Origin of the sequence: Bradyrhizobium sp. 157, assembly GCF_023073815.1 — a bacterium.
GTDB lineage: Bacteria > Pseudomonadota > Alphaproteobacteria > Rhizobiales > Xanthobacteraceae > Bradyrhizobium.
This window is the reverse complement of sequence record NZ_JADPKF010000102.1, coordinates 57,672-115,342: the sequence shown is the minus strand read 5'-3', so window position 1 is coordinate 115,342 and position 57,671 is coordinate 57,672. Positions and strand designations below refer to the sequence as shown.

General features: G+C 61.8%; 51 protein-coding genes and 1 pseudogene (2 of these 52 cut by a window edge). 36 read left to right on the top strand and 16 right to left on the bottom strand.

All coding sequences use genetic code 11. From position 1 onward, the window contains the following. A pseudogene (locus IVA95_RS32335) lies at window positions 1-57 on the bottom strand (NAD(P)-dependent oxidoreductase); its annotated part reaches 831 nt to the left of the window's first position; the annotation flags it as partial. A 158-nt stretch (window positions 58-215) separates the two neighbouring features. Between IVA95_RS32335 and IVA95_RS32330 the strand changes: the two are divergent. The 4 genes from IVA95_RS32330 (at window position 216) to IVA95_RS32315 (ending at window position 4,493) form a co-directional block, all read left to right on the top strand. Beyond that, window positions 216-653, top strand: coding sequence for a VOC family protein (locus IVA95_RS32330; RefSeq protein ID WP_247514174.1), 438 nt, complete (start codon window positions 216-218; stop codon window positions 651-653). Between the two features lie 176 nt (window positions 654-829). Beyond that, window positions 830-1,963: an Mrp/NBP35 family ATP-binding protein gene (locus IVA95_RS32325; RefSeq protein WP_247514173.1), complete on the top strand. Its 1,134-nt coding sequence runs from the start codon at window positions 830-832 to the stop codon at window positions 1,961-1,963. Between the two features lie 181 nt (window positions 1,964-2,144). Further along, a complete protein-coding gene (locus IVA95_RS32320; protein WP_213252985.1) occupies window positions 2,145-3,233 on the top strand; it encodes a TRAP transporter substrate-binding protein in 1,089 nt (362 codons plus the stop codon). A gap of 171 nt (window positions 3,234-3,404) precedes the next feature. Further along, complete coding sequence (locus IVA95_RS32315) at window positions 3,405-4,493, top strand: TRAP transporter substrate-binding protein (RefSeq protein ID WP_247514172.1); 1,089 nt, start codon at window positions 3,405-3,407, stop codon at window positions 4,491-4,493. A gap of 86 nt (window positions 4,494-4,579) precedes the next feature. On the opposite strand, the gene IVA95_RS32310 is transcribed toward IVA95_RS32315, so the two are convergent. The 6 genes from IVA95_RS32310 to IVA95_RS32285 all read right to left on the bottom strand — a co-directional run bounded on the left by IVA95_RS32310 (window position 4,580) and on the right by IVA95_RS32285 (window position 11,422). Continuing rightward, entirely contained in the window at window positions 4,580-6,235 is a 1,656-nt protein-coding gene (locus IVA95_RS32310) for a TRAP transporter large permease subunit (protein WP_247514171.1), read from the bottom strand. 28 nt (window positions 6,236-6,263) lie between these two features. Further along, window positions 6,264-6,845 (bottom strand): TRAP transporter small permease subunit, encoded by a 582-nt coding sequence (locus tag IVA95_RS32305; RefSeq protein WP_213252982.1) that lies wholly within the window; start codon window positions 6,843-6,845, stop codon window positions 6,264-6,266. 240 nt (window positions 6,846-7,085) lie between these two features. Further along, on the bottom strand, window positions 7,086-8,693 hold the full coding sequence (locus IVA95_RS32300; protein WP_247514170.1) for a TRAP transporter large permease subunit: 1,608 nt from the start codon (window positions 8,691-8,693) through the stop codon (window positions 7,086-7,088). Beyond that, window positions 8,690-9,229, bottom strand: a complete 540-nt coding sequence (locus IVA95_RS32295; RefSeq protein WP_247514169.1) for a TRAP transporter small permease subunit — start codon at window positions 9,227-9,229, stop codon at window positions 8,690-8,692. The genes IVA95_RS32300 and IVA95_RS32295 overlap by 4 nt, the downstream gene beginning before the upstream one ends. A 210-nt stretch (window positions 9,230-9,439) precedes the next feature. Continuing rightward, a complete protein-coding gene (gene moaA, locus IVA95_RS32290) occupies window positions 9,440-10,471 on the bottom strand; it encodes a GTP 3',8-cyclase MoaA (RefSeq protein ID WP_247514168.1) in 1,032 nt (343 codons plus the stop codon). A gap of 264 nt (window positions 10,472-10,735) precedes the next feature. Then, window positions 10,736-11,422, bottom strand: a complete 687-nt coding sequence (locus IVA95_RS32285; RefSeq protein ID WP_247514167.1) for an HAD hydrolase-like protein — start codon at window positions 11,420-11,422, stop codon at window positions 10,736-10,738. Between the two features lie 163 nt (window positions 11,423-11,585). On the opposite strand from IVA95_RS32285, the gene rpiA reads away from it, so the two are divergent. The 4 genes from rpiA (at window position 11,586) to IVA95_RS32265 (ending at window position 15,378) form a co-directional block, all read left to right on the top strand. Beyond that, window positions 11,586-12,284, top strand: coding sequence for a ribose-5-phosphate isomerase RpiA (gene rpiA, locus IVA95_RS32280; RefSeq protein ID WP_247514243.1), 699 nt, complete (start codon window positions 11,586-11,588; stop codon window positions 12,282-12,284). A gap of 24 nt (window positions 12,285-12,308) precedes the next feature. Continuing rightward, window positions 12,309-12,854 carry a DUF2059 domain-containing protein gene (locus tag IVA95_RS32275; RefSeq protein WP_213252977.1) on the top strand — a complete coding sequence of 182 codons (546 nt, stop codon included), beginning with the start codon at window positions 12,309-12,311 and terminating at the stop codon, window positions 12,852-12,854. Window positions 12,855-12,949: 95 nt separating this feature from the next. Then, window positions 12,950-14,335, top strand: a complete 1,386-nt coding sequence (gene gor, locus IVA95_RS32270) for a glutathione-disulfide reductase (RefSeq protein WP_247514166.1) — start codon at window positions 12,950-12,952, stop codon at window positions 14,333-14,335. A gap of 191 nt (window positions 14,336-14,526) precedes the next feature. After that, window positions 14,527-15,378, top strand: coding sequence for a 3-hydroxybutyryl-CoA dehydrogenase (locus IVA95_RS32265; RefSeq protein WP_213252974.1), 852 nt, complete (start codon window positions 14,527-14,529; stop codon window positions 15,376-15,378). Between the two features lie 137 nt (window positions 15,379-15,515). Here IVA95_RS32265 and IVA95_RS32260 read toward each other — a convergent pair whose 3' ends face one another. Beyond that, window positions 15,516-16,592: a flavodoxin family protein gene (locus tag IVA95_RS32260; RefSeq protein ID WP_247514165.1), complete on the bottom strand. Its 1,077-nt coding sequence runs from the start codon at window positions 16,590-16,592 to the stop codon at window positions 15,516-15,518. A 79-nt stretch (window positions 16,593-16,671) separates the two neighbouring features. Next, the gene (locus tag IVA95_RS32255; RefSeq protein WP_247514164.1) at window positions 16,672-17,262 is read right to left on the bottom strand and encodes a cysteine hydrolase; all 591 of its coding nucleotides are present in this window, start codon (window positions 17,260-17,262) and stop codon (window positions 16,672-16,674) included. A gap of 193 nt (window positions 17,263-17,455) precedes the next feature. Between IVA95_RS32255 and IVA95_RS32250 the strand changes: the two genes are divergently transcribed. Beyond that, entirely contained in the window at window positions 17,456-17,668 is a 213-nt protein-coding gene (locus IVA95_RS32250) for a hypothetical protein (RefSeq protein ID WP_247514163.1), read from the top strand. Between the two features lies 1 nt (window position 17,669). Here IVA95_RS32250 and IVA95_RS32245 read toward each other — a convergent pair whose 3' ends face one another. Continuing rightward, entirely contained in the window at window positions 17,670-18,575 is a 906-nt protein-coding gene (locus IVA95_RS32245) for an alpha/beta fold hydrolase (RefSeq protein ID WP_247514162.1), read from the bottom strand. Window positions 18,576-18,746: 171 nt separating this feature from the next. Here IVA95_RS32245 and IVA95_RS32240 point away from each other — a divergent pair, with 171 nt between their 5' ends. From IVA95_RS32240 to IVA95_RS32230, 3 genes are all read left to right on the top strand, one after another. Next, window positions 18,747-20,135: a 3-deoxy-7-phosphoheptulonate synthase class II gene (locus IVA95_RS32240; protein WP_247514161.1), complete on the top strand. Its 1,389-nt coding sequence runs from the start codon at window positions 18,747-18,749 to the stop codon at window positions 20,133-20,135. Window position 20,136: 1 nt separating this feature from the next. Next, window positions 20,137-20,490: a diacylglycerol kinase gene (locus IVA95_RS32235; protein ID WP_247514160.1), complete on the top strand. Its 354-nt coding sequence runs from the start codon at window positions 20,137-20,139 to the stop codon at window positions 20,488-20,490. Between the two features lie 170 nt (window positions 20,491-20,660). Further along, window positions 20,661-22,409 carry an NAD+ synthase gene (locus IVA95_RS32230; RefSeq protein ID WP_247514159.1) on the top strand — a complete coding sequence of 583 codons (1,749 nt, stop codon included), beginning with the start codon at window positions 20,661-20,663 and terminating at the stop codon, window positions 22,407-22,409. Between the two features lie 10 nt (window positions 22,410-22,419). On the opposite strand, the gene IVA95_RS32225 is transcribed toward IVA95_RS32230, so the two are convergent. Further along, the gene (locus tag IVA95_RS32225) at window positions 22,420-23,478 is read right to left on the bottom strand and encodes a DUF2865 domain-containing protein (protein ID WP_247514158.1); all 1,059 of its coding nucleotides are present in this window, start codon (window positions 23,476-23,478) and stop codon (window positions 22,420-22,422) included. Window positions 23,479-23,758: 280 nt separating this feature from the next. Further along, window positions 23,759-24,067 (bottom strand): hypothetical protein, encoded by a 309-nt coding sequence (locus IVA95_RS32220; RefSeq protein ID WP_247514157.1) that lies wholly within the window; start codon window positions 24,065-24,067, stop codon window positions 23,759-23,761. Window positions 24,068-24,367: 300 nt separating this feature from the next. Between IVA95_RS32220 and cysS the strand changes: the two genes are divergently transcribed. The 4 genes from cysS (at window position 24,368) to IVA95_RS32200 (ending at window position 28,517) form a co-directional block, all read left to right on the top strand. After that, the gene (gene cysS, locus IVA95_RS32215) at window positions 24,368-25,783 is read left to right on the top strand and encodes a cysteine--tRNA ligase (protein ID WP_247514156.1); all 1,416 of its coding nucleotides are present in this window, start codon (window positions 24,368-24,370) and stop codon (window positions 25,781-25,783) included. Window positions 25,784-25,900: 117 nt separating this feature from the next. Further along, window positions 25,901-26,413 carry a GNAT family N-acetyltransferase gene (locus IVA95_RS32210; RefSeq protein ID WP_247514155.1) on the top strand — a complete coding sequence of 171 codons (513 nt, stop codon included), beginning with the start codon at window positions 25,901-25,903 and terminating at the stop codon, window positions 26,411-26,413. After that, window positions 26,410-28,008, top strand: coding sequence for a citramalate synthase (cimA, locus tag IVA95_RS32205; RefSeq protein ID WP_247514154.1), 1,599 nt, complete (start codon window positions 26,410-26,412; stop codon window positions 28,006-28,008). Before IVA95_RS32210 ends, cimA begins: the two co-directional genes overlap by 4 nt. Before the next feature lie 131 nt (window positions 28,009-28,139). Beyond that, window positions 28,140-28,517 (top strand): VOC family protein, encoded by a 378-nt coding sequence (locus tag IVA95_RS32200; protein WP_247514153.1) that lies wholly within the window; start codon window positions 28,140-28,142, stop codon window positions 28,515-28,517. Between the two features lie 12 nt (window positions 28,518-28,529). Here the strand turns inward: IVA95_RS32200 and IVA95_RS32195 are convergent, their stop codons facing one another. After that, window positions 28,530-29,135 carry a TIGR00730 family Rossman fold protein gene (locus IVA95_RS32195; RefSeq protein ID WP_247514152.1) on the bottom strand — a complete coding sequence of 202 codons (606 nt, stop codon included), beginning with the start codon at window positions 29,133-29,135 and terminating at the stop codon, window positions 28,530-28,532. Between the two features lie 212 nt (window positions 29,136-29,347). Between IVA95_RS32195 and IVA95_RS32190 the strand changes: the two genes are divergently transcribed. The 9 genes from IVA95_RS32190 (at window position 29,348) to IVA95_RS32150 (ending at window position 41,043) form a co-directional block, all read left to right on the top strand. Then, on the top strand, window positions 29,348-31,345 hold the full coding sequence (locus IVA95_RS32190) for an ABC transporter ATP-binding protein/permease (protein WP_247514151.1): 1,998 nt from the start codon (window positions 29,348-29,350) through the stop codon (window positions 31,343-31,345). A gap of 58 nt (window positions 31,346-31,403) precedes the next feature. Continuing rightward, on the top strand, window positions 31,404-32,102 hold the full coding sequence (locus IVA95_RS32185) for a phosphatidylserine decarboxylase (RefSeq protein ID WP_247514150.1): 699 nt from the start codon (window positions 31,404-31,406) through the stop codon (window positions 32,100-32,102). A gap of 75 nt (window positions 32,103-32,177) precedes the next feature. Beyond that, window positions 32,178-33,065 carry a phosphatidylcholine/phosphatidylserine synthase gene (locus IVA95_RS32180; protein ID WP_247514149.1) on the top strand — a complete coding sequence of 296 codons (888 nt, stop codon included), beginning with the start codon at window positions 32,178-32,180 and terminating at the stop codon, window positions 33,063-33,065. 129 nt (window positions 33,066-33,194) lie between these two features. After that, window positions 33,195-33,914, top strand: a complete 720-nt coding sequence (locus IVA95_RS32175) for an RraA family protein (RefSeq protein WP_065745282.1) — start codon at window positions 33,195-33,197, stop codon at window positions 33,912-33,914. A gap of 34 nt (window positions 33,915-33,948) precedes the next feature. Further along, entirely contained in the window at window positions 33,949-34,917 is a 969-nt protein-coding gene (locus tag IVA95_RS32170; protein WP_247514148.1) for a tripartite tricarboxylate transporter substrate-binding protein, read from the top strand. Between the two features lie 352 nt (window positions 34,918-35,269). After that, a complete protein-coding gene (locus tag IVA95_RS32165) occupies window positions 35,270-36,043 on the top strand; it encodes a MotA/TolQ/ExbB proton channel family protein (protein ID WP_213252955.1) in 774 nt (257 codons plus the stop codon). A 33-nt stretch (window positions 36,044-36,076) separates the two neighbouring features. After that, window positions 36,077-36,904, top strand: a complete 828-nt coding sequence (locus IVA95_RS32160) for a flagellar motor protein MotB (RefSeq protein ID WP_247514147.1) — start codon at window positions 36,077-36,079, stop codon at window positions 36,902-36,904. A gap of 158 nt (window positions 36,905-37,062) precedes the next feature. Further along, window positions 37,063-38,961, top strand: a complete 1,899-nt coding sequence (locus IVA95_RS32155) for a potassium transporter Kup (protein ID WP_247514146.1) — start codon at window positions 37,063-37,065, stop codon at window positions 38,959-38,961. Window positions 38,962-39,117: 156 nt separating this feature from the next. Then, window positions 39,118-41,043: a potassium transporter Kup gene (locus IVA95_RS32150; RefSeq protein WP_247514145.1), complete on the top strand. Its 1,926-nt coding sequence runs from the start codon at window positions 39,118-39,120 to the stop codon at window positions 41,041-41,043. 50 nt (window positions 41,044-41,093) lie between these two features. On the opposite strand, the gene IVA95_RS32145 is transcribed toward IVA95_RS32150, so the two are convergent. The 3 genes from IVA95_RS32145 to IVA95_RS32135 are packed head-to-tail and all read right to left on the bottom strand — an operon-like array spanning window position 41,094 to window position 44,053. After that, a complete protein-coding gene (locus IVA95_RS32145) occupies window positions 41,094-42,617 on the bottom strand; it encodes a tripartite tricarboxylate transporter permease (RefSeq protein WP_247514144.1) in 1,524 nt (507 codons plus the stop codon). Window positions 42,618-42,620: 3 nt separating this feature from the next. Next, a complete protein-coding gene (locus IVA95_RS32140) occupies window positions 42,621-43,103 on the bottom strand; it encodes a tripartite tricarboxylate transporter TctB family protein (protein ID WP_247514143.1) in 483 nt (160 codons plus the stop codon). Further along, window positions 43,100-44,053 (bottom strand): tripartite tricarboxylate transporter substrate binding protein, encoded by a 954-nt coding sequence (locus IVA95_RS32135; protein ID WP_247514142.1) that lies wholly within the window; start codon window positions 44,051-44,053, stop codon window positions 43,100-43,102. The genes IVA95_RS32140 and IVA95_RS32135 overlap by 4 nt, the downstream gene beginning before the upstream one ends. An 877-nt stretch (window positions 44,054-44,930) precedes the next feature. On the opposite strand from IVA95_RS32135, the gene IVA95_RS32130 reads away from it, so the two are divergent. From IVA95_RS32130 to IVA95_RS32080, 11 genes are all read left to right on the top strand, one after another. Next, a complete protein-coding gene (locus IVA95_RS32130) occupies window positions 44,931-45,479 on the top strand; it encodes a hypothetical protein (RefSeq protein ID WP_247514141.1) in 549 nt (182 codons plus the stop codon). Window positions 45,480-45,854: 375 nt separating this feature from the next. Next, a complete protein-coding gene (locus tag IVA95_RS32125) occupies window positions 45,855-46,778 on the top strand; it encodes a complex I NDUFA9 subunit family protein (RefSeq protein ID WP_247514140.1) in 924 nt (307 codons plus the stop codon). Between the two features lie 150 nt (window positions 46,779-46,928). Beyond that, window positions 46,929-47,162 (top strand): hypothetical protein, encoded by a 234-nt coding sequence (locus tag IVA95_RS32120; RefSeq protein ID WP_247514139.1) that lies wholly within the window; start codon window positions 46,929-46,931, stop codon window positions 47,160-47,162. A gap of 425 nt (window positions 47,163-47,587) precedes the next feature. After that, window positions 47,588-49,096 (top strand): amidohydrolase family protein, encoded by a 1,509-nt coding sequence (locus IVA95_RS32115; RefSeq protein ID WP_247514138.1) that lies wholly within the window; start codon window positions 47,588-47,590, stop codon window positions 49,094-49,096. 379 nt (window positions 49,097-49,475) lie between these two features. Next, window positions 49,476-51,446: an AMP-binding protein gene (locus IVA95_RS32110; RefSeq protein WP_247514137.1), complete on the top strand. Its 1,971-nt coding sequence runs from the start codon at window positions 49,476-49,478 to the stop codon at window positions 51,444-51,446. After that, a complete protein-coding gene (locus IVA95_RS32105; protein WP_247514136.1) occupies window positions 51,443-52,228 on the top strand; it encodes an ABC transporter ATP-binding protein in 786 nt (261 codons plus the stop codon). The genes IVA95_RS32110 and IVA95_RS32105 overlap by 4 nt, the downstream gene beginning before the upstream one ends. 10 nt (window positions 52,229-52,238) lie before the next feature. After that, window positions 52,239-53,168, top strand: coding sequence for a branched-chain amino acid ABC transporter permease (locus IVA95_RS32100; RefSeq protein ID WP_346658084.1), 930 nt, complete (start codon window positions 52,239-52,241; stop codon window positions 53,166-53,168). 15 nt (window positions 53,169-53,183) lie between these two features. After that, window positions 53,184-54,311 carry a branched-chain amino acid ABC transporter permease gene (locus IVA95_RS32095; RefSeq protein WP_247514135.1) on the top strand — a complete coding sequence of 376 codons (1,128 nt, stop codon included), beginning with the start codon at window positions 53,184-53,186 and terminating at the stop codon, window positions 54,309-54,311. Between the two features lie 131 nt (window positions 54,312-54,442). Beyond that, complete coding sequence (locus IVA95_RS32090) at window positions 54,443-55,762, top strand: ABC transporter substrate-binding protein (RefSeq protein WP_247514134.1); 1,320 nt, start codon at window positions 54,443-54,445, stop codon at window positions 55,760-55,762. Window positions 55,763-55,839: 77 nt separating this feature from the next. Beyond that, window positions 55,840-56,679, top strand: coding sequence for an ABC transporter ATP-binding protein (locus tag IVA95_RS32085; protein ID WP_247514133.1), 840 nt, complete (start codon window positions 55,840-55,842; stop codon window positions 56,677-56,679). A gap of 304 nt (window positions 56,680-56,983) precedes the next feature. Beyond that, window positions 56,984-57,671, top strand: partial view of a hypothetical protein gene (locus tag IVA95_RS32080; RefSeq protein ID WP_247514132.1) — the 5' portion only. The gene runs 485 nt beyond the window's last position; only the first 688 of its 1,173 coding nucleotides appear in the window; the start codon lies at window positions 56,984-56,986; the stop codon falls past the right edge of the window.

Sequence of the window (57,671 nt, the reverse complement as noted above, 5' to 3'; positions counted from 1 at the left end):
GAAGCCCATAACGCCGAGACCGAGAAAAGCGACTTTAGCCATGTGAGTTACCTTGGAGTTTTCGCCGGCGACGTTGGGCCGGCCGGACGGTGTTTTTGGAGGAGCCGCACCATAACCGCTGCGCAGGGGAGGGCAACGCCTTCGTTGGTGGGCGGGGCCGGATTCGTGCTAGGATAGGTTCCTCAAGAACCTCACAAAAAAGGGAGTGACATCGCATGGGCGTCAGCGTGGGCGTGCTCGACCATTTCAACATCCGGACCCGCAAACTGGCCGATACGGTCCGGTTCTATGAGGACATTCTGGGCCTGGAAAAGGGCGCCCGGCCGAACTTCGCATTTCCCGGCGCGTGGATGTACAGCGAGGGCAAGGCGGTGGTGCACCTCGTCGATATTTCCAAGACCGACGAGCCGCAAAAGCCCGATTCCGGCGTTGTCCACCATGTAGCGTTTGCCAGCTACGGCTTTGACGGCATGAAGCGGCGGCTGGAGCAGAAAGGCATGGCGTACGACTCCCGGCAGGTTCCGGGCGGTGACCTCTGGCAGATCTTCGTCAATGACCCCAATGGCGTCATGATCGAACTGAACTACGAGGCGGCCAAGGAGCAGGCGGCTGCCGCCCCCGCGGAGCGGCGGGACGACGTAGCAGCGAGATAGCCTTTTGCGCTGAACCGCTTTATGGGTCGCACCGGACCGGCATAGCGTATTGGAACGAGGCTCCGCTTCCGGACTTGGTCCGGAGGGGGTCGGGCTCGCGTCAAGAATGCGCGTCAAAACAAGCGAGTAGGGCCCGGTTCTCGATCAGAACCGCAAGGGCTTCAGGAGATGCGCGAGTGAGCGTAACGCAGCAACAGGTTCTCGATGCCCTTGGCCGGGTGGCCTCGCCCCGCGGCGTGCCACTGACCAATGCCAACGTGCTGTCGGCGATTTCGGTCACCGACGGCAAGGTGTTCTTCTCCATCAATGTCGACGCCGCCGAGGCTAGAGCCTGGGAAAGCGTGCGTGCGCAGGCCGAAGCCGCGGTGCGCGCGATCCCCGGTGTCAGCACGGCGATGATCGCGCTCACGGCCGAGCGCAAGCCCGGATCGCCGCCGGCCGCGCCAGCGGCGCACCGGCATTCGCATGGCGTGCAACCCGCTTCCGCCCACCGCCCGCCGCAGGGCGCGGCGTCGCCGATGTCGAAGCAGGCGGAGATCCCCGGCGTTGCCGCCGTCATCGCGGTCGCGTCGGGCAAGGGCGGTGTCGGCAAGTCGACCACCGCGCTCAATTTGGCGCTCGGCCTACGCGACCTCGGCCTGCGCGTCGGGCTGCTTGATGCCGACATTTACGGCCCCTCGGTGCCGCGGCTGACCGGCATCAGCGAGAAGCCGCAGCTCAACGACGACCGCAAGATGATTCCGATTAAGCGTTTCGGGCTTTCGATCATGTCGATCGGCTTCCTGGTCGAGGAAGACACCGCTATGATCTGGCGCGGGCCGATGGTGATGTCGGCGATCACCCAGATGCTGCGCGATGTGGCGTGGGGCACGCTCGATATTCTCGTCGTCGACATGCCGCCCGGTACGGGGGACGCGCAATTGACCCTGGCGCAGAACGTCCCGCTCAAGGGCGCGGTGATCATCTCAACCCCGCAGGATCTCTCGCTGATCGACGCGCGGCGGGGGCTTGCGATGTTCAAGAAGGTCAACGTGCCGGTGCTCGGCATCGTCGAGAACATGAGCTACTTCCAGTGCCCGGAGTGCGGCACGCGCTCGGACATTTTCGGCCATGGCGGCGCGCGCCATGAAGCGGAGCGGCTGGGCGTCCCATTCCTGGGCGAGATCCCGCTGCACATGTCGATCCGGACCACCTCGGATGAGGGTAATCCGGTGGTGGCGAGCGAGCCTGATGGCCCGCATGCCGCGATCTACCGGGCCATTGGGACCAGGGTTCGCGACCAGCTTCAGGGCGCCATTGCGGCGGCCTGAGGTCCCTTTATCCGCGCCCATAAGACTTTCGTTTAATCAGTGCAGTCATGCCTTTGTCGCGTTTTCGAGCACGAACTTCCGTGTTAAAGCGCGCCCGCCAGAACGCCCCGGATGACGTGGAATTCGCCCCGCCGGAGGAACGTTCGAGGAAATTTGGGAAACGACCCGAAGGAGAGCTTGAATGAAGCGTCGTGATTTTTTGAAGGTTTCAGCGGCCGGTGCTGCCGCGACAGCCGTTGCCTCGCCGGCGATCGCGCAATCGTCGCCTGAGATCAAATGGCGCCTGACGTCGAGCTTCCCGAAGTCGCTCGACACCATCTACGGCGGTGGCGAGTACCTGGCCAAGCAGGTTGCCGAGATGACCGACAACAAGTTCCAGATCCAGGTCTTCCAGGCCGGCGAACTGGTGCCGGCTCTGCAGGCGCTCGACGCCGTCTCCAAGAATACGGTCGAGATGTGCCACACTGTTTCGTATTATTACGTCGGCAAGGATCCGACCTTCGCGATCTTTGCCTCGGTGCCGTTCGGCCTCAATGCACGCCAGCAGAACTCATGGCTGGCGCAAGGCGGCGGTAACGAGCTCGCCAACGAGTTCTTCAAGAAGTCCGGCGTGATCGGCTTCCCCTGCGGCAACACGGGCACCCAGATGGGCGGCTGGTTTCGCAAGGAGATCAAGACGGTTGCCGATCTGTCGGGTCTCAAGATGCGCATCGGCGGCATTGCCGGCCAGGTCCTCCAGAAGTTGGGCGTGGTGCCGCAGCAGATCGGCGGCGGCGATATCTATCCGGCGCTCGAAAAGGGCACCATCGATGCCGCGGAATGGGTCGGCCCGTACGACGACGAGAAGCTCGGCTTCGCGAAGGTCGCAAAGTACTACTACTACCCCGGCTTCTGGGAAGGTGGCCCGACGGTTCATGCCTTCGCAAATCTGGAGAAGTGGAACGAACTGCCGAAGGGCTATCAGGCGATCCTTACGAATGCCGCAGCGAACACCAACGCCTGGATGAATGCGCGCTACGACATGCAAAATCCCGCGGCGTTGAAGCGCCTCGTCGCCGGCGGCACGCAGCTTCGTCCGTTTACCAACGAAGTGCTGGACGCTTGCCTGAAGTCGACCAACGAATTGTGGGCCGAAATCTCCGGCAAGAACGCGGACTTCAAGAAGGCAATCGATGCGATGCAGGCCTATCGCTCCGACCAGTATCTGTGGTGGCAGGTCGCCGAGTATACCTATGACAGCTTCATGATCCGTTCGCGTACGCGCGGCTGATCGGAGCCCGATACCTTTCCCAAATTGCTACAAGGAAGCCCGGCCTTCGCAAGAAGGTCGGGCTTTTTTTGTTTCCATCCAATTACTTATGGAAATTGGCGGCCGGATGCTCCATGCTTGGTTCCAAGCCTCGACACGAAGGCTGACCGGCATAACCAAAAGGGATGGAATATGAAGCGAAGAGATTTTCTCAAAGTATCCGGCTTGGGTGCGGCAGGTGCTGCAACGATTGCAGCGCCTGCGATTGCGCAGGGCCTGCCCGAAATCAAGTGGCGCATGCCGACGAGCTGGCCAAAGTCCTTGGACACGCTCTATGGCGGCGCCGAATTGATGGCCAAGATGGTCGGCGAAGCCACTGATAACAAGTTCCAGATCCAGACATTTGCCGGCGGTGAAATCGTCCCGGGCCTGCAGGTTCTCGACGCCGTGCAGAATGGTACCGTCGAGATCGGCCATACCGCGTCATACTACTATTTCGGCAAGGATCCGACCTTCACCTTCGGCTCTGCGGTGCCGTTCGGGCCGAACATGCGCCTCAACCAGGCTTGGTACATGCTCGGCGGCGGCAGGGACCTGCTCAACGAGTTCTACAAGAAGTACAATGTGACCTCGCTGCTCGCCGGCAATACCGGAGCGCAGATGGGCGGTTGGTACCGCAAGGAGATCAAGACGCCAGAGGACCTCAAGGGACTGAAGCTGCGCATCGGCGGCTTTGCCGGTCGTGCGCTGCAGAAGCTTGGCGTCGTCCCGCAACAGATCGCCGGCGGCGACATTTATCCGGCGCTCGAAAAGGGCACTATCGATGCCGCAGAGTGGGTCGGCCCCTACGACGACGAGAAGCTCGGCTTCGCGAAGGTTGCCCCTAACTACTATTATCCCGGCTGGTGGGAAGGCGGCCCGATGCTGCTGGCCTTCGTCAATCTCGACAAGTGGAATGCGTTGCCGAAATATTACCAGTCGGTTCTCGAACAGGCCGGCCACTACGCCAACAACTGGATGATGGCAAAGTACGATCAGGCCAATCCGCCCGCGTTGCGCAAGCTGATCGCAGCCGGCGCCAAGCTGCGCCCGTTCCCGGCGCCGGTGATGGAAGCCTGTTACAAGGCGGCGAAGGAGTTGCACAGCGAAGTCGCAGCGAACAATGCCGATTTCAAGAAGGTGTATGAATCGCTGACATCGTTCTCGAACAGCGGCTATTCATGGTTCCAGGTGGCCGAACTCGGATACGACGGCTTCATGGCGCGTCACTCGCAGGGCTGATTTCGTCGAACCTGCCAAAAAGCAAAAACCCCGGAGCGAAAGCTCCGGGGTTTTCTTTTGGGAAGCGGATGATTTGAGCAGGGGGGCTACTGTTTGGGCTGCCCGAAATCCAGCGGCGGCAATTCGATCTGCGGCACCTCGATCTTGATCGTATTCGGATCGATCGTGGAGGCTACGCCCTTGTAGTGCATCACCATCGCCGGGAACATGATGACCAGCACGACCATGATAACCTGGATGACGACGAACGGCACCGCGCCCCAGTAGATCTGGCCAGTGGTCACCGGGTCCATGCGCTTGCCGGTCACGCGATCGATGTAGGATTCCTTCGGCGCCACCGATCGCAGATAGAACAGCGCGAATCCGAACGGCGGATGCATGAACGACGTCTGCATGTTGACGCCGAGAATGACGCCGAACCAGATCAGGTCGATGCCGAGTTTTTCCGCCGCCGGTCCGAGCAGCGGAATAATGATGAAGGCCAGTTCGAAGAAATCGAGGAAGAAGGCTAGGACGAAGACGAGGGCATTGACGAAAAGGAGGAAGCCGATCTGGCCGCCGGGCAGGGAGGTCAAGAGATGCTCGACCCAGATGTGGCCGTTCACGCCGTAGAACGTCAGTGAGAAAACGCGCGCGCCGATCAGGATGAAGATCACGAAGGCCGACAGCTTGGCCGTCGATTCCGTCGCTTGCCGGATCAGATCCCAGCTCAGCCGGCGCTTGGCGGCGCCGAGAATGAGTGCGCCGGCGGCGCCCATCGCGCCGCCTTCGGTCGGCGTGGCAATGCCGACGAAGATGGTGCCGAGCACCAGGAAGATCAGGAACAGCGGTGGCACCATCACGAAGGTCGTCTGCTGCGCCATCGCCGACAGGAAACGGAAGCCGGTGAACTTATGAATGAGCCAGTTCGCCACCGCCACGAAGAAGGCGAACAGGATGCCATAGAACATGCTGAGCACGACGTAATCGGCGCCGCGCGATTCCGAATGGCGCATCATGAACCAGCCGAAAACGCAACTGACTATGAAGAGAACGCCGAGCGACCAAAGTCCGCGGCTGCCATCAGGCTCACGGAAACCGACCGCCTCCACTGGCAGACCCGGAGCAGCCTTGGGAAAGATCATGCTTACCAGGAATGCGTAGCCGGCATACAGGGCAGCGAGCACCATTCCCGGGATGAACGCGCCCTCGTACATGTCGCCGACCGATTTGCCGAGCTGGTCGGCCATCACGATCAGGACGAGAGAGGGAGGAATGATCTGCGCCAGCGTACCGGAAGCGGCGATGACGCCGGTCGCCATTCTTCGGTCGTAGCCATAGCGCAACATGATCGGCAGCGAGATCAGGCCCATCGATATGACGGAAGCGGCCACGACACCTGTGGTCGCCGCGAGCAACGCGCCGACGAAAATGACAGCATAGGCGAGGCCGCCGCGGACCGTGCCGAACAATTGTCCGATAGTGTCGAGCAGATCCTCGGCCATGCCTGACCGTTCGAGCACCAGCCCCATGAATGTGAAGAACGGAATGGCGAGCAGCGTGTCGTTGTTCATCACGCCGTAGACGCGTTCAGGCAGCGCTTGTAGGAAGTCAGGGCGGAACTCACCAAGCTCGATGCCGACAAAGGCGAAGATCAGTCCAACCGCGCCGAGCGAAAATGCCGCCGGATAGCCCAGCAGCAGGATGATCACCAGTGACGCGAACATGATCGGCGCCATGTTGGCGATGAGAAAAGCAGTCATCAAGTCCCCCTGAGATCGCGCCCGACGATCAGCGTTTTTCGATCGCCTCGACGAGGTGTTCGACCTCGGCTTCGAGAGCATGCATCTGAGATGCGTGTGGATCCGGAATCAGGCCGCGCATCACGGCGATTCGCTTGATCAGTTCGGAAATGCCCTGAGCGAACAGGAACACGAACCCGATGATGATCAGCGATTTGGCCGGCCATTGCGGCAGACCGCCGGCATTGCCGGACTGTTCGTTGATTTCAACCGAGCGCATGAAGAACGGACCGCCAGTGATGATCATCACGATGCAGAGTGGCAGCAGGAAAAATACGTGGCCGATGATGTCGACGATATCCCGCCAGCGCTTGGAAAACAGGTTGTTTACGATATCGATGCGGATGTGCTCGTTGTCGAGCATCGTCCATGGCGAGCACAGCAGAAAGACAACGCCGAACAGCACCCACTGCAACTCCAGCCAGGAATTCGATGAAACGTCGAAAGACTTGCGCACGATCGCGTTGATGGCCGAGATGAGCACGGCTACCAGAATGAGCCACGCCAGGCGTTTGCCGGTCCACCGTGTGAACGCGTCGATTCCCCGGCTCAATTTCAAGAGCGATTGCAACGATGACCCTCCCAGACTGACGCCTCTGCTGTCTTGACCGCGCTGTTGGGCGCAGCCGGCTTATCCTGCCGAGCTAGCATGAAGCCGATGCACCAAACCAGCGCTCGCTGCCGCCGTCAATCGGAAGTTTGTTGATATTGAAGGGGAATATTTCGTCTGCGGAATACCACTGCGCCTTGGCCCGGGAGGCAGGCCGCAGGCACGATTTCATCAACGAGTCATTGTTTGCCGGAGCGACCTCTACTGCTGCTTGAGCGGACCGAAATCCAGCGGCGGCAATTCAATCTGCGGAACCTCGATCTTGATCTTGCTGAGGTCCTCGGCGCTCACCGGCTTGTCCAGCAATGCGGTAACGGTCCAGGGGAAAGCGATCACCAGCACGACCATGATGATCTGCAGGCCGATCCAGGGGATCGCTCCCCAATAGATGTCGGAGCTCTTGACCTCCTTGGGCGCCACGCCGCGCAGGTAAAACAGCGCAAATCCGAACGGCGGATGCAGGAACGACGTCTGCATGTTGACGCACAGCATGACGCCGAACCAGATCAGCGCGGCATCCGCACCGACCACCGGCGCCAGCACCTTTTGCGCAATCGGCGCAACCATCGGCAGGATGATGAAGGCGATCTCGAAGAAGTCGAGGAAGAACGCCAGGAAGAAGATGAACAGGTTGATGAAGATCAGGAAGCCCCAGACCCCGCCGGGTACCGAGGTCAGCATGTGCTCCAGCCAGACGCCGCCGGAGACGCCGAGGAACACCACGGAAAAGCAGGTCGAGCCGATCAGGATGAACACCACCATCGAGGTGAGCCGCATCGTCGACTGATAGCCCTGACGGATCAAGTCGCGCAGGTCGGGAATCCGCACGGCTTCCAGACAAATCCAGATCACGGCGAGATAGGTGATTGCGAAGGCGATCTTGAACAGAAAGCTGCCCGTGTAGAGGATTCCGAGAATCGTTCCGACGCCTGCGGCGATGATGCCTATCAGCAGAACCCTGTTACCGGCTGCGCTGAATTCCTTGTGGTGTATTGCGGCAAGCACGACGGCGCCCACGGCGCCCATCGCGCCGGCTTCGGTCGGTGTCGCCAGGCCCAGCATCATGGTGCCGAGCACGACGAAGATCAGCACCGCCGAGGGGATAATTCCCATCAGGCATTTTCGCCATAGCGGCCAGCCGGTCAGCGTCAACGCCGACCTCGGCACCGGCGGCACGTGGTCCGGCTTGATGATGCCGAGCAGAAAGGTGTAGCCGGCGAACAGCGCGATCTGGAACAGCGACGGTCCCCAGGCACCGAGATACATGTCGCCGACCGACTTGCCGAGCTGGTCGGCCAGTACGATCAGCACCAGCGACGGCGGCACCAGTTGGGTGATGGTGCCCGAGGCCGCCAGCACGCCGGTGATGTAGCGCATGTTGTAGCCATAGCGGATCATTACCGGCATCGAGATCAGTGCCATGGCGATAACCTGGGCCGCCACCGTGCCGGTAATCGCACCGAGAATGAAGCCGACGATGATGACGGAGTACCCTAATCCGCCGCGCACCGGGCCGAACAACTGGCCCATCGAATCCAGCATGTCTTCGGCCAGGCCGCATCGTTCGAGGACCGCGCCCATGAAGGTGAAGAAGGGGATCGCCAGCAGCAATTCGTTTGCCAGCACGCTGCCGAAGATGCGGCCCGGAATCGCCTGCATGAAGCTGAAGTCGAAAAAGCCAAGATGGATCGCGAGAAAGCCGAACGAGAAGCCGACCGCGGCCAGCGTGAACGCGACGGGAAAGCCGATCAGCATCGCCAGAATCAGTCCGCCGAACATCAGCGGCGGCATCATTTCCAGCGTGATCATTGCACCGGTCTTTCGTACCTAGCGTCGATGGTCACGAGATTCTGCAGCGCGGCGATGCGCTTGATCACCTCCGAGACGCCCTGCAGTGCGAGCATCACGAAGCCCGCGGGCACGACGAGCTTGATCGGCCAGCGTAAGAGGCCTCCGGCGTTGCTGGATTCCTCGCCGACGGCATAGGCCTGCAGGAAGAACGGCCAGGACAGCCAGGTCAGCAGCAGGCAGGCCGGGATCAGGAAGCACAGCGTTCCGATCAGGTCGAGCCAGAGCTGGCCGCGTTCAGAGAGCATCAAATAGAAGATTTCGACGCGAACATGTTCGTTGCGCTTGAAGGTATAGGAGGCGCCGAACATCACGAAGATGGCGAACATGTACCACTGCAGTTCGAGCCAGCCGTTGGAGCTATAGCCGAACGCGTAGCGGATCATCGCGTTGCCGGCGCTAACCGTGCATGCTGCGAGGACCAGAAAGTTGCAGAGATTGCCGATCTTTTCGTTAAGCAGATCGATGCCGGCGCTGAGCGCTAATAGCGGCCGCATAATACCTGCCCGGGCGGTGGCCACGACGCCATCGCCGATGTCGCGATCGATTGCATCGATCGTCCTCCCCTTTTACGCTTCCGCCGTCTTTGCCGCTCCGTTTAGGTGCGGTGGCCTGTCCGGCCATGCTGGCGTGAAGCAGCCGCACCATTCCAGCGCGCTGCAATAGCGTCAATCGGAAAATGCGTCGGACGATATGGACCGCGTTAACTAGCCGCCGGTCACGCTCATGTGGCGCGAGACGCTCGGGCGGTTATGCCGGCGGTCGATGATGAAGTCGTGGCCCTTCGGCTTCAGCCCGATGGCGCGATCGATCGCTGCCGAGAGCAGGTCGTCATCGGCGGAGGCCCGCAACGGTTTGCGCAAATCGGAGGCATCCTCGTGGCCGAGGCAGGTGTGCAGCGTGCCGGTGCAGGTGATCCGTACCCGGTTACAGGATTCACAGAAATTATGCGTCATCGGCGTGATGAAGCCGAGCTTGCCGCCGGTCTCAGTGACCCGGACGTAGCGAGCGGGGCCGCCGGTGTTGTCGTCGAGATCGGTTAGCGTGTAATGCTGGGCGAGGCGGGCGCGGAGCAGCGAGAGCGGCACGTATTGGTCGATGCGCCCTTCACCGATGTCGCCCATCGGCATGACTTCGATCAGCGTCAACGCCATGCCCTTGCCGTGCGCCCATTCCATCAGCGAGGGAATCTCTTCCTCGTTCATGTTCTTCAGCGCTACCGCGTTGATCTTGACCGCAAGCCCTGCGTCCCGTGCGGCCTCAATGCCGGCCAGAACCTTGTCGAGATCGCCCCAGCGCGTGATGGCGCGGAACTTTGCGGGATCGAGTGTGTCGAGCGAGACATTGACGCGGCGAACGCCGCAGTCGCGCAGTTCGGCCGCAAAGCGCGCCAGTTGCGAGCCGTTGGTGGTCAGCGTCAGCTCATCGAGCGCGCCGGTTCCAAGATGCCGCGACAGCGAGCGCACCAGCGACATCACGTTGCGCCGGACCAGCGGCTCGCCGCCGGTGAGGCGGATCTTGCGCACGCCCTTGGCGATGAAGGCCGAGCACAGCCGGTCGAGCTCCTCCAGCGTCAGGAGATCCTTCTTCGGCAGGAACGTCATGTCCTCGGACATGCAGTAGAAGCAGCGCAGGTCGCAGCGATCGGTCACCGACACGCGCAGATACCGGATGGTCCGGCCGAAGGGATCGACCATCGGACGTGTCAGCTGATCGGGTGATGACGGGGAGCCGCTCATTCAAACTGCCTCTAAAGGGGGCGCGTGGTGGTTCGCTAGCACAATCTAGGCACCTTGTACGGTGCCTACAATCCGCAACCCGTCGGAGGAGGCTCCCAGGGGGCGGGACCATCGCGTGGCGGACTGTGCCGCGGGGGCAGCCGGCGCCGCGGCGGCCTTGGCTTGCTTCTTCGCCCGCATCGGCTTGCGCAGTTTCGCCAGCGGCGCGGTCGGCTTGAGCCCGCGAACACCGATGGTAAGGTAAACTACAATGAAATCAAGTGATTAATCCCGCAAGACAGCCTTGCTGAGCCCATCCACGGCGGCTGGTAATTCGCGCATATGTCCGATCAGCCGGTCGGGCTTAAGCTGGGCGATCGGAACGTCGGTGTAGCCGAATTCGACCCCGATCACGGGAACACCGGCCCGCCTGGCGACGCCGACGTCAGGTCCCGCGTCGCCCACCATGATGGTCGCGCCAATATCCCCGCCAGCGCGCGCCACCGTCTGCTGCAGGATCACGGGGTCGGGCTTGGAGACTCCGAACGTGTCGGCGCCGCAGATCGCAGCGAATCGTCCGCTCAAGCCCAGTTCATCGAGCAGCCGCTTCGACAGCCATTCCAGCTTGTTGGTGCAAACTGCAAAACGACAGCCCTGCGCCTCGAGATCGTCGAGCGCGGCCTCCAGCCCCTCAAAGGGGCGCGATTCGACGGCGATATGGGCGCCATAATAATCGACAAAGTTCCTGGTAAGCCGGTCGATGTCGCCAGTGCTTATTGGACGGCCTTCCAGCTCCAGCCCCCGTTCGATCAGCTTGCGGGCACCGGCGCCGATCATGTTGCGCGCGGCACGCATCGGTACCGGGGGCAATCCTTCGCGATCGAGCACGAAATTGAGCGCGGCGATCAGGTCGGGTGCGGTGTCGACCAGGGTGCCGTCGAGGTCGAAGACTACAGTGCGGGGAAGGCTCATCCGGAATTCGCTATCCGCCGGCGGGCGTTCGTGCAAGTGCCGCCTCGACACAGCGGACAACCTTATTCGGGCAATTTAGACGGGCCACGGCGCTGTTCCTGCCGACAAAACGACGCTAGACATGCGCCCGCGGATCGGCGGATTCTGGGAGCATTGTCAGCACGTGGATATGAATGAACTTAAGCGGCAAGCGGCGGCATGGGCGCTGGAGCATGTGCAGGCTGGCATGAAGCTCGGGCTCGGCACCGGCTCGACTGCCAAGCATTTCGTCGAACTGCTCGGCGAGAGGGTTGCCGGCGGGATGAAGGTGATCGGCGTGCCGACCTCGGAAGCGACCCGCGCCCAGGCCGAAGCCTGCAAAATTCCGCTGACCACGCTCGATGAAGTCGACCGGCTCGACCTCACCGTCGATGGTGCCGACGAGGTCGATCCCGCCCTCAACCTGATCAAGGGCGGCGGCGGGGCGCTGCTCCGGGAGAAGATCGTGGCGGCGGCGTCGGATCGCATGATCGTGATTGCCGACGATACCAAATGGGTCGATGTTCTCGGCCGTTTTCCCCTACCGGTAGAAGTGGTTCCGTTCGGGCTGGCCGCCACCCAGCGGGCCATGGCGGCCGCATTTGCCCAAAGCGGCGTTTCCGGGCAAATGGGGCTCCGCAAGGGCAAGGACGGCCACGTTTTTGTCACCGATGGCGGCCACTGGATTGTCGATGCCCATCTCGGGCGCATCGCCGATGCGCCGCGTCTGGCGGGCCTGTTGAGCCTGATCCCGGGTGTCGTCGAGCACGGGTTGTTCATTGGCCTGGCCAGCACCGCCGTCCTGGCAGGTGCTCAGGGAATTCGCGTAGTTGAGCGGCGGTAACGCCGGTAATCGAGGAGAATCGGAATGAAGAGGCTTTCACGGATTTTGTCGGCGGCCGGCCTAGCGGTGGGTCTGGCCCTGACCGGCGTTCCGGCCGGCGCACAGCAGAAGAACGCGCCCGCGGCGCCTGGGACCGCGCAACTCAAGCCCGGCTCACCGGCGGCGATTGCCGCCGCCAAGGAAATCCTGGCGATGAAGAACGCGAGCGCAATGTATGCCAACGCCGTTCCCAATCTCGTCGAGCAGACCAAGAACGTGCTGATGCAGAGTAACCTGAACTACCAGAAGGACCTCAACGAGGTCGCCGTGATCGTGGCCAAGAATCTCGCCGGCCGCGAAAAGGAAATCGGCGAGGGCATGGCGCAGGTCTACGCCAACGAGTTCACCGAGCAGGAGCTGAAGGACCTCGTGACCTTCTACAAGTCGCCGCTCGGCCAGAAGCTGCTCGCCAGCGAGCCCCGCGCCATCCAGTTCAGCATGTCCTACATGAACCAGTGGGCGCAGGCCTTTGCCGAAACCATCAACGGCCAGTTCCGCGCCGAGATGAAGAAGCGCGGCAAGGATATTTGAACCATAGCGTTTTCGAGCGAAGTGGCCTTCCGGTTCGCGTGAAGAAGAAAACGCGTCAAAAGAGCTAACCAGAAGCGGCTTCGGGCGGGGTTGAGATGGCTGAGTTCGACGTCGATCTGTTCGTCATCGGCGGTGGTTCGGGCGGCGTTCGCGCCGCCCGCATCGCCGCCGGCCATGGCGCAAAGGTCATGGTTGCCGAAGAATACCGGATGGGCGGCACCTGCGTGATCCGCGGCTGCGTGCCGAAAAAGCTGTTCGTGCTCGGCTCACACGTCCGCCACGAGATCGAGGACGCAAAAGGTTTCGGCTGGACCGTTCCCGAAGTCTCCTTTGATTGGCCCACACTTGTTGCCAACAAGGACAAGGAGATCGCCCGGCTGGAAGGCATCTACGCCGCTAATGTCGAGAAATCAGGCGCGCGCATTGTCAAGACGCGCGCGGTGCTGGAAGACGCCCACACGCTGCGCCTGTTGACCGGCGAAACGATCACCGCAAAATACATCCTGATCGCGACCGGCGGCGCGCCTAACCATGGGCGGGAGATCCCCGGCATCGAGCACGTGATTTCTTCCAACGAGGCGTTTCACCTCACCGAGCTGCCGAAGCGTATCGTGATCCAGGGCGGCGGCTATATCGCGCTGGAATTCGCTGGCATCTTTGCCGGCTTCGGCTCCGATGTGACGGTGGTCTATCGCGGCGACAATATTCTGCGCGGCTTTGACGAGGACGTCCGCAAGCATGTCCGCGCCGAGATGGAGAAGCAGGGCATTACGATCATCACCGGCTGCACCATCGATAAAGTGGACAAGCACGGCAATGAATACACCACACATCTATCCAGCGGCTCGAGCATCGCCTCGGAGAAGGTGATGTTCGCGATCGGCCGCCACCCGAACGTCGCCAATCTCGGGCTCGAGAAGCCCGGCGTCGCCATCAATCCCGTCAATGGCGGCATCGCCGTCGATGAGTGGTCGAAGACGTCCGTGGCCAACATCTATGCGATCGGCGACGTCACCCATCGCCTCAATCTGACGCCGGTCGCGATCCGCGAGGGCCATGCCTTTGCCGACACTGTGTTCGGCAAACGCCCGGTGCAGGTCGATCACTCCACCATTCCGACGGCGGTGTTCTCGCAGCCCGAGGTCGGCACGGTGGGCCTGACCGAAGCGCAGGCGCGCGCGCAAGTGAGCCATGTCGATATCTACAAGGCCGATTTCCGCCCGATCAAGGCGACCATGTCCGGCCGCGACACCCGCGTGCTGATGAAGCTCGTGGTCGACGGCACGACGGACCGCGTGCTCGGCTGTCACATCGTCGGCGACACCGCGGCCGAAATCATCCAGGCGGTCGCCATCGCTGTGAAGATGAAGGCGACCAAAGCCGATTTCGATGCGACGATCGCGCTGCATCCGACGGCGGCCGAGGAATTGGTGACCATGCGGACGCCGACGGCGCGGTATGTGAGGCAGGCGGCGGAGTAGGGCCGTAGGATGGGTGGAACGAAGCGATACCCATCAAACCACGTCCCGATCCGTAGCCCGGATGAGCAGCGAGATCCGGGTCTGTCTCCCCGCATATCGCTGCGCTCATGCGGGCTACGCCATGCACACTACCGATGGCGGCGGCACTCTGATAACGGTGCAGGCAAGCATTCAATAACGGAGTTTTCCTCATGGTTGAGTCAATCGGGATCGTAGGCGCAGGCACGATGGGCAACGGCATTGCGCAGGTGTGTGCCGCTGCCGGGCTTCCTGTCGTCATGACCGACATTTCCGATGCCGCGCTGACGCGGGGCATGTCTGTCGTCTCCAACAGCCTGGAGCGGCTGGTCAACAAGCAGAAGATGACCGACGCCGACCGGCAGGCGGCGCTGGCGCGCATTACGACGACCACGGACACGGCGAAGTTTTCCACCTGCGATCTCGTGATCGAGGCGGCGACCGAGAATGAAGAGCTGAAGGTGAAAATCCTGAAGGACCTTTGCCCAAAACTGCGGCCGCAGGCGCTGCTCGCGACCAACACGTCCTCGATCTCGATTACGAAACTCGCCGCGGCGACCGACCGGCCGGACCGCTTCATTGGCATGCACTTCTTCAATCCGGTGCCGCTGATGGCGCTTTTGGAATTGATCCGGGGCTTGCAAACTTCCGACGATACCCATGCCAAGGCGGAAGCCTTTGCAAAACGGATCGGCAAGGTGTCGATCACGGCGAAGAACAGCCCGGGTTTTGCGGTCAACCGCATCCTCTGCCCGATGATCAACGAGGCGATCTTTGCGCTGCAGGAGGGACTGGCGACGGCGGAAGACCTCGACGCCGGTATGAAGCTCGGCTGCAATCACCCGATCGGCCCGCTGGCGCTCGCCGACATGATCGGTCTCGACACCATGCTGTCGGTAATGGAAGTGTTCTACCAGGGCTTCAATGACCCGAAATACCGCCCCGCGCCGCTCTTGAAGGAAATGGTCGCCGCCGGTCATCTCGGCCGCAAGACCGGGCAGGGGTTTTATAGTTACGGAAAGTGAGGGTAGCGGGAGGCGTGTAGGATGGGGGTCGAGCGCAGCGAAGCCCATCATTTCTTGCGCGGAGAGGTGATGGGTATCGCTTCTGCCTTCGCTCTGGCGAGCTACGGCGGACAAGTCGCTCCACCCTTCCTACATAGCTATTTCGGATTTGGATTGACGAGCCCCTCGGCGGGATTTTTGAGCTTCCCCGCCCGCGCCAACTTCACCGCATTGCCCAGCGCGCGTGCCGCATTGCGCACTTCGTCGTGGAATTCGCGGTCCTCATCCAGCGCCTGATGCGAGGTGGCGTAGGGCTCCATGTAGCCGACATAGCCCTCGGCTTCGGCGGTGCGGCCGGCCGAGATCAGCGCCATGTCGGTCAGCCAGTCCGACAGCGAGCGGCGCATCGTCTCCGCGCCTCCGCTGTCGCCGTGAATCACAAGCCCGAAATGCCGGCCGGCCAGATGGCGCGGATACGGCCAGCCCTTCAATTCGAGCGCCTTGGCCTGGTCAGCGTGCTTGCCGTGGGTGGACGTCGGATCGGGATTGCCGCCGTCGGCGCAAACCAGGCGATCCATCATCGCCTTCAGCGGCGTCGACGCGTGATACCAGTTCACCGGCGCCACGATCAGGATGCCGTGCGCTGCCACCCAGAGCGGATAGATTTCGTTCATCCAGTCGTCGGTCTGGCCGAGCGAATAGTTTGGATAGCAACTGCAGGGCCAGTGACAGAGCGGCATCGCGGTGGCGATGCAGGATTTGCAGGGATGAATCTGCCGGCCATATTCCGACGTTAGCCGCGACAGATCCAGAATGTCGACCGCAAATCCCATTTCGATCAGCACCGGCTCGGCGAGCTTGACCAGCCGCCACGTCTTGGACGTCTCGCCGGGGCAGGTATGCTCGCTGCGCGCCGAGCCGTTGATGATGAGGATGCGCGGCTGCGCGGCGGCGTCGTCGTGGCGCCGCTGCGCTTCGAGAATGGCCTCGCGTGCGGCGAGCCAGTCCACCGCGATTTCGTACTCGGGATCGGCGAAGCCCGCGCCTGCCTTGCGGGTCAGCGGGGCCTTGCGCGAATGGCTATAGGCGTCCCATGCCGCCGCGACGATGGCGTCGAGCTCGCGCTGAAGCGGCTGGAAGACCGGATCGACGAAGCGGCCGCGATAGCGCCTCTCGAATTCCTCGCGCGGCAATTTGACGGGCGGCATTTCCTTGCGAATGTCCGGCGCCGCCATGGATCGATCCTTTCGCGCGATGATTGCTGCCGTCTCAACGTTGTAGCGGGAGCGCCGGTTCCGGGGCCCGCCGGCGCATCTATTCCGGACGCCACATGTCGAATAGTTCCGCGGCGCTGACCAACTCGATCTGCTCGTTGAACCGCGTCCGATACATAGTCATCAGCGCATCATGGCCGGTGTCCGAGGAACTGCACAGCGCATCTTGTACGATGACGACGCGGAAGCCGAGATCGACCGCGCCGAGCACCGTGGCGAGCACGCAGACATCGGTCTCCGCGCCTGACACAACCACCGTGCCGACATGCCGCTCGACGAGCAGATGACCGAGCCGCGATCCGAAGAACGCCGAGTAGGCGGGCTTGTCGACGACCAGGGCCGGCGGTGAATATCGTGATAGCGCCGGCACGATATCGAGCGCACCGGGTGCGAGTTCGCCGCGCGTCGCGCGCTTCCATTTGGTGAAATACGCCTGCCACTGGCCGCGACGATCTTGCGGCCGCTCGGGCGTGATGAAGCGCGTGAATACCGTCCGCTCCGGATATCGCGCGGCAATCTCCGAGATCACCGGCAATACCTTCTCCATCCATGGCGTTTCCCACACGCCGCCCTTTGCGAAGATGTTTTGCATATCGATGCATAGATGCGCGGCGTTGCGAATTCCTTCCATGGGTGGCCTCTCGCCTCATTGAGAAGGCTAATTCGGAAAATGGGAACTGGTTTCAACAGCCGGACGGAGAACGTCCGGCCTTGCCGGAGCACGCGTAAAGTCGCGACCGGGGCGGTGATGCCGAGGGGTGAACGGAACTCCCGTCTTTGTGCCACGTTGCATCGGTGGTTGATGGCACGTGGACGGAGAGGCCATGGCTTACTTTTCCAGAGGACAGGACGCGATCGAGCGGAGCGGCAAGATCCTGGCGGATGTCGTATGCGCCTTGCTCCTGTTGGCCTTTGCAATTGCGTTCTTCGGCTGGCTAGGCGGCGCGGTTGCGTTTCTCATCGTTGAAGGAGGGCTGCTGGCGGTCGAATACGTCTTGCCCGGCGACGACGGCGACGCGGCCGGCGTGGTGAGGTAAGCTACTCCTCCGCCTGAATCCATTCCGCGGCCCCGCGCCACAGTGTGTCGCGATGCTCGGGCCGGAAAAATCCCATATGCCCGATCTTGCTCACGCCGGTATCTGCAGGCCTCACTGTGATGATCTCGGGCGCGGTCGAGGTAAATCCCGAACACAACAATTCGATCGCCGGCCGTGTCGCCCAGGGATCGTCAGACATGCAGAGTGCGCGTAGCGCGCCCTTGTAGTTCGGGAAATTCTGCACGGCTTCGAGCCTGGCATCATCGAACAGATAGCGCGGGCTCATCACCCAGCGGACCCATTGCAGGAATGCATCCTTTGGCAGATCCATGCCGAGGCCGGCTTTGCCGGGCATGTAGCCGAGGGCGCGGGTTAAGGGGACGCCGATGAAATTCAGCAGGACATAGACGCGGTAGCGCTCCGGCGCCGTCATCAGTTTCCAGTAACCGGCTTGCGCGGCGATCAAGAGGGCGCGCGAAATTTCCGAATTGTTCGGCAACAGGCCGAGCGCCTGGCCGCCGAACGAATGCCCGACATAGGCGAAGGGCAGCGCCTTGTAACGCTCGCGCATCCAGGCGACCGCCGCGGTGATATCCTGGGCTGCCCAGTCCGACATCGAGACCTTGAAGCCGACCAGCGATTTCGGCCTGATTGAGCCGGTCAGCGCCTGCTGCCTAGAGTCGCCGGTGCCGCGATAATCGTAGGTCAGAACCGCGCAGCCACGGTGGGCGAGGTAGCCGGCAAAACCCCGGTAGAGCTTGCGGGGAACGGCGGTTGCCGAATTGACCAGGACCGCATGGCGCTTGGCCCCGCGGGGCAGAAACAGCGTCGCGGCAAGGGGGTATCCATCTGTCGCGGGCACCGTAATATCGTCGCTAAATATGTCGTCCAGCCCCGGCTCGGCCACCGTGTTCTCCTGCCAGCTTTGCGAGCGGCCATAGCAAATGCGAATTCGGATTTCGCCGCAAGAGCTTGTCAGGACTACCGGAAATCTAACTGGCGGTCGGCCCGCGGCCTGTGTATAACCCGGCCTTCGTAACCGTCGATAAGTTGCGGTTTTTGCTCAGGAGTTAACGTCATGTCCGAGCGGTGGACGCCCGACAGCTGGCGCACCAGGCCGGTGCTGCAGGTCCCCGATTATCCCGATGCCAAGGCATTGGCCGACGTCGAGGCGCAGCTTGCTACGTTTCCGCCGCTGGTGTTCGCTGGCGAGGCCCGCAACCTGAAGAAGGCGCTGGCCCGCGTGGCGGCCGGCGAGGCCTTCCTGCTGCAGGGCGGCGATTGCGCCGAGAGCTTTGCCGAGCACGGCGCCAACAACATCCGCGACTTCTTCCGCGTGCTGCTGCAGATGGCCGTGGTTCTGACCTATGCCGGCGCGCTGCCGGTGGTGAAGGTCGGCCGCATCGCCGGGCAGTTCGCAAAGCCGCGCTCGTCGAACACCGAAAAAGTCAATGGCGTCGAGCTGCCGAGCTATCGCGGCGACATCATCAACGACATCGCTTTCACGCCGGAGGCGCGTATCCCCGATCCGCAGCGCCAGTTGATGGCGTACCGGCAGTCGGCGGCGACGCTGAACCTGCTCCGCGCGTTTGCGACCGGCGGCTTTGCCAATCTCGGCAGCGTGCACCAGTGGATGCTGGGCTTCCTCAAGGATTCGCCGCAGTCCCGCCGGTACAAGGAACTGGCGGATCGAATTTCCGACGCGCTGAACTTCATGCGCGCCTGCGGGCTCGACCTCGAAAGCCATCCCGAACTGCGCGCCACCGATTTCTACACCAGCCACGAGGCGCTGCTGCTGGGTTACGAGCAGGCCATGACGCGGGTCGATTCCACCACCGGCGACTGGTACGCGACGTCAGGCCATATGATCTGGATCGGCGACCGCACCCGCCAGCTCGACCACGGCCATGTCGAATATTTCCGCGGCATCAAGAACCCGATCGGCCTGAAATGCGGTCCCTCGCTGAAGCCGGATGAGTTGCTCAAGCTGATCGACATCCTCAATCCCGACAACGAGCCGGGACGGCTGACGCTGATCAACCGCTTCGGCTCGGACAAGGTCGGCGATCATCTGGCGCCGCTGATCCGCGCCGTACAGCGGGAAGGGCGGATCGTGGTCTGGTCGTGCGATCCGATGCACGGCAACACCATCACCTCGACATCAGGCTACAAGACCCGTCCGTTCGACCGGGTGCTGTCGGAGGTGAAGTCGTTCTTCGCGATCCACGCCGCCGAAGGCACCCATGCTGGCGGCGTGCATCTGGAGATGACCGGCCAGGACGTCACCGAATGCATCGGCGGCGCGCGCGCCATCACCGACGAGGACCTCAACGACCGCTACCACACGGTCTGCGATCCCCGCCTCAACGCCGAACAATCGATCGATCTGGCTTTCCTGATTGCCGAACTGCTGAAGCAGGAACGCGCGGGTAAAGCCCAGCCGATGCCGGCCGCAGCGGGACTTTAATTTGCTGCGACTCTGGCGGGCCACCATCAACACGCGTAACGGCCTCGCCTTTGCGATCCGTTCGGAGCAGGCCGTCCGCGAGGAACTGATCGCGCTGGTGCTGTCGGTGCCGTTGGCCTGGCTGATCGGCACGACCACCATGCGCCGCGTGGAACTGGTTGCGGCCGTCGCTTTTGTCCTGGTGGTCGAGCTGCTCAACACCGCGATCGAAAAGCTTGCCGACCGCCTGACCACCGATCACGATCCGAAGATCGGCCAGGTTAAGGACATGGGGTCGGCGGCGGTCGGCGTGGCGCTGTTGATGGCCGGCCTGTTCTGGCTGTTCGCCCTCGCCGAACGCATAGGCGCCATTTAGATATGCGGTTCTGATTGGCATCAGAACCGCATATCTAAGTTCTTGTTTTGAGGCGTTTTCTTCACGCGAACGGGTGTCCACCCCGGATCCTGTCCGGGGCAGGCTTTCGCTCCAAAACGCTATCAAGGCAGCAATTGCAGTTTGCTCTTGTGCAAGGCACCATCGCTTCCATGACTGACACTTTTACGATCACGCTGGCGCAGTTGAACCCGACGGTCGGCGACGTGCCAGCTAACGCCGCCAAGGCCCGCGCCGCGCGTGACAAGGCCGCGGCCGATGGCGCCGATCTCGTGCTGCTGCCCGAATTGTTCATCTGCGGCTATCCGCCGGAAGATCTGGTGCTGAAGCCAGCCTTCCAGGCCGCCTGCCGCGCAGCGGTCGAAGAGTTGGCGCGCGAGACTGCGGGCGGTGGTCCGGCTGTTCTGATCGGCACGCCCTGGGTCGAGGACGGCAAGCTTTATAACGCCTGCGCGCTGCTTGATCAGGGCAGCATCGCCGCGTTGCGCTTCAAGGCGAACCTGCCGAATTACGGCGTGTTCGACGAAAAGCGGCTGTTCTCCCGGGGACCGGCTTCCGGGCCGGTGACGGTCAAGGGCATCCGGGTCGGCGTCCCCATCTGCGAGGACATCTGGCTCGAAGAGTCCGAAGAATACGAGAACGTCGTCGAATGCCTCGCCGAGACCGGCGCGGAAATCCTTCTCGTGCCGAACGGTTCGCCCTACGCACGCGACAAGAACGACCTCCGGCTGTCGATTGCCGTTGCCCGCGTCACCGAGAGCGGGCTGCCGCTGGTCTATCTCAACCAGATCGGCGGGCAGGACGAACTGGTGTTCGACGGGGCGTCGTTTGCGCTGAACGCTGATCTGTCGGTGGCGGCGCAACTGCCCGCCTTCGAGGAAAACATCACCACGCTGCGCTGGACCAAGAGCGCCGACGGCTGGCGCTGCTCGGGCCCCATAGTGCCCCTGCTCGAGGGCGACAAGGGCGATTACGCCGCCTGCGTGCTGGGCCTGCGCGACTACGTCCGCAAGAACGGCTTTCCGGGCGTCTTGCTCGGCATCTCCGGCGGCATCGATTCCGCGCTGTGCGCGGCGATTGCGGTGGATGCGCTCGGCGCCGACCAGGTTCGCGGCGTGATGCTGCCGTTCCGCTTCACCGCGCAGGTGTCACTGGACGACGCTGCAAGACTCGCGAAGGCGCTCGGCATCCGCTACGAGGTGCTGCCGATTGCGGATGCCGTGAACGGCTTCGAGAAAATCCTCTCCGGCCCGTTCGCGGGGCTGCCGCGCGATATCACCGAAGAAAATTTGCAGGCGCGCACCCGCGGCACGCTCTTGATGGCGATTTCCAACAAGACTGGCGCGATGGTAGTGACCACAGGCAACAAGTCGGAAATGTCGGTTGGTTACGCCACGATCTATGGCGACATGAATGGCGGCTTCAATCCGATCAAGGACATCTACAAGACCGAAGTGTTCCGGCTATCGAGTCTGCGCAACGAGTGGAAGCCGGATGGCGCGCTCGGGCCGTCAGGCGAGGTGATCTCGGTCAACATCATTACCCGGCCGCCGACGGCGGAGCTGCGCGAGAACCAGACCGACCAGGATTCGCTGCCGCCGTACGAGATGCTGGACGGGATTCTGGAACGTCTGGTCGAGCGCGAGGAGCCGTTGGCCACGATCATCGCGGCCGGTTTCCCGGCTGAAATGGTGACGCGGATCGATCGCCTGCTCAACGTCGCCGAATACAAGCGGCGGCAGGCCGCGCCGGGCGTCAAGGTGACGGAAAAGAACTTTGGCCGCGATCGCCGCTATCCCATCACCAACCGCTTCCGCGACAACGGCAAGGCGCTGCCCGCACCCGACGAAAAACTGGTCGCCCGCGCCGGCCGCGCCTCGGCGGATGCGTTCGAGGGGTAGGGCGCTTTCTCTACTGCTTCGGCGGGATGAAGGTCGGACCGACGGTGCGGATCGGCTTGTCCTTGTCGTTGGTCGTAGCGGTCGCATCAGCCGGAGCCGTCGTCGGTGCAGGCGCGGCGGCGGTGGTGCCTGCGGGCGCGGCGCCCTTCTTGGGCGGCGGCGCGCCTTTCGACTGCCCGCGCTGCTGCATCCGCTTCGCACTTTCCTCGGTGACGATGATGTCGCCCTGCTGTTCGACCGCCGCCTTGTCGTCGACGGATTTCAGCGCTTCGGACCAGGTCTGGCCCGCGGGCTTGCAGGAGCAGGATGCGTTGAACTCGGTGCGGAATTTGAATGCGTTCGGCAGTGAAGAATAAGGCTGGCCGTTGATCGAGACCGCCTGGTTGATGTCTTCGCCGGGATTGCGATAGGCGAACAGGTTCGCCTCAGCCGCCGGGCACAGTGCCTTGCAGGTCCTCTCATCGTCCTGGAAGCGGGCCTGCACGGTCGCGAATGAGACCGGGAAATAGGCGCCGTCGCAGCTGCGGACGCAGACGGTGCGGAAGGTGCCGGATGGCGCGGCGAGATCGGCGCTCGGCGGCGGCAGCGTCTGGTTGTTGCCGAACAGGCTGTCGATGAAGTTGCCTGGGCCGCGCGCGGCCGCGGCATATTGCGGACCGCAATTGTTCTGCGCGAGCGCCACCAGCACCGAGCGGCGCTGGTTTTCGCGGTCCGCGCCGCCAATGCCGCCGCTGCGCAGCCGCTCTAGGCTGGTGGTGATCTGGTCGAGATTGGCGCGCATCTGCTGGATCTGGTTGTTCACCGGGCCGCACTGGGCGGAACGGCCGTTGAACAGCGAGAAGAAGCCCGAGCTTTCGCAGTCCATGCGCCTGGCCTGCAGCGTGATTCGGTCGAGCTCGGCCTGCTGCTTGGCCTGGGCTTCCTGATAGCGGCGGATCTGTTCATCCTTGGCCGGGTCGCCGGTGCCGGCGCCACGGTCGATCGTCGCCAGTTGTCCTTCGAGCCGGATGCAGATTGGATTGGCCTGCGCGCCCTGTTGTGGCGGGGCGTCCTGGTTTATCTGCGCCATGGCGTCTTCGTTCGTCTGCGCCAAAGCGGGTGCGCTCGGGGCGGAGATGCCGAGCAGGATGGCGCAGGTCAAAATTCGAAGGGAGAGGGGAGCGTTGCGAATTTCCAGCATATCCGGCCATTGAGAGCTGATCCGCGCGGCTCAAAAAGCCTGATGGCGCGGCCAAGGCGGCGTTCTGCGGCCAAGGCCGCATCCAATAGCTGCTTCTCGGGGCAGCGTCACGTCGTTTCCGGGGCGCGGGTGTGGCAAACCGGCCCTTGAAATTACGGAATTAATGGCTCTAGCGCTCGCAGGTAATGGCGACGTATTCGCGGCACGCCGGGCCTGAACACTTGTCGCCGCCGCCGATCGGAACCGCGCTGGTGATTTCGTCGGGCTCAACCCGACGATAAGCGGTCGCCTGCGCAAATTCCCGTGACTGACAATAGGAGCGGGCGGCGTAGGCGCCACATTTGTCGCCCCTGGCGAGGCACTCGTCTACGCCGTAACCGTCGGCTTGGTTGGCCACGATGAAGACGCGGCTGTCAGCGGACGCGGCCGAGGCGGCGAGCACGAAGGCACAGGCAATGAGTGCGGAGGAAAGTCGCATGGTGGCACCGGCAGCGGGAAGAGACCGCCCTCAGAAATAGGCCCAAAGCGTTAATAATGATTAACCATGAAGGCCGAGGGCGGCAGCGAAATGGCGGGGGTTCGGCGGCCTGATCGGCCCCAAATCGGGCACAAGCAAGGCCTTGACGGCGTGCTTGCGATACCGCAATGGTGGAACCATGAACGGTCTCCTCGCCATCTGCGCCATTTGCCGCGAGATTATTAGCTAGCGATTCGCTGGCTGAGGCCGTCTTTTCTCAAAAATGAGATCACTGGACGCCCGGCCGCAAGGGATGGGTCCATGGAACTGCGTCTGTACGATACCTTGACGAAGGAGAAGCGGCCGTTCGTGCCGCTCGATGCCGACAACATCCGCATGTACGCCTGCGGACCGACGGTCTATGACTTTGCCCACATCGGCAATGGCCGCGCGGCAATCGTGTTCGACGTGCTGTTTCGCGTGCTGCGCCACCGCTATGGCGCCGATCACGTGACCTATGTCCGCAACATCACCGACGTCGACGACAAGATCAACGTCCGCGCCGCGCGCGACTATCCCGGCGTGCCGCTGAACGAGGCGATCCGCAAGGTCACCGAAGAGACGTATCAGCAGTATCAGGACGACGTCACCGCGCTCGGCTGCTTGGCCCCGACGGTGCAGCCGCGCGCGACCGAACACATCCCGGAGATGCGGGCGATCATCGAAAAGCTGGTCGCTGGCGGCTTTGCCTATGTCGCCGAAGACCACGTGCTGTTTTCGCCGCAGGCGATGAACGAAGCCAATTCCGTGATGCCGCGCTACGGCGCGCTGTCAAAACGCTCGCTCGACGAGATGATCGCCGGCGCCCGCGTCGACGTTGCGCCGTACAAGCGCGACAATACCGACTTCGTGCTGTGGAAGCCGTCGAAGCCCGGCGAGCCGTCATGGCCGTCGCCATCGGGCATCAAGGTGGAAGGCCGCCCCGGCTGGCACATCGAATGCTCGGCGATGGCCTGGAAGCACCTCGGCGAGAAGTTCGACATCCATGGCGGCGGCATCGACCTGGTGTTTCCGCACCATGAGAACGAACTCGCGCAGACCTGCTGCGCGTTCCATTCCGACCGCATGGCGAATGTCTGGATGCACAATGGCTTCCTGCAGATCGAGAGCGAGAAGATGTCGAAGTCGCTCGGCAACTTCTTCACGATCCGCGAATTGCTGGCCGATTGGCCGGGCGAGGTGCTGCGTCTGAGCATGCTCAAGACGCATTACCGCTCGCCACTCGACTGGACCGCGAAGGGTGTGGAAGAGAGCGCGAAGACGCTCGATGACTGGTACGCGATCGCAGCCGACGCCGTGGCCACCGAGCCGTCGCCGGCCATGATCGAGGCGCTCTATGACGACCTCAACACGGCGCTGGCGATGGCTGTCCTGCACAGCCTGCGCAACGCGGCAGCGTCCGGCGGCGCGCGGGAACGCGGCGAGTTTGCGGCGTCGCTTCGCCTGCTCGGCTTCCTCTCGATGAGCGCTGCGGAGTGGAAGGGGCGGAAGCAGCAGGCGAGCGGTATCGATCCACAACACGTCGACCGCCTGATTGCGGATCGCGCGGCGGCGCGCGCACGAAAAGACTTCAAGGAATCCGATCGCATTCGCGATGAGCTCGCCACGATGGGCGTTGCCATCAAGGACGGCAAGGACAAGGACGGAAAACCTGTAACCACTTGGGAGATCGCGTGATGGACGAACCCGATACCCCGTTTCCCAAACACTGGCGCTATTACATCTTCATCAAGTGGGCGCTGATCGTTGCCGCGGTCATACTGGCCCTGCGACTGTTCGGAGTGATTTGACGCGATGGGACAGGCATTGCCCAAACCTGGCTTGCGGCCGTTTTTGCCGGCGGACGTTCCGATGCTGGCGGCGATCTTCGTTGCCGCCATCGAGGAGCTGACCGGCGACGACTACAACGAAGCGCAACAGGAAGCCTGGGCTCAGGCGGCCGAGGACGAAGCGGCGTTCGGCAACAAGCTCGCCGGGCAATTGACGCTGATCGCGACCATCCAGAACGCGCCGGTCGGCTTCGCCTCGCTGAAGGGTGCCGACCATATCGACATGCTGTACGTCCATCCGAGTGTGGCAGGGCAGGGCGTTGCGTCGATGCTGGTCGACGCGCTGGAGAAACTGGCGGGCGCACGGGGGGCCAAAAGCCTGACGGTCGATGCCAGCGATACTGCGGAGCCGTTGTTCAGGAAGCGCGGCTACACCGCCAAGCAGCGCAACACCGTCTCGCTCAACGGCGAATGGCTGGCCAATACCACAATGCAGAAGACGCTGGCCGATACTGCCGCGCCGGGAGCGCCAACATGAGCCGCGAACGTCTCTATCTGTTCGATACCACGCTTCGTGATGGCGCGCAGACCAACGGCGTCGATTTCACCCTGCATGACAAGCAGATCATCGCGCAGATGCTGGACGAACTCGGTATCGACTACGTCGAGGGCGGCTATCCCGGCGCCAATCCGACCGACACCGAGTTCTTCGCGGAAAAGCCAAAACTCGAACATGCAAAATTCACCGCGTTCGGCATGACGCGCCGTCCCGGCCGTTCGGCCTCGAACGATCCGGGACTGGCGACGCTCATCGAAGCCAAGGCCGATGCGATCTGCTTCGTCGCAAAGTCCAGCGCTTATCAGGTGCGGGTGGCGCTCGAGACCACCAACGAGGAAAACCTCGCCTCGATCTGCGACAGCGTCGCCGCCGCCAAGGCCGCGGGGCGCGAGGTGATGGTCGACTGCGAGCACTTCTTCGACGGTTACAAGGAGAATGCCGATTTCGCGCTCGCCTGCGCCAAGGCGGCCTATGATTCCGGGGCTCGCTGGGTGGTGCTGTGTGATACCAATGGCGGCACCATGCCACACGAGATCGAGACCATCGTGGGCGCTGTCACCAAGCACATCCCGGGCAGCCATGTCGGCATCCACGCCCATAACGACACCGAGCAGGCGGTGGCGAACTCGCTGGCCGCGGTGCGCGCGGGTGCGCGGCAGATCCAGGGCACGCTGAACGGGCTCGGTGAACGCTGCGGCAATGCCAATCTCTGTTCATTGATCCCGACGCTGCGGCTGAAGAACGAGTTTTCCGACGCGTTCGAGATCGGCGTCACCGCGGAGAAAATGGCGACGCTGATGAAGGTGTCGCGGACGCTGGACGACATGCTCAACCGCGCGCCAAACCGCCATGCGCCTTACGTCGGCGAAAGCGCGTTTGTGACCAAGACCGGCATTCATGCCTCCGCCGTCCTGAAGGATCCGCAGACCTACGAACACGTCTCGCCTGAATCCGTCGGCAATCACCGCAAGGTGCTGGTGTCGGACCAGGCCGGCCGCTCCAACGTCATGGCCGAACTCGACCGCGCCGGTATCACCTATGAGAAGAGCGATCCGAAGCTGGCGCGTCTGGTCGAAGAATTGAAGGAGCGGGAAGCGGCGGGCTATGCCTATGAATCCGCCAACGCCTCGTTCGACCTCTTGGCGCGGCGCACGCTCGGCCGGGTGCCGGAATATTTCAAGGTCGAGCAGTTCGACGTCAATGTCGAGCAGCGCTACAATGCCAACGGCCAGCGTATCACGGTAGCGCTTGCGGTGGTGAAGGTCGATGTCGCCGGCGAGCGGCTGATCTCGGCAGCCGAAGGCAACGGCCCGGTGAATGCGCTCGACGTGGCGCTGCGCAAGGACCTCGGCAAATATCAGAAATACATCGAAGGCCTGAAGCTGATCGATTACCGCGTGCGTATCCTCAATGGCGGCACGGAAGCGGTGACGCGGGTCCTGATCGAGAGCGAGGACGAGAACGGCGAAAGCTGGACCACGATCGGCGTCTCGCCCAATATCATCGATGCCTCGTTCCAGGCGCTGATGGATTCGGTGGTCTACAAGCTGGTGAAATCAGGCGCACCGGTGTGAGGGATGTAAGGCGGTGCCGCACACGCCGTCATTGCGAGGAGCGAAGCGACGAAGCAATCCATAGTGCAGCGGTGTGCGATGGATTGCTTCGCTTCGCTCGCAATGACGGGGAGAGAGCAGGGGCCATTTCCATGATCGATCACGTCTCCGTCGGCGTCGCCGACCTCGAACGCTCCGCGCGCTTCTATGAACCAACGCTGGCCGCCCTCGGCCTCTCACGCCTTGTCACCCGTCCCGCCACGATCGGCTTCGGCAAAACCTACCCCGAATTCTGGATCAACCTGCGCGCTGGCATGGCGCCGGTCGCGCCCGAAATCGGGACCCACATCTGCCTTCGCGCCAGGACCCCCGCCGATGTCGACGCGTTTCATGCGGCCGCGCTCAGCGCCGGCGGCCGTTCCGACGGCGCACCGGGCATTCGCCCCCACGATCGCGTCAAATATTACGCCGCGTTCGTCATCGATCCCGATGGCAATCGCATCGAGGCCGTGACGTTTCCGAGCGAGTGAAGCCGTGGTGGCCTACAGCCTTCGTGCCACCTCCGGCGTCATCTCCTTGGTGCCTTCAGGCGCGCGGGCGGCGGCGGCACGCAGGCGCGGCACGATGTCTTCGACCCGTTCGGCCTTGAGGATATCGACGTCAAGCGACGGACGGATGAACTCGGTTTCGCGCATATGCGCGAGCAGCGCGATCAGCGGCTCCCAGAAGCCATCGATGTTGGCGAGCAGCACCGGCTTGGAATGGCGGCCGAGTTGCTGCCAGGTCATCTGCTCGACTAGTTCCTCCAGCGTACCGACGCCGCCAGGCAGCGCCACGAAGGCGTCCGAGCGTTCGAACATCAGCCGCTTGCGTTCGTGCATGTCGGGCGTGACGATCATCTCCTGAACGCGCGTCAACATATGTTCGCGCGATCTCAGAAAATCCGGGATGATGCCGGTGACAAGGCCGCCGTGATCCAGCGTTGCTTGGGCAATCGCACCCATCAGCCCGACTGATCCGCCGCCATAAACGAGCCGGATTTTGTTCTCGGCAAAACTCTTTCCCAAGGCGTGGGCGGCTTCGACAAAGCGGGGGCTGGAGCCGGCGCCGGAGCCGCAATAGACACAGACAGTTTTGATTTGATCCATGGAGACCATGTGGCACTGCACCCAGAAAACCTCAAGTCTGGTTGACTTCGCTGATGCAGCAGAAATAGGCCCGAAATCAAACCAAACGGGGGAAAGATTTATCTTTCAAGGCTGTACGGGAGAGTTAAACGCTTTATATGACGGACATATGCAGATCATCAGAAACCATCTGAGGGCGGCCGGTGCGCCATCTTGCGTTGGGCGCTTCAGTGATGGCTGATCCTGATTCGCACACCGCGACCGCCCAGCTGCCGGCCGACAACGCTCCCGAAAAGGCGACCCTCATCGGGACGCTGGTTCACCTGTGGCCCTATATCTGGCCCGGCGACCGCGCCGACCTGAAAATGCGCGTGGTCTGGTCGATGGTGCTGTTGCTCGCTGCGAAGCTCGCGACGCTGACGGTGCCGTTCACCTTCAAATGGGCGATCGATGCGCTCAACGGCATGGGCACGGCGCCGGTCGAAGCTTCGAACTGGATGCTGTGGCTGATTGCCTCGCCACTGCTGATGACGGCAAGCTACGGCGCGGTGCGCGTCTTGATGGCGGTGCTGACGCAGTTTCGCGACGGCATCTTCGCCCGTGTCGCCATGCATGCGGTGCGCAAGCTTGCTTACATCACCTTCGTTCACATGCACGAATTGTCGCTGCGCTTTCATCTGGAGCGCAAGACCGGCGGCCTGACGCGGGTCCTGGAGCGCGGCCGCACCGGCATCGAGGTGATCGTGCGGATGGTGATCCTGCAACTGATCCCGACGATCGTCGAAGTGTCGCTCCTGATGGCAGTGCTGCTGTGGCAGTTCGACTGGCGCTACGTGCTGGTCACCGCGATTACGGTCGTGATCTACATGTACTACACCTATATCGCGACCGAATGGCGGATCGAAATCCGCCGCAAGATGAACGATTCCGACACCGAAGCGAACACCAAGGCGATCGACTCGCTGCTCAATTACGAGACGGTGAAATATTTCAGCGCCGAGCAGCGCGAGGCCGAGCGCTACGATCGTTCGATGGAGCGCTACGAGCACAACAGCGTCAAGACCTACACCTCTCTGGCGGTGCTCAATACGGGGCAGGCGGTCATCTTCACGATCGGCCTCACCGCGACCATGCTGATGTGCGCGATCGGCGTGCGCAACGGCACCAATACGGTCGGCGATTTCGTTATGGTCAACGCCATGATGATCCAGCTCTACCAGCCGCTGAACTTCATGGGCATGGTCTATCGCGAGATCAAGCAGGCGATCATCGACATCGAGAAGATGTTCAACGTGCTGTCGCGCAATCCGGAGATCAAGGATATCGAGGGCGCCGCGCCGCTCGTGGTCAGCGCCGGGAATGTGCGCTTCGAGGACGTGCGCTTTGCCTATGATCCGGAGCGGCCGATCCTTAAAGGCCTCAGCTTCGAGGTCCCTGCCGGCAAGACGGTTGCGATCGTCGGTCCCTCCGGCGCCGGCAAGTCGACGATTTCGCGGTTGCTGTTCCGCCTCTACGACATCTCCAGCGGCAAAATCCTGATCGACGGCCAGGATATCAGGAACGTCACGCAGGCGAGCTTGCGTGCCTCGATCGGCATGGTGCCGCAGGATACCGTGCTGTTCAACGACACCATCCGCTACAATATCCGCTATGGCCGCTGGGACGCCGGCGATGCCGAGGTGGAAGAGGCGGCGCAACTGGCGCAGATCGACAGCTTCATCCGCAACTCGCCCAAGGGCTACGAAACCCAGGTCGGCGAACGCGGGCTGAAACTGTCGGGCGGCGAGAAGCAGCGCGTGGCGATCGCGCGCACGGTCTTGAAGGCGCCGCCGATCCTGGTGCTCGACGAGGCGACCTCGGCGCTCGACAGCCACACCGAACACGAAATCCAGGAAGCGCTGGAGCGCGTCTCGCGTGGCCGCACCTCGCTGGTGATTGCGCACCGGCTCTCGACGATCGTCGGCGCCGATGAAATTATCGTGCTGGATCAAGGCCGCATCGCCGAGCGCGGCACCCACGTCGGGCTTTTGGCTGCCGGCGGGCTTTATGCCAGCATGTGGAATAGGCAGCGCGAAGCCGAAGCGGCGCGGGAGAAGCTTGCCCAGATCGACGAAGGCAACGAAGCGCCGAACCGCGCCCCGCCGCCGGTCGATGATCCGCTCAATGATCCACCCAAAGGGCCGGCCAGAGATCCCCTGTCCAAAGATCCCTTGGCAACTGCCGCGGAATAATCCAAATACGGCGCTACTTCCAAAGGCAGCGAAGTCGGCCAGATAACAGCGAGCCCTAATGTCGATTGCGAATTCCATCCGCGCGCAGATCCCGCCTGTTCATCCCGAGGGCTATCCCTTCATCGGCGGCTTTGCGCTGGTCAGCCTGATCCTGTTCTGGATCTGGACGCCGCTGGGTTGGATCGGCACCGTCCTGACCATCTGGTGCGCACTGTTCTTCCGCGATCCCGTCCGCGTCACGCCGGTGCGCGATGGCATCGTGGTGTCGCCGGCCGATGGCCGCGTCTCGATGGTTGCGCAGGTGCTGCCGCCGGCCGAACTCGGTCTCGGCGACCGGCCCCTGCCGCGCATTTCGATCTTCATGAGCGTGTTCAACTGCCACGTGAACCGCAGCCCGGTGGCGGGTCGCATTGACCGTATCGCCTACCGGCCCGGCACCTTCATCAATGCCGAGCTCGACAAGGCCAGCGAAGACAATGAGCGCAACTCGCTGGTGATCTCGACCACGAACGGCCGGATCGGCGTGGTCCAGATCGCCGGGTTGGTGGCGCGGCGGATTGTCTCATTCGTGCGGGAAGGCCAGTCGATCGGCGCCGGCGAGCGGTTCGGCCTGATCCGTTTCGGCTCACGTCTGGACGTCTATCTGCCTGAAGGCACGAGATCGCTGGTTTCAGAGGGCCAAACGGCAATTGCCGGCGAGACGATCTTGGCCGATTTCGGCTCGACCGAGCAGGGCCGGACTTTTCGCGCCGATTAATCACTTTCGGCCGCCTGAATGGCCAGGCGGCTGCCAATGGCAAACCGGGCCAGCGCTTGCTATATAATGGCTTGCATGCTGATCCCGGACCCCAAATACCCTGAATTGCGCCGCCGCCGGTTTCGCCCGATCCCGGTACGGATGCTGGTGCCCAACGTCATCACTTTGCTCGCGATCTGCGCCGGGCTGACGGCGATCCGCCTGTCGATCGAAGGGCGGATGGAGCTCGCCGTCGCCGCGATCGTATTCGCGGCGGTGCTCGACGGGGTCGACGGCCGCATCGCGCGCATGATCAAGGGCCAGTCGAAATTCGGCGCCGAGCTCGACAGCCTGGCGGATTTCGTCAATTTCGGCGTCGCGCCCGGGCTGATGCTGTATTTCTGGCAGCTCCAGGAGCTGAACAACGGCGGCTGGATCGCGGCGATGGTGTTTGCGATCGCGGGTGGCTTGCGGCTTGCGCGCTTCAACGCCAGTATCGACGATCCGAACAAGCCTGCTTTTGCGGCGAACTATTTCACCGGCGTGCCAGCGCCGGCTGGCGCGATCCTTGCGATGCTGCCGTTCTATCTGGCGTTTCTCGGCGTCCCCAAGCCGCCGGCAACGCTGACCGCCGCCTATACGCTGGTGATCGCGTTCCTGATGGTGTCGCGGCTGCCGGTATTTTCCGGCAAGACGGTGAAGATGCGCGTGCCGCCGGAAATGGTCCTGCCGGTCTTCGTCTCCGTCGTGTTCTTCGTCGCGCTTCTGATCGGCTATCCCTGGCATATCCTGTCGATCGGCTCGGTGCTCTACCTCGTAAGCCTGCCTTGGGGCTGGAAATCCTATCGCGACCACGAGCGCAACGCTGCCGCGGCGCAGCCGGCTGCGACGACGGCTGAAGCCGCCGCACCATCGTCTCCAGCGGCGACTTTTTCGCCGGCCACCGATGATACCGAGGACGAACGGCCGGCGCGGCTGAACTGAGCGGCCTCGCCACTCTCCGATATAGCTGCCATGAGCCGCTGCTGAGTTGGGTTCTCCTGCAATCTCGGCTATAGGGCTTAGCGACCTACGGCCTCAAAGAGCCGGGCCGAAAAATCAGGAGAGAACGCCGTGAACAAAGCCGTTACCGCCCCGCTGCCTGCTTCCGTCCTCGAGGCGCTGGCGCGCTACGACACTCCGACGATCTGCAATGCGATGGAAATCGTGGCGCCGGAGCGCCGCCTGATCGGCTACACCACCAAGCCGCTGGTCTGCCCGTTTCCCGACCTGCCGCCGATGGTCGGCTACGCCCGCACGGTGACGATCCGCTCGGTGCTCAAATCCACGCTTCCCGCCGACGAGCAGGCGAAGCGCCGCATCGCCTATTACGAATATGTCGGCACCGGCTTCGGCCCACGCATCACCGTGATCCAGGATATCGACGGCGCCGATGTCGGCTACGGCGCGTTCTGGGGCGAGGTGCAGAGCAACGTGCACAAGGCGCTCGGCTGCCTCGGCGTCATCACCGACGGCTCGATCCGCGACATCCCGCAATGGGCGCCGGGCTTCCAGGCCCTGGCCGGTTCGATCGGACCGTCGCATGCCTGGGTTCATGCCGAACATTGGGGCGGCGAGGTGCGCGTCGCCGGCATGACGGTGCATTCCGACGATCTGATCCATGCCGACCAGCACGGCGCGATCGTGATCCCCATCGACATCGCGGCGAAGATTCCGGAGGCCGCCGAACTCTGCGGCCGGCGCGAAACGCCGATCCTGGAGATCGCGCGCAGCCCGGACTTCACGCTGGAAAAGCTGAAAGAGGCGCTGAAGCGCTCGGCGGAGATTCACTGACGAAAAGTCGGATCTAACAAACGGGGGGAGCGCTATGAGACGGTTCTGGGCGGCACTGTCATTATCGTTCCTTCTCGGTGTCGCAGCCGTGCAGGCACAAACCTATCCCTCGCGGCCGATCACGCTGGTTGTGCCGTTCCCGCCGGGCGGATCGACCGATACTGCCGCGCGGATCATGGGCGAGCGGATGCGGGCAACGCTCGGGCAGTCGGTCGTGATCGAAAACATCGGCGGCGCCGGCGGCAGCATTGGTGTCGGCCGCGTCGCGCGCGCCGCGCCCGACGGCTATACGTTCGACATCGGCCAGTGGGACACCCATGTCGGCAGCATCATCTACAAGCTCGACTATGACCTCGAAAAGGATTTTGAGCCAATCGCGCTTGTCTCGAACAATCCGCAGCTCATGGTCGCCAAGAAAGACCTGCCGGCGAACACGCTGGCCGAACTCGTGGCGTGGATGAAGGAAAATCCCGGCAAGATCAATTTCGTCAACCAGAATGCGGCGGCGAACGTCACTGGTGTTTTGTTCGAGAACCTGACCAAGCAGAAGGTGCAGTTCATTCCCTATCGCGGCGCCGGGCCTGCCATGACCGATCTCGTCTCAGGCACGGTCGATCTGCTGGTGGTGCAGGGCGCGGTGGCGCTGCCGCAAATTCGCGCCGGCAAGATCAAGGCGCTCGCCAACCTCTCGCCCACGCGCTCGGCCTCGATGCCGGACATTCCGACCGCCGACGAGAGCGGCGTGCCTGGTCTCTACATGTCCGGCTGGTTCGGCTTCTGGGCGCCGAAGGGCACACCGAAGGAGATCATCGCCAAGCTGAACGCGGCGACAACCGAGGCGCTGGCCGATCCTGCGATCCAGAAGCGCTTTACCGAACTCGGCCTCGATGTCGCGCCGCGCGCGCAGCAGACGCCGGAAGGGCTGGCCGCCTTTCAGAAGGCCGAGATCGAAAAATGGTGGCCGATCATCAAGTCAGCCGGAATCGGCATCCAGGCGCAGTGAGCGCCAGTCGCAGTCGTAGATCTATCCCGTCATTGCGAGCCAACGGGTCGCGCGAATGCGCGCCCGATGACAGGCTCCGCGAAGCAATCCAAAGCGCCACAAGCGGAGATATGGATTGCTTCGTCGCTATCGCTCCTCGCAATGACGGCCAACGAGAAACCGACCGGCCCGCTATGGTTAGCGAATCCTTGAGATCGCGCCGGCCGCGGACCCGCAATTTTACGATCGCTGTTCGAGTTTAACCTTTACGGCTCTTTAATTGCGCCGACGTAGGGTTCCTCTGCGTCAGCTCCGGATGGAGCGCGCGACCGGTCAGGATGGCCGGTAGTTCGCGTACGCGTTGGAGTTCAGAATGGATATCACCACGCTCGTTGGCCTGGTAGCCGGCATCATCGTACTGTCGACGCTAATCCTGATGGGTGGTGATTTCCGGATGTTCTACGACATCCACGCCGTCATCATCATCTTCGGCGGCTCGTTCGCCGCGACCATGATCCGCTTCCCGCTGAGCGCGATCCTGCACGGCATGCCGCTGGGTGCAAAATTCGCCTTCACCATGAGCCGGCTCGCGGCGCGCGACCTGGTCGACGAACTGGCGCGCATCGCCGAAATCGCCCGCAAGCAAGGCCCGGTCGGGCTAGAAAAGGTCGAGACCGATGAGCCGTTCCTCGCCAAGGGCATTCGCTACGTAGCCGACGGCTACGACCTCGAATTCATCCGCGACAACATGGAGCGCGACCGCGACAATTTTCTGATGCACCTGAACGAGGGCTCGAAGATATATCGGGCGATCGGCGACTGCGCGCCGGCGTTCGGCATGATCGGCACACTGCTCGGTATGGTGCAGATGTTCTCGAACATGTCGGACCCCTCGAAGCTCGGTCCGTTCATGGCCGTGGCCTTGCTGGCAACGCTTTACGGTGCCGTCGTCGCGAACCTCATCTGCCTGCCGATCGCCGACAAACTGCATGGCAAACTGATCGACGAGGAAACCAACCGCACGCTGATCATCGACGGCATTCTGATGATCCGCGATTCCAAAAGCCCGGCGCTGGTGCGTGAGATGCTGCTGGCGTACCTGCCCGAAAAGCATCGCCACGAGGAAGGCGAACTGGTCCCGGCCTGATCGGCTGATAGCATCCAGGCGCGGGCATAAAACATGGCCAAGAAAAAACGCGAAGAGGCGCATGGCGGTCACGGCTGGTTCGTGACGTTCGCCGATTTGATGGCGTTGTTGCTGTCGTTCTTCGTGATGCTGGTCGCGTTCTCCAGCCAGGACCAGCAGAAGCTCAAGATCGTCGCCGGCTCGATGCGCGAAGCGTTCGGGGTGCAGACCGAGTCGCGGCATTCGGGAATCGTTGAATCCGATGGCCTGCCGACGCGGCCGAAGCTGAAGAATGTCGCGCATATTTCGCCCGAGGAAGCCTCCAATACCCCGACACCCGACGAGAAGGACCGTCAGCGCGAAATCGGCGCCCGCCTGAAAGTCGATCGCGAATTCGCGCTCGCCGCGGCCTCGTTGCGCCAGGCGCTGCAGGACATGCCGGAACTGACGGAAATATCCAAGAACATCATGTTCGAGGAAACCAAAGAGGGGCTCAATCTGGAAATCGTCGACCAGGATGGTCGCTCGATGTTCGCTGACGGCTCCAAGGTCCCGTACGACCGCACCCGCCGGCTGATCCAGAAACTGGCGGTGCCGCTGAAGGCGACACCGCTGCGGCTCAACATTGTCGGCCACACCTCTGCCGGCTTCCTGCCATCACGCGGCGAATATGGTGCCTTCGATCTGTCGGCGGACCGTGCCAACGCCGTGCGCCAGATCCTCGAACGCGAAGGGCTGCCCGCATCCCACATCTATGCCGTCGGCGGCAAGGCCGACAGCCAGCCGCTGTTTCCCGACGATCCGACACTGCCGGCAAACCGTCGCGTTACCATCACGTTGATGCGCGAAAATCCACCGCTTCCGCCTAACCTGAAGCCGTAATACGACTCGACTACCATAATACCAGCGCGGCGCTGTGGCTACTTTGCGCCAGTCGCGGATCGTGCGTGGTGTTATGGTCGCGCGATGATTGACAGGCTGTGCGGAAGCGCCGATAGCCGCCCGGATCAATTCAACGACGAGAACGTTCCTTCTCCATCATGACTGTCAGCGTCACATCAACCGAAGCCCATGAGGGGCGGGCCACCTCTGGCTTTTGGGCCCTGACGTTGGGCAGTATCGGCGTCGTGTTCGGCGATATCGGCACCTCGCCGTTGTATGCGTTCCGCGAGGCCGCCACCCACGCGGCCGAAGGCCAGCCGGTATCGCGCATCATCGTCCTCGGCGTGCTCTCGCTGATCCTGTGGTCGCTGTTGATCGTGGTGACGGCCAAATATGTGCTGCTGCTGTTGCGCGCTGACAACAATGGGGAGGGCGGTACGCTCTCGCTGATGGCGTTGGGTCAGCGGGCGCTGGGCCGGCGGAGCTGGCCGCTATTGGCGCTCGGCGTGGTCGGCGCCTCGATGTTCATCGGCGACTCCATGATCACACCCGCGATCTCGGTGTTGTCGGCGGTCGAAGGTCTCAAGCTCGTCACGCCCGCGCTCGAACATTATGTGGTGCCGCTGACGATCTTCATTCTCGTCGTGCTATTCTCGGTGCAGAGCAGCGGCACCGCGCGCGTCGCCTCGCTCTTTGGGCCGGTCACGGTGATCTGGTTCGTTACGCTGGCGGTGATGGGCCTTGTCCACATCAGCGACGATCCTACGGTGCTGCTGGCGATCAATCCCTGGTATGCGATCCAGTTCATGCTTTCCCACGGCGTCGTCGGACTGGTGACGATGGGCCTGGTGTTTCTGGCAGTGACGGGCGGCGAGGCGCTCTATGCGGACCTCGGCCATTTCGGACGCAAGCCGATCCAGACCGCCTGGCTATTTTTCGTGTTGCCGTCGTTGCTGATCAATTATTTCGGACAGGGCGCGCTGGTATTGTCCGATCCGTCGGCGATCGAAAACTCGTTCTACCGGATGGTCCCAGAGATCCTGCTGATACCACTCGTGGTGCTGGCTACCGCCGCGACCGTAATTGCGAGCCAAGCGGTGATCACAGGCGCCTTTTCGCTGATCCGCCAGGCGGTGCAACTCGGTCTATTGCCGCGCTTCGAGGTCCGTTACACCTCCGAAGCGCATGCCGGTCAGATCTATCTGCCGCGCGTCAACCGGATGCTGCTGATTGGGGTCGTGCTGCTGGTGCTGTTGTTCCGCACCTCGAGTGGCCTCGCTTCCGCCTATGGTATTGCCGTATCAACGACCATGGTCGTCGACGGCATCATGGGCTTTGTCGTGATCTGGAAATTGTGGAACTGGCGCGCGGCGACGGCGGCAGCCGTGATTTTGCCCTTCGTCGTCGTCGACATGAGCTTCTTTGCCGCCAATCTGCTGAAGCTGCTCGACGGCGCCTGGGTGCCGTTATTGTTCGGCGCCGCGGTCGCGGTGATGATCTGGACCTGGCGCCGCGGCGCCGCGATTCTAACCGCCAAGACGCGGCGCATCGAGGTGCCCCTGATGGACCTGATCAAGAGCCTGGAAAAGCGTCCGCCCCACATCGTCAAGGGCACGGCGGTGTTTCTGACCTCGGATCCGAGCTTCGTGCCGACCGCGCTGATGCACAATCTCAAGCACAACAAGGTGCTGCACGAACACAATGTGATCCTGACTATCGAAACCGCACAAACGCCGCGGGTCGATGTTTCAGAACGCGTCAAGATGGAAACCATCAGCGAGAAGTTTTCTACCGTCCGGCTGCGGTTCGGCTTCATGGAATCGCCGAACGTCCCCAAGGCGCTGGTGATCGCACGCAAGCTCGGCTGGCAGTTCGACATCATGGCGACGTCGTTCTTCGTGTCGCGGCGGTCGCTCAAGCCCTCGGCGCAGTCGGGCATGCCGCTCTGGCAGGATCATATGTTCATCGCGATGAGCCGGTCGGCGAATGACGCGACCGACTATTTCCAGATCCCGACGGGACGGGTGGTCGAGGTTGGTACGCAGGTAACCATCTGAATTTCCAGAAAGAATTGTTCGTGGAACCTGCCGCCATCCATGCGGGTGGCGCATACCGGAGGCCTGGATTCCGGCTAACCGGTCTGCTCGTCCCGGGAGTATAGGGCTGCGCTTCTGCATTTGTGCAGTGCGGTAGAGAACCGAGGCCCCGTCTTCATGTCAGTCCAGTTTGCGATCCCCGCGGCGGAAACGCCCGCGGCCAATGGTCATGGCGAAGCGCATTCCACTGCCACCTTCAAGGCGCTGATGCTCGGCAGCATCGGCGTCGTCTACGGCGACATCGGCACCAGCCCCCTATACGCGCTGCGCGAGGCGGTGGTTGCCGCCAGCGAGGCCTCGACCGCTGCTACGCCGCAGGCCGTCCTCGGCGTGCTCTCGCTGATCCTGTGGGCGCTTGTCGTGGTGGTGACGCTGAAATACGTCGTCATCCTCTTGCGCGCCGACAACAATGGCGAGGGCGGAACGCTGGCGCTGATGGCGCTGGCGCAGCGCGCGGTCGGCAAGGGCGGTGGCGCGATCGTGCTGCTCGGCATCATCTCGGGCGCGTTGTTCTACGGCGATGCGGTCCTGACGCCAGCATTGTCGGTGCTGTCGGCGATCGAGGGCATCAAGCTCGTCACGGTGACCTTCGAACACTATGTCGTGCCGCTGACGCTGGTCATCCTGGTGGTGCTGTTTGCCGTCCAGTCCCACGGCACCGCGCGGGTCGCCGCGTTCTTCGGACCGATCATGTGCGTCTGGTTCGCCGTGATCGCGATTGCGGCTGTGCCGCAGATCATGCGCCACCCCGAAGTGCTGCAGGCCTTCAACCCGCTCTACGCGGTGTCCTTCATGCTCCATCACGGCATGATCGGCTTCGTGACGCTGGGTGCGGTGTTCCTCGCCGTCACCGGTGCGGAAGCGCTCTATGCCGATCTCGGCCACTTCGGCAAGCGGCCGATCCAGACCGCATGGCTTTTCATCGTGCTGCCGTCGCTTGCGATCAACTATCTGGGGCAGGGCGCGCTGCTGATCGCCGATCCCAAAGCTATCGAGAATCCCTTCTTCCTGATGTTCCCGGACTGGGCGCTGATCCCGATGGTAGCGCTTGCGACAGCGGCGACCGTGATCGCGAGCCAGGCCGTGATCACCGGTGCCTATTCGTTGACGCGCACGGCGATCCAGCTTGGGCTGCTGCCGCGGTTCGAAATTCGTCATACGTCGGAAGCGCATTCCGGCCAGATCTATATTCCGCGCATCAACCTGCTGCTTTTCCTGGCGGTGATGCTGCTGGTAGTCCTGTTCCGCTCGTCGAGCGGGCTGGCATCGGCCTACGGAATTTCCGTGACCGGGACCATGGTGGTGACGGCCATGATGGGCTTTGTCGTGATCTGGCGGGTCTGGAGATGGTCGCCGATCGCGGCCGCAGCCCTGATCGCGCCATTCCTGTTTCTCGACATCACCTTCCTCGCCGCGAATTTGTTGAAGGTGTTCGAGGGCGGCTGGGTGCCGCTCGCGCTCGGCGGCATCGTGATGCTCTTGATGTACACGTGGCGTCGCGGCAGCCGGCTGTTGTTCGAAAAATCGCGCAAGCTGGAATTCCCGCTGGCCGAACTGGTCGCGATGCTGGAGAAGCGTCCGCCGCAGCGCGTCCCCGGCACGGCCGTGTTCCTGACCTCCGATCCCGAATGCGCGCCGACGGCGCTGATGCACAGCCTGAAGCACTACAAGGTGCTGCACGAGAAGAACGTCATCCTCACTATCCAGACCGCGCCGACGCCGCGGATCGACGATGCCGAGCGGGTGCGGATGGAGCAGCTCAGCGAGACGTTCTCCCGGGTGACGCTGCGGTTCGGCTTCATGGAAACGCCCAACGTGCCGAAGGCGCTGGCGATCGCCCGCAAACTCGGCTGGCAGTTCGACATCATGTCGACGTCGTTCTTCCTGTCCCGCCGCGCGCTCAAACCCGCCGTCCATTCCGGCATGCCGCGCTGGCAGGATTTGCTGTTCATTCGCCTCAGCCGCGCCTCCAACGACGCCACCGACTATTTCCAGATCCCGACGGGGCGGGTGGTCGAAGTGGGAACACAGGTCACGATCTAGGGCGAGGAAGACAACGCAATCCACCACGTACCGCAGGATCGAACTCGGCGTCAGAACTCGGGCGCTTCCTCACGCGCGGTTCGCGCCTGATGACGCGCGTGCTGCCACACAGCCAGGGCGACCGAGAGCGCCGCACAGAGCAGCAGCCCGCCGGAAATCGGCCGCGTGAAGAACAGCAGCGGGTTGTCGTCCGTCATGATCGCCCGAATAAGGTTGATCTCGATCTGATCGCCGAGGATGAGGCCGAGGATCAGCGGAGCCAGCGGAAATCCGGCCTTCACCAGCGCATAGCCGAACACACCGAAGATGAGCAGGACATACACGCTCTGCATCGTGTTGTTGAGCGCGTAAGCACCGATCACGCAAAGCACCAGCACGACCGGCGCAAGCACCGCGAGCCTCACACGGGTGATCTGAAGCATGAACAGCGCGCCCGCAGCCAGGATCAGCACCATCAGCAGGTGCGCCAAAATGTATGCGGCGTAGATGCCGTAGGCGAGGGCGGGCTGCTGGGAGACGAACAGCGGCCCCGACTGGATGCCATGGATCGTCATTGCGCCCAGCATAACCGCGGTGACGGCGTCGCCCGGGATGCCGAACGCCATGATGGTCACCAGCGAGCCGCCGACATTGGCATTGTTGGACGACTCGGACGCGATGATACCCTCGGGCACGCCTGTGCCGAAACGCTCGGGGTGGCGCGAGAACTTCTTCGCCTGATCGTAGGCCAACATATTGGCGGCGCTGCCGCCGATCGCAGGCAGCACGCCGATCAGGATGCCGACGACCGTCGACCACAAGAGCAGGAACGGACGGCCAAGGATTTCGCCGATCACCTTGAGGTGGGAAACCCGCAGACTCGGCTTCGCCACCAGAACGGCCTCGGGCGTCTTTGGCGCTCCTACTTTCTCGATGTCGGACATGATCTGCGCGAAGGCAAAAATCCCGATCAGCACCGGCAGGAACGCGAAGCCGCCGCTGATGAATTCGGACCCAAAGGTGAAGCGCGGCACGCTGCCGATCGGGTCGGTGCCGATGACCGTGATAAGGAGGCCGATGGCGGTCGACAGCAGGCCCTTGATGAACGAGGATTCGGCCAGGCCCGCTACCATTGCCATGGCCAGTACGAACAGCGAGAAATATTCCCACGGTCCGAACTGAAGTGCGATGGCCGCCAGCGGCCCGGTCACCAGGATCAGGAACAAGCCGCCGAGCAGCCCGCCGAAGAACGACGACCACACGCCGAGCCAGATCGCCCGGCCCGGCGCACCACTCCGCGCCATTGGAAAGCCGTCGAAGGTCGTGGCGATTGCCGAGGGCGTGCCCGGAATTCCCAGTAGACACGCGGTGACCAGGCCGCCAGCGGAGCCGCCGACATAGACGCCCGTCATGGCGGCCAGCCCCTGCAAGGGATCGAGACCATAGGTGAACGGCAGGATGACGATGATCGTCATCGTGATGGTGACGCCCGGCAGCGCGCCGCCGATGACGCCAACCAGCGTACCGGCGAACAGCGGAACAAGATAATTCCACTGCAGCACCGTCAGCAGCCCATGTCCCAAAAGCTCGAACATGGCCTACCAGTCTGTCCAGCTGCCGCGAGGGAGCAGCACCGAGAGATACCGCTCGAACACCAGGTACGTCACCGCCGACGTGCCAATCGCGATGGCGGCGAGGACCGCCCATTGGCGCCAAGTTGTCGGCTTCTCGAGCGTCGCTTGCAGCGCGGCGACGAACAGGACGGTGGCGATGCGATAGCCGAGCAGAGGCAGAAGTACCAAATAGAGCGCGACAATGATGAAGGAGAGCGCGACCAGCCCATAAGCCCGTTGCGGCTGCGCCGGAGCAGGGATGTCGGCCGGCTCAGCGCGCCGAGCGAGCAGGTCCTGCACGACCAGCACTGCGCTTGTGACGGCCATGAAGATCAGAACAATGCGCGGATAGAAGCCGGGACCGACCGGCACCAGCGGCAGTTGCGGCAGGCCAAACGATTGCACAAGCAGGACCAGACTGACCGCGAGGAAAATCAGTCCGGCAAAGCTATCGCGGCCAAGTCTCATTTCTTGGCGAGACCAAGGTCGGTCATGATCACCTTGCTCTCGCGGTCGAGCTCGTCGAGGAAAGGACCGTATTCGGCGGCGCTGAGATAGGAGACGCGCGTGCCCTGCTTCTTCATCGCGTCCGCGAACTCCGGCTCCTTAGCGGCTTTTCCGCAGGCCTCGTCCAGCTTGGCGCGCACCGCGGCCGGCGTGCCCTTCGGCACCAGCAGGCCGCGCAAAACCGCGTAGACGATGTCCATGCCGAGCTCCTTCAGCGTCGGCACGTCAGGGGCTTCGGGATCGCGCTTCTCGGCAGCAATGGCAAGAAACTTCAACTGCCCTGCATCGACCTTGCCCTTCTGCGTCAGGTTCGAATCCGTCAAATCGACATGGCCGCCGAGAATGGCGTTCATGCGCGGCGCAAGGCCTTCATAGGAGACGTACTTGAACTTGACGCCGGCCGCCTTTTCGATGAGCGCCGGGAAGATGTGGCTGGTCGATCCGAGGGTAGCCCCGACGGTGATCTGGCCCGGACGCTTCTTGGCGTCCTCGGCAAGCTCGGCCCAGGTCTTCCAGGGCGTCTTGGGGCTCGCAGTCAGGACCGATGGCGTCGCAGAGAGCAGGCAGATCGGCTCAAAGTCGCTGTATTTGACGTCTGTGACGCCGGCATAGTGCACAAGGTGGATGTAGTCGTGCACCGCATAAAGCGTATAGCCGTCCGGCGGCGAGCCTTTGGCTTCGCGCGCCCCGACGGTGCCGGAGGCGCCGACGACGTTGGCGATTACGATTGGCTGACCGATGTGCTTTTGCAGCAGCGGCGCAAATGGACGGAAGATGTTGTCCGTATCGCCGCCTGCCGCCCACGGCACGATCATCTTGATCGGGCGCTCAGGATAGTTTTGAGCCGCGGCCGGCATGGCCATCGCGGCCAATGCGGCTGTCACCGCCAAAATACGGAGCACGGTCCTCATGACGCTTCTCCCCATCGCTGTTGATTGATTTTTTTCAATCATAGCAAGGCGCCAGGACTTCGCAAACAATGATGCGACAAGGATGGTCCGGCAGCGTGTGCGGGGCGCCGCCAAATCCAAGTTCGGGCTGAGTCCCACTGGTGCCCTTTGAGCGCTTCGCGGAGTATCCTAAGCGGCTGTCTGGCCCGTTGCGATCGCAACGACCTGCGCCGGGGGGGGGGTCATTTCCAGACTTGGAAACGACTCCAAAGGAGGTCCGCTCTGTCCCCACTTCCGCTACCGGTTTGCGCGTTTGTCTGAGATCAATTCGTCAATCCCAGCACCATTCCGCAGGACAATGGACAACGCCGTCATGAAATCACCGAGCCTAGGGTGCCCTTGACAGGTTAGCGGCACGATAGTCCGGCCTCTATTTCGGTCCAAAAACCGCAATGCGTCGGAGAGTTTGCATGCGCCCCGTGGTGTGTCGCATGGAGCAGCAGCACAATCGTGATCGCCGCCAATGCAACGGAAGCGACGAAGATACGTAGCATTGTATGCGTAATTCCCGGAAGAGGGCCAAGACGAGGAAGCCCCCGGAGAGATTATCTCCGGGGGCTTTTGGACCGTTGAGATTGGGTACATCCGCCAATCCCAACGATACTCGCTCTCGGAATCTCGCCACCTGATCATGTGCAGTATGTGGCAGCGATGCGTCATCAGCGTGACCTTATTCCGCCAGAAAACTGGGGGCGGACAGCTCGCGTTTGTGCCAATCAGCGGTCATCATGGGCGGAGGATAGCAATTTTCTCCAAGTTCGCACGCGGCCATGACTCTAGGATCAGTAAGGAAGAAAGCTACGCTGGGAGCAATTCGATGCACCTGAGGAGCTGAGTCATGAACGGATCCGCGAAATCCTTTTTGGATGCCCTGCAAGCCGAAGGACCGGCCGCCGATCGAGCCGAAAAAATGACTCTCTACGGCCAGTTTGTCGGAGGCTGGGAGTCCGACATCGTCAGCTATGAGGAGGATGGCACCAAACACAATGGACGGGGCGAGATTCACTTCGGCTGGGTGTTAGAGGGCCGCGCGATCCAGGACGTTTGGATGATCCCGCGCCGCGCCGAGCGCCGTCCTGGGATGCCGGCGATGCCGGTCGCGGGCAACTGGTACGGAACGACACTGCGAGTCTACGATCCGGGCGTCGATGCCTGGCATATTTTCTGGAGTGATCCGGCAACGCAGGTTTACACGCGCCAGATTGGACGGGCACGCGGCGCCGACATCGTTCAGGAGGGGAAACTGCCAACGGGCGCTATGCTTCGCTGGAGCTTCACCGAGATCACGGCCAATTCGTTTCATTGGCTCGGCGAACATTCGGCGGATGACGGCTCGAATTGGCGAGTCCAGGTCGAGGTCTTTGCGCGCCGCGTCAGCTCTGCTTGAGGCCGTCAAGGCACTACGCCGCGCAGATAGAGAAAATCAGATACCGCGCCGCAGCGAGTAGCTGTGAATCAGCGAGCCGTTCGCCCCCCGTGTTGCCTCATCTGCGAATGTTGCCCAGGAGCCTTCGCCGCATGGGCCAGGGCAACCATTAGGTGGGACGCATCGACTCGATCGAGAGGTGCAATGCTTCTCCTGTGGTCGAGACGCGATTGATGAAGCGTTTGCCTAGACTTCTCAACAGTCTCAAGACAATGTCTTGACGGAGCTGACCGCTGCGAGATCCGGCTTCATCATTCGTAGCTTGCAGTTATTCGTCGCAGCAGCCTTCGAGGCTGCTATAATGGGGTGGTTGCGACATGAATTGGCGGATGGGCCATGGTGGCAACGAACGGTCAGACCGTCACCGTGTTCGGCGGAACCGGCTTTCTGGGCCGCCGCATCGTTCAACATCTGCGCTCAAGCGGATTTCCCGTTCGGATCGCGTCAAGGCATCCGGATCACGGTTACACCTTGCCTGGTGCTGATGATCCGCAACTTCAATCCGTAGAGGCCAACATTCACGACGAGCGGTCGGTCGCGGATGCGCTTGCCGGCGCCTACGGCGCTGTAAATGCGGTCAGTCTTTACGTCGAGCGCGGAGCGGAGACTTTTCATTCCGTTCATGTCGAGGCCGCCCGGCGGGTAGCAATTCAAGCGCACAGGGCCGGAGTCAAAAGACTCGTCCACATTTCAGGAATCGGCTCCGATGCCACCTCCCAATCGCGCTACATCCGAAAGCGTGGCGAGGGCGAACTGGCGGTCCGGGCCGCGTTCGCCGAGGCAACTTTGATCCGTCCGGCGGTGATGTTCGGACCGGACGACGCGTTTCTCGTCGTCATCCTCAAGCTGCTCCGCCAGCTTCCCGTCTATCCGGTGTTCGGCCGCGGCGAGACCAGATTGCAGCCGGCCTATGTGGATGATGTTGCGGACGCGATTGGCCGGATCATGCAGCGCGCCGAGACGCCGGGGATCTTCGAGTTCGGCGGCCCTCGCGTCTACTCTTACAAGGAGTTGCTTAGAGCCGTGGCGCAGCAAGCCGGGCTTGCGCCTCGGCTGCTCCCAATCCCGTTTGCCGCCTGGCATGCATTGGCATGGGCCTCCGAAATGCTCCGGATTCCATTCCTGACGCGCAATCAAGTGGAGCTGATGCAAATCGACACGGTGTCATCGCCAGATATGCCTGGATTTGCCGAGCTTGGGATATCGCCGCACTCGGTCGAGGCAATACTCCAGAAGATGCTGTCGAATTCCGGAGGATGAGCCGCTCGATTAAGCCGCGTCAGCAGACGCCAGGCTTGTCGATGTTGCGCTCAAGGAGGAACCAACCTTTAGAGACCCCGTTATTGAATTCACTTAATGCTAAGGGGGCGACCACGGGTTGGAACCGCGTCATAAGTGAAGGCGGACATCATGGCTACATGTGAAACCTGCGGCAATGACTATGACAAGGCCTTTCAGGTCACAATGGACGGCAAGGCGCATACCTTCGACAGTTTCGAATGTGCCATTCACGCGCTCGCGCCGACCTGCGATCATTGCGGCATCCGCATCGTCGGGCACGGATTGGAGAAGTCCGGCACGTTCTATTGTTGCGAGCACTGCGCCGAAAGTGAAGGCGTCAAAGGGCTAAGTGATCGAGTCTAGGCCAGGGCAATTGATGCGTGCCGGGGCCCTCCATCTGTCCGCGAAGGACGATGCTTCGTTTGCAACAAACGCCTCGTAAGGTGACAGGCGCTTTGCGCTCGCTCGGGCAAACCTGCCACTCGCAATGGGGCGCTTTGGGACAGCATGACTGCCGGATAACTTTGCTTGCGCCATTGGAAATTTGAGCATTGAATTCGGCGAAGATGCGCCACTACCGTAAGTAGTTTTCAAGTGTGTCTGTACCCTCACAGAATGATGTGTGAAGAGACCCGCCTGGGCGTGAGGCGAGTGTGATCGCCTTATGCGTGGCTGAACGGGAGGTACGCCTATTTCGTCCACCTGACTGATCGGAAGTGGCCAAACGCGCAGGCCTGACGCGCGCACCGACCAGCGCCGTCGTGGCCCAACCAAACAGGGAGGAGAAAATGAGCACCTGGCTTAGCGAGCGAGAGCAGCGTCTTGTCGCGGGCGCCGAGGCGGCATCGGCGGCAACGCCGATTCCCACGCAGATTGTTTCCAACGGCGAGTATCTGCCGCCCCCGCAGAGTGCCGTGCAAAAGAAGGTCGAGGCGCGGATCAACGAGCTCGCCGACGTCAACGGCAAGCACCTCGGCTTGAGCCGCAGGCAGTTCCTGCACACGAGCTGCGGCATGGCGGCGGCATTCCTCGCCATGAACGACGTCTACGGCAATGTTTTCCAGGTCGCGCCTGCGGAGGCGCGGGAGCCCGAATTGATGCAGGCGCGCGCGCAAGGCCTCGCCGGCCAGTTCATCTTCGACGTTCAGACCCATTTCGTGCGCGACGACTTCGATCACAAGGAGCTGTTGGGGCTGGCAGACTTTGCGAGCCAACACTGGAACCCGAAGATGAAGGAGGAGGGCGTGTCCTCGCTCGCCCGCTACAAGTTCCAAAACTATGTGAAAGAGATCTACTACGACAGCGACACCAACATGGCGCTGTTGAGCGGCGCGCCGTTCGACGATCCGAGCTGGTGGCTGCTCTCCAATGAGCAGATCGTCAAGGCGCGCGAACTCATCAACGACTTCGCCGGCTCGCGCCGCCTGTTGGCGCATAGCGTCATCACCCCAAAGCAGCCCGGCTGGATGGAGGAGGTCGACAAGGCCATCGAGGTCTACAAGCCGGATTCCTGGAAGTCCTACACGATCGGCGATCCGCTGGCGCCCTCCAAATTCCCATGGCGGCTCGACGATGAGCAGGTGATGTATCCGTTCTACGAGAAAGCGGTAAAGGCCGGCATCAACACACTGTGTATCCACAAGGGGCTGCTGCCGCCCGATTACGAGAAGTCGTTCGCCGGCGTGTGGGAATACGCAACCGCATGGGACATCGGAAAGGCTGCCAAGGACTGGCCGCAGATGAACTTCGTGATCTATCACTCGGCGCTGCGGGCGTTCCTCGAGCTGCCGGACAAGGCGTGGGCGGAGTTCGAGCAGACCGGCCGCATCCAGTGGGCCACGGATCTCGCGGAAATCCCGCAGAAGTTCGGCGTCAACAATGTCTATGCCGAGCTCGGCACGTCCTTTGCCAACTCAGCAGTCGCGCATCCCAAGTTCTGTGCCGCGCTGGTTGGTACGTTGATCAAGGGCATGGGAGTCGACCACGTGATGTGGGGCACCGACTCGGTCTGGTACGGCTCACCTCAGTGGCAGATCGAGGCGATGCGCCGGCTTGAAATCCCGGAGGACATGCAGAAGAAATACGGCTTTGCGCCGCTCGGCGACGCTAACAGCGCCGTCAAGCAACTGATCTTCGCGGGCAACGCAACCAGGTTCTACAAGATCAAGCTGAGGGCGGCTGACAATACCACGATGCCGGCCTATTCCGAGGACCGTCTCGCTTCGCTCAAGAACGAGTATACGCGGGCCGCCAAGGCGCCCTCGAACCTGCGCTACGGCTACGTTCGCGCCGCGTAATGTCGAGCGGCCGCGCCGGCGGAGTGGACACGCTTCGCGGGCGCGGTCGACGCGCGGCTGCAGTGAAGAGTGTAGATCGACAGAGGCAATTTTGGTTTCGGATGAAAACCAAACGCTTCGTGCGATATCTGCTTTTTGGCTCCAATAGCCCACGTCCCGGGACGTCCGTTTGTGCCCCACAGCCGGCATAGGATGATTGCGTCGCAACATGCGCCAACACAATTGGCCGCATCCGGGACTGCCAAACTGGGCTTGTAGGACTTTCGATCAATTGTATTCTCAAGGGAAGCATGCGGAACTCGCATGGCTGCTGCCTGAAGGGCGCAGATCACCATAAGCAGGCGCGAACCAACGTGCCGGTTTTTGGGTGGAGACGGACATGGCCGGTGGCGGACCGTTTGATACGTTCCCCAAGTTGCTACTGCGAAACGTCGCGAAGTTTGGCAACCGTCCGGCGTTTCGGCATAAGAATCTTGGCATCTGGCAGACGTGGAATTGGACCGAGGTCGCCGGGATCGTACGTGCTTATGCCGCGGGTTTGCAGCGGATTGGTTTGCAGCCAGGCGACACGATCGCCATCGTCGGCTCCAACCGGCCGAAGCTCTATTGGACCATAATGGCAGCGCAGGCGCTGCGTGCGATTCCGGTTCCGGTCTATTCGGATGCGGTGGCTGACGAGCTTGCCTATATCCTTGACCACGCCGACGTGAAGTTTGTTGCAGCGCAGGATCAGGAGCAGGTCGACAAGATTTTGTCCGCATCCGACCGGGTGCCGCATCTTCGGAAGATTGTTTACGATGAACCGCGTGGACTCCGCGACTACGATCACAGCCGGCTGATCGCAATCCATGATGTCATCGAAGACGGCCGGGCCGTGCTTGCGGGCAATGCTGCGCTTGGCGAGCAGATCGATGAAATCATCCGTCAGGGTGAAGGTTCTGACGTCTCGATCATCCTGTATACCTCGGGAACGACCGGCGCGTCGAAGGGCGTCATGCTGTCGGCGCGAGGGTGCATCGACGCTGCAACGGATACTGTCAGGTTCGACAGGTTGACCGAGAACGACGTGGCACTTGCTTATCTGCCGCTCGCCTGGGTGGGAGATCATTACCTCAACTATGCACAGGGCCTTGCCGCCGGTTTTTGCATGGCGTGTCCCGAGAGCGGTGAGACGGTCGAGCAGGATTTGCGCGAGATCGGACCAACCTTCTATTTCGCTCCACCGCGGGTTTTCGAAAACATGCTGACGCGGGTGATGATCCGCATGGAGGATGCTGCGCCAATCAAGCGGCGTATGTTCGACTACTTCCTCCGCATTGCGCGACGGCATGGCGAATCGATTTTGACCGGAAAGCCGGTGCCGGTGTCAGGCCGGCTACTCTATGCGCTCGGACGCTTGATACTCTACGAGCCCCTCAAAAACGTTCTCGGCCTGTCTCGCGTGCGCGTTGCCTATACTGCAGGTGAAGCCATTGGTCCGGATCTTTTCGCGTTTTACCGCTCGATCGGATTGAACCTGAAGCAGCTCTACGGTCAAACTGAAGCGTTCCTCTACGTCACGTGTCAGCCTGACGGGGAGATCTACTCCGATACTGTTGGGCCGGCGGCGCCGAACGTCGACATTCGCATTGCGGAATCAGGCGAGGTGCAATTCCGTTCACCCGGCATGTTTGTCCGATATTTCAAGGATCAGTCGAAAACTGCGGAGACCCTGACGCCTGACGGTTACGTCAAGACCGGTGATGCCGGCTTCTTCGACGAGAAGACGGGACATCTGAAGATCATCGATCGCGCAAAGGATGTGGGCCGGCTGGCCGACGGAACGATATTTGCGCCGAAGTATCTCGAGAACAAGTTGAAGTTCTTTCCAAGCATCAAGGAAGCGGTCGCCTTCGGCGATTCCAGGGAGTTCGTTTGCGCCATTCTCAATATCGACCTGACTGCGGTGGGGAGCTGGGCCGAACGCAACAACATTGCCTACGGCTCCTATCAGGAACTGGCGGGGCATCCGCTGGTCTATGACCTGGTGGCGAATAGCGTTGAAGAAGTGAACCGCTCCCTCGCGGAGGAAAAGGTGATGGCTGGCGCACAGATTCGCCGCTTTCTGATTCTGCATAAGGAGCTAGACGCAGACGATGGCGAATTGACACGCACGCAGAAAGTTCGCCGCGGATTTATCGCCGAGCGCTATGCGCCATTGATCGCAGCGCTTTACGACGGTTCGCATGAAGCCGATATTTCCACCGAAGTCACTTTTGAGGATGGCCGCAAAGGCGTGATCGCGGCGCGGGTAAAGATCCGCGACGTGCCGGCAATTGGCGCGACGGAACCCTTGGGGAGGGCCGCATGAGGATGCCGGATACGAGCGAAATCCTGCTTCAGGTCGAGGGGGTATCGCTGGCGTTTGGCGGCGTGAAAGCGCTGAGGGATGTTTCGCTCGACATCAGGAGAGGTGAAATTCGTGCCATCATCGGACCGAATGGCGCCGGAAAGACTTCGATGCTTAACGTCATCAACGGCTTCTATCATCCCAATCGCGGTGCCATCACCTTCAAGGGACGAACCCGCGCCCAGATGCAGCCGTTCGAGGCGTCCCGCGGCGGCATTGCGCGCACGTTTCAAAACGTCGCCCTGTTCAAGGGAATGAGCGCGCTCGACAATATCATGGCTGGCCGCACATTGAAGATGCGGCGGGGCCTGCTGTGGCAGATGCTGCGCTACGGCCCTGCGCTGGCGGAGGAGATCGAGCATCGGCACCGGGTCGAAGAGATCATCGATTTTCTGGAGATCGAACCGATCCGCAAGGTGCCGGTCGCGCGCTTGCCATACGGCCTGCAGAAACGCGTCGAACTCGGCCGCGCGCTTGCGATGGAGCCCGATCTCCTTCTGCTTGACGAGCCGATGGCAGGCATGAACCTCGAAGAGAAGAAGGACATGTCGCGGTTCATCATCGACGTGAACGATTATTACGGCACGACCATCGCGCTGATCGAGCACGACATGGCTGTGGTGATGGATCTCTCCCATCGCGTGGTGGTGCTCGATCATGGCGTGAAGATCGCCGACGGAACGCCGGATGAGGTCAAAAAGGATCAGGGCGTCATCGACGCCTATCTCGGCATCGCGCACTAGGGAGCATAGTGTGATCGCATTGGGTCAATTTCTCGAGGTGCTGATCGGCGGATTGATGTCTGGCGTCCTGTATTCGCTGGTCGCGCTCGGCTTCGTGTTGATCTTCAAGGCATCCGGCGTCTTTAATTTTGCGCAAGGCGCAATGGTGTTGCTCGCCGGGCTGGCGCTGGTTCGTTCGCTCGATCTCCTCGTGGCGAACGGCTTCCCGCTTTGGGTTGCGATCGTCCTCGGCATCGGCTTTGCCGCGGTGATCATGGCGATAACGGCCTGGCTGATCGAGCGGTTCGTGATCGGACCTCTCGTCAATCAGGATGGCCTCACATTGTTCATGTCCACCATTGGCGTGACATTCGTCCTCGAGGGTGCGGCGCAGATGATCTTCGGTTCCGATGTTTACCCGTTGCGGCTGTTCCCGACGGACGTCTGGCTCCTGTTCGAAAGTCACTTTCCGGGTGGGATCCTGGTCAACCAGCTGGATGTCTGGGGCGGGTTTATCGCCGGCATTCTGGTCGCGGGTCTCGCGATCTTCTTCCAGCGTACCAAAACCGGTCGCGCGCTCAGGGCGGTTGCCGATGACCACATGGCGGCGCAGTCGGTCGGGATTCCAATCGGCTGGATCTGGTTTGTCGTTTGGCTTGTTGCCGGTCTCGTTGCGCTGGTTGCTGCGACCGTGTGGGGTACCAAGCTGGGTGTACAGTTCTCGATCACGTTTCTCGCGCTGAAGGCCTTGCCGGTTCTGATTATTGGGGGCCTTACCTCGGTTCCAGGAGCGATCGTCGGCGGGCTTATCGTAGGCGCGGGCGAGAAGCTCGCCGAGGTGTTCTTGGGCTCACATATTGGCGGCGGTATCGAATATTGGTTCGCCTATGTGCTGGCGTTGGCGGTGCTGCTCGTGCGGCCGCAGGGGCTGTTCGGCGAGCGCATCATCGAGCGCATCTGAGACGAGGAGCTAGTTGTGCTTTATCGCGAGGCAGGCCAATTCAAGACGACCTACGCGGAGGATATGGCGGTCTTCCCGATCCGCCAGGACCGCATAGCGCTCGCCATCTTGCTCGGTATCGCCTTCGTAGGCGTGCCGCTGTTGGCCGACTTCGACATTTGGCCGTTCGGCACCGACTATCTGCTTCGCGCCATTCTGCTGCCCTTCCTGATCCTCGCGCTCGCTGCAATCGGCGTAAACATCCTCGTCGGCTATTGCGGCCAGATCACGCTCGGCAGCGGTGCATTCATGGCCATCGGCGCCTACTCTGCTTACAAGCTGGCGACCGGCGTTTATATTCCGATCGCCTGGTTTGACTTCGCGATTTCGATCCCGCCGCTGCCTGTGCTGCCATCCATTTTGCTCGGCGGACTCACGACGGCGGTTGTCGGCATCCTCTTTGGCATTCCCAGTTTGCGGATCAAGGGCCTCTATCTGGCGGTTGCAACACTCGCAGCGCAGTTCTTCTTCGACTGGGTGTTCCTGCGGGTGGCGTGGTTCACCAATTATGCGCCATCAGGATCCGTCAATGCACCGACACTGGATTTCTTCGGTCTGAACGTGGGCACGCCGATTGAGCGATATCTGCTGTGCCTGATCTTCGTAACGGTATTCGCGATTCTGGCGAAGAACCTCGTTCGCGGCAATCTCGGCAGACAATGGATGGCGATCCGCGATATGGATATCGCCGCCGAGCTGATCGGTATCCGGCCGCTCTATGCAAAGCTCACGGCTTTCGCGGTCTCTTCATTCATCATCGGCGTGGCGGGCGCACTCTGGGCGTTTGTCTATCTGGGCTCATGGGAGCCGCTCGCCTTCTCGATCGAGCGTTCGCTGCAGCTTCTGTTCATGGTGATCATCGGCGGGTTGGGTTCGATCATGGGGTCATTCATCGGTGCGGCCTTTATCCTGATCCTGCCCATCATGCTGAACCTGCTTCCAACCCAGCTCGGTGTGCCGCTGTCGACAGAGACGATTACTCATCTGGAATTCATCATCTTTGGATCGTTGATCTGCTATCTTCTCATTAAGGAGCCACATGGGTTTGCCCGGCTCATATCGATCGGCAAGGAGAAGCTCAGATTGTGGCCGTTTCCCTACTGAAGGGGGCGGGCAGTGCGAAGCAAGCCGAAGATCGCAATGCGGAGCGGCGGTCGTTGGCAATAGGAGGCAAGGAAGCCCGCGAAAACAAGACCCGGTACGAAAAAAACGGGCTGAACGAGGAGGAGAGTCCTATGGTACGCAACAAACTATTACTTGCTGCAGCCATACTTTCAGGCGGGGCGTTTGCCTCTCCTGCTGCAGCGCAGAGCGAGCAGTTCATCCCGATACTATCCTACCGAACGGGCGCGTACGCCGTGAATGGCGTGCCGTACGCAAATGGCGTGGCCGACTACTACAACCTTGTCAACGAGCGCGACGGTGGCATCAACGGCGTCAAGATCTTGTTCGAGGAATGCGAAACGGGCTACGCCACCGACAAGGGCGTCGAATGTTACGAGCGTCTCAAGGGGAAGGGCCCTACCGGCGCGGCCTTCGTCAATCCGCTGTCGACCGGCATTACATTCGCCCTCACCGAGAAGACCACGACTGACAAGATCCCGATCATTACGATGGGTTACGGTCGCGCCGATTCCAAGAATGGCGCCGTGTTCGCCTACAATTTCCCGCTGCTCGGCACGTACTGGTCCGCGGCCGATATCGCAATTCAGCACGTCGCCAAGGAGGTGGGCGGCTTCGACAAGCTGAAAGGCAAGAAGATCTCGCTGCTCTATCACGACAGCCCCTACGGCAAGGAACCGATTCCGATGCTGCAGGTGCTGGCAAAGAAGCACGGCTTTGAGTTCACGCCGATCCCGGTCACGCACCCCGGCGTCGAACAGAAGTCGCAATGGCTGTCGATCCGCCAGAACCGGCCGGATTATGTCTTGGTCTGGGGCTGGGGCGTCATGAACGGCACGGCGGTCAAGGAAGCGGCGGCTGTTGCCTATCCGCGCGAAAAGATGATCGGTGTTTGGTGGTCGGGCGCAGAGCCGGATGTGCAGCCCGCAGGCGATCAAGCCGTCGGCTACAAGGCGCTGATGCTTCAGCATGGTGCGGGCAAATTCCCCGTGCATGCTGACATCGAGAAGTACGTCTATGCAAAGGGCAAGGGCGCGTCGGAGCCTGGCAAGATCGGCGAGGTTCTCTACAACCGCGGCATGGTGAACGCCATGCTCGGGGTGGAAGCGATCCGCAAGGCGCAGGAAAAGTTCGGCAAGAAGCCGCTGACGGGCGAGCAGGTCCGTTGGGGTCTTGAGAACCTCAACCTCTCGGAAGCGCGCCTCAAGGAGCTCGGTTTCGAGGGCATGTTGAAGCCGATCAAGATTTCCTGCTCCGATCACGAGGGTGCGCGGGACGGGCGCGTGCAACAGTGGGACGGCAAGGGCTGGAAGGTCATATCCGACTGGTACACGGCCAACCAATCCGAGACCGAACCGCTCGTTGAAGAGGTTTCCGCGAAGTATGCCGCGGACAAGAAGGTTCAGCCTCGCGACTGCTCGAAAGAGAGCTGAAAACATCTCGGAGATCCGGAAGGAGTGTTCGCTTCCTTCCGGGTATTCCGGAAGCTGTAACAGTTTGGAGGGAGCAGGTGTCAATTCCCAAGGCCGCCACGACGACAGAAGCGGCGGCGCCGTTCCTGTCGGTCAATAATATCGAGGTCGTGTACGATCACGTCATCCTGGTATTGAAGGGCGTATCGCTGGATGTGCCGCGGGGCGGAACCGTCGCACTTCTCGGCGCCAATGGTGCGGGCAAGACAACGACTCTGAAGGCGATTTCCAATCTGCTATATTCAGAGCGCGGCGAGGTCACCAAGGGCTCAATCCTGTTTGACGGTGTCGAAGTGCAGTCGCTGTCGCCAAACGATCTAGTGCGGCGCGGCTGCATTCAGGTGATGGAGGGGCGGCGCTGCTTCGCCCACCTGACTGTCGAAGAAAATCTCCTGACCGGCGCATTCACGCGTGTGGACGGCAAGTCCGCGATCGCCGAGGATCTCGAGCGGGTCTATGCCTATTTTCCCCGTCTCAGGGAGCGACGCGGTTCCACCGCGGGCTATACGTCGGGTGGCGAACAGCAGATGTGCGCAATCGGCCGTGCGCTGATGTCGCGCCCGAAGATGATCCTGCTGGACGAGCCATCGATGGGCCTCGCTCCGCAGATCGTCGAAGAGATCTTCGAGATCGTCAAGGATCTCAATGTCCGGGAAAATGTTACGTTCCTGCTCGCCGAGCAGAACACCAATATGGCGCTCAAATACGCCAGACACGGATACATCCTCGAAAATGGGCGCGTAGTGATGGACGGCGAGGCGCGGGCGCTCGCCGCAAATGAGGATGTAAAGGAATTCTATCTTGGCATCGCCGGGGACAAGCGCAAATCATTCCGCGATGTGAAGCACTACAAGCGACGCAAGCGCTGGCTCGCTTAGGTGACCTGTTCATCCGGCTCAGCCTCTCCGCGAACGATCCCGCCGACTATTTCTAGATCCCGACCGGGCAGGTGGTAAAAGTGGGAACGCAGGTCACGATCTTGGGGCGAGTTTTAGATGCTCCGATCGTCGGCCGATGTCCGCCTTGAAGCGTATTCCGGACTCAAGCCGGACCTGGTGTAATATCTGAAAAGCGAAGAGGACATTGCATCGGATTTGGAGCTTTCGCCTCGCCAAGCTGCGCGTTCGTTGTTTACGATCGCGTGGGTCGCGATCCGATGAAACTGGGCATGGGAAAATCGCCATGGGAATAAAAAGCCATACTGCTGCGCCCACGGCAGCTCTTGCTCTCGGACTCTTCTTCGCAGCGCCGGCTTCCATTGCCACCAATGCGACCGTCAGCACGGTCGCGTCGCTCGTCGCGGCCACCATCGGCAATCTCAGCTTCATGTCGCCTGCAATGAGTGAGCCGGCCGCACTCACAAAAAACCAATCGGATGCGCTTAATACATACAATAATGCACGGGGCAACTTTGAGTCGATTCTGGCCCAGCGGCGCGCGCAGATCAATTCGAACCAGCGACTACTGAGCTTGCCGGGACAAGCACTCTACCTTGCGCGCAATAACATGATGAGCGCGTACAAGGATCTCACCGACGCTCTTCCGTCCAGGATAGGCAGGCCCAACAAATACGGGATCCCTCCGGCGTACTTTGACGCCGACAATGAGCCGCTGCTCAACGAGTACAGGAGACTTTTCGACCTGATGCAAGCGCCGCCCGCCAATGCGCAAAACTCGGATACGCCATTCAAGGATGTTGTCGACCTGGGCACTGCCATTGCGCGAGCAAAGGGCCTTGATGCGGCCAATGCCGAAGCAGCAGGCCGTATCAGCCTGGGCCTGTTCTTTGCCGAGACAAATGGCAATCAGAACATCGGGAATGCGCGCTCGAACAAATACAAGGGCAGCTTGCAAACAGGCGTACCCGAAG

Coding starts and splice junctions, on each gene's coding strand:
- IVA95_RS32330 (WP_247514174.1), top strand. CDS start 216: ATGGGCGTCAGCGTGGGCGTGCTCGACCATTTCAACATCCGGACCCGC.
- IVA95_RS32320 (WP_213252985.1), top strand. CDS start 2,145: ATGAAGCGTCGTGATTTTTTGAAGGTTTCAGCGGCCGGTGCTGCCGCG.
- IVA95_RS32315 (WP_247514172.1), top strand. CDS start 3,405: ATGAAGCGAAGAGATTTTCTCAAAGTATCCGGCTTGGGTGCGGCAGGT.
- IVA95_RS32310 (WP_247514171.1), bottom strand. CDS start 6,235: ATGACTGCTTTTCTCATCGCCAACATGGCGCCGATCATGTTCGCGTCA.
- IVA95_RS32300 (WP_247514170.1), bottom strand. CDS start 8,693: ATGATCACGCTGGAAATGATGCCGCCGCTGATGTTCGGCGGACTGATT.
- IVA95_RS32295 (WP_247514169.1), bottom strand. CDS start 9,229: ATGCGGCCGCTATTAGCGCTCAGCGCCGGCATCGATCTGCTTAACGAA.
- moaA (WP_247514168.1), bottom strand. CDS start 10,471: ATGAGCGGCTCCCCGTCATCACCCGATCAGCTGACACGTCCGATGGTC.
- IVA95_RS32285 (WP_247514167.1), bottom strand. CDS start 11,422: ATGAGCCTTCCCCGCACTGTAGTCTTCGACCTCGACGGCACCCTGGTC.
- IVA95_RS32275 (WP_213252977.1), top strand. CDS start 12,309: ATGAAGAGGCTTTCACGGATTTTGTCGGCGGCCGGCCTAGCGGTGGGT.
- gor (WP_247514166.1), top strand. CDS start 12,950: ATGGCTGAGTTCGACGTCGATCTGTTCGTCATCGGCGGTGGTTCGGGC.
- IVA95_RS32265 (WP_213252974.1), top strand. CDS start 14,527: ATGGTTGAGTCAATCGGGATCGTAGGCGCAGGCACGATGGGCAACGGC.
- IVA95_RS32260 (WP_247514165.1), bottom strand. CDS start 16,592: ATGGCGGCGCCGGACATTCGCAAGGAAATGCCGCCCGTCAAATTGCCG.
- IVA95_RS32255 (WP_247514164.1), bottom strand. CDS start 17,262: ATGGAAGGAATTCGCAACGCCGCGCATCTATGCATCGATATGCAAAAC.
- IVA95_RS32250 (WP_247514163.1), top strand. CDS start 17,456: ATGGCTTACTTTTCCAGAGGACAGGACGCGATCGAGCGGAGCGGCAAG.
- IVA95_RS32240 (WP_247514161.1), top strand. CDS start 18,747: ATGTCCGAGCGGTGGACGCCCGACAGCTGGCGCACCAGGCCGGTGCTG.
- IVA95_RS32230 (WP_247514159.1), top strand. CDS start 20,661: ATGACTGACACTTTTACGATCACGCTGGCGCAGTTGAACCCGACGGTC.
- IVA95_RS32225 (WP_247514158.1), bottom strand. CDS start 23,478: ATGGCGCAGATAAACCAGGACGCCCCGCCACAACAGGGCGCGCAGGCC.
- IVA95_RS32220 (WP_247514157.1), bottom strand. CDS start 24,067: ATGCGACTTTCCTCCGCACTCATTGCCTGTGCCTTCGTGCTCGCCGCC.
- cysS (WP_247514156.1), top strand. CDS start 24,368: ATGGAACTGCGTCTGTACGATACCTTGACGAAGGAGAAGCGGCCGTTC.
- IVA95_RS32210 (WP_247514155.1), top strand. CDS start 25,901: ATGGGACAGGCATTGCCCAAACCTGGCTTGCGGCCGTTTTTGCCGGCG.
- cimA (WP_247514154.1), top strand. CDS start 26,410: ATGAGCCGCGAACGTCTCTATCTGTTCGATACCACGCTTCGTGATGGC.
- IVA95_RS32200 (WP_247514153.1), top strand. CDS start 28,140: ATGATCGATCACGTCTCCGTCGGCGTCGCCGACCTCGAACGCTCCGCG.
- IVA95_RS32195 (WP_247514152.1), bottom strand. CDS start 29,135: ATGGATCAAATCAAAACTGTCTGTGTCTATTGCGGCTCCGGCGCCGGC.
- IVA95_RS32190 (WP_247514151.1), top strand. CDS start 29,348: ATGGCTGATCCTGATTCGCACACCGCGACCGCCCAGCTGCCGGCCGAC.
- IVA95_RS32185 (WP_247514150.1), top strand. CDS start 31,404: ATGTCGATTGCGAATTCCATCCGCGCGCAGATCCCGCCTGTTCATCCC.
- IVA95_RS32180 (WP_247514149.1), top strand. CDS start 32,178: ATGCTGATCCCGGACCCCAAATACCCTGAATTGCGCCGCCGCCGGTTT.
- IVA95_RS32170 (WP_247514148.1), top strand. CDS start 33,949: ATGAGACGGTTCTGGGCGGCACTGTCATTATCGTTCCTTCTCGGTGTC.
- IVA95_RS32165 (WP_213252955.1), top strand. CDS start 35,270: ATGGATATCACCACGCTCGTTGGCCTGGTAGCCGGCATCATCGTACTG.
- IVA95_RS32160 (WP_247514147.1), top strand. CDS start 36,077: ATGGCCAAGAAAAAACGCGAAGAGGCGCATGGCGGTCACGGCTGGTTC.
- IVA95_RS32155 (WP_247514146.1), top strand. CDS start 37,063: ATGACTGTCAGCGTCACATCAACCGAAGCCCATGAGGGGCGGGCCACC.
- IVA95_RS32150 (WP_247514145.1), top strand. CDS start 39,118: ATGTCAGTCCAGTTTGCGATCCCCGCGGCGGAAACGCCCGCGGCCAAT.
- IVA95_RS32145 (WP_247514144.1), bottom strand. CDS start 42,617: ATGTTCGAGCTTTTGGGACATGGGCTGCTGACGGTGCTGCAGTGGAAT.
- IVA95_RS32140 (WP_247514143.1), bottom strand. CDS start 43,103: ATGAGACTTGGCCGCGATAGCTTTGCCGGACTGATTTTCCTCGCGGTC.
- IVA95_RS32135 (WP_247514142.1), bottom strand. CDS start 44,053: ATGAGGACCGTGCTCCGTATTTTGGCGGTGACAGCCGCATTGGCCGCG.
- IVA95_RS32130 (WP_247514141.1), top strand. CDS start 44,931: ATGAACGGATCCGCGAAATCCTTTTTGGATGCCCTGCAAGCCGAAGGA.
- IVA95_RS32125 (WP_247514140.1), top strand. CDS start 45,855: ATGGTGGCAACGAACGGTCAGACCGTCACCGTGTTCGGCGGAACCGGC.
- IVA95_RS32120 (WP_247514139.1), top strand. CDS start 46,929: ATGGCTACATGTGAAACCTGCGGCAATGACTATGACAAGGCCTTTCAG.
- IVA95_RS32115 (WP_247514138.1), top strand. CDS start 47,588: ATGAGCACCTGGCTTAGCGAGCGAGAGCAGCGTCTTGTCGCGGGCGCC.
- IVA95_RS32110 (WP_247514137.1), top strand. CDS start 49,476: ATGGCCGGTGGCGGACCGTTTGATACGTTCCCCAAGTTGCTACTGCGA.
- IVA95_RS32105 (WP_247514136.1), top strand. CDS start 51,443: ATGAGGATGCCGGATACGAGCGAAATCCTGCTTCAGGTCGAGGGGGTA.
- IVA95_RS32090 (WP_247514134.1), top strand. CDS start 54,443: ATGGTACGCAACAAACTATTACTTGCTGCAGCCATACTTTCAGGCGGG.